The organism is Pontitalea aquivivens (assembly GCF_046507575.1).
In the GTDB taxonomy this organism is placed as follows: domain Bacteria; phylum Pseudomonadota; class Alphaproteobacteria; order Rhodobacterales; family Rhodobacteraceae; genus Pontitalea; species Pontitalea aquivivens.
Genome location: NZ_JBKFEY010000002.1, coordinates 112,032 through 167,747 on the forward strand (window position 1 = coordinate 112,032; position 55,716 = coordinate 167,747).

General features: G+C 65.0%; 52 protein-coding genes (2 of these 52 running past the window's edge). 22 read left to right on the plus strand and 30 right to left on the minus strand.

Translation table 11 applies throughout. From position 1 onward, the window contains the following. Nucleotides 1-527, plus strand: the 3' end of a protein-coding gene (gene hemH / locus ACK8OU_RS04110) for a ferrochelatase (protein ID WP_410302118.1). Its footprint begins 541 nt before the window's first position; 527 of the gene's 1,068 nt are visible here — the last part of the coding sequence; its start codon lies off the left edge, out of view; it ends in the stop codon at nucleotides 525-527. 57 nt (nucleotides 528-584) lie between these two features. Here hemH and ACK8OU_RS04115 read toward each other — a convergent pair whose 3' ends face one another. After that, nucleotides 585-1,190, minus strand: coding sequence for a L,D-transpeptidase (locus tag ACK8OU_RS04115; protein WP_410302119.1), 606 nt, complete (start codon nucleotides 1,188-1,190; stop codon nucleotides 585-587). 173 nt (nucleotides 1,191-1,363) lie between these two features. Between ACK8OU_RS04115 and dalA the strand changes: the two genes are divergently transcribed. Beyond that, on the plus strand, nucleotides 1,364-1,873 hold the full coding sequence (gene dalA, locus ACK8OU_RS04120; protein WP_410302120.1) for a divisome-associated lipoprotein DalA: 510 nt from the start codon (nucleotides 1,364-1,366) through the stop codon (nucleotides 1,871-1,873). 58 nt (nucleotides 1,874-1,931) lie between these two features. Here the strand turns inward: dalA and ACK8OU_RS04125 are convergent, their stop codons facing one another. The 6 genes from ACK8OU_RS04125 to hslO form a co-directional block, all read right to left on the minus strand. After that, the gene (locus ACK8OU_RS04125; protein ID WP_410302121.1) at nucleotides 1,932-2,468 is read right to left on the minus strand and encodes a L,D-transpeptidase family protein; all 537 of its coding nucleotides are present in this window, start codon (nucleotides 2,466-2,468) and stop codon (nucleotides 1,932-1,934) included. A gap of 102 nt (nucleotides 2,469-2,570) precedes the next feature. Next, entirely contained in the window at nucleotides 2,571-3,797 is a 1,227-nt protein-coding gene (locus ACK8OU_RS04130; RefSeq protein ID WP_410302122.1) for a class I SAM-dependent RNA methyltransferase, read from the minus strand. A gap of 56 nt (nucleotides 3,798-3,853) precedes the next feature. Beyond that, a complete protein-coding gene (locus ACK8OU_RS04135) occupies nucleotides 3,854-5,683 on the minus strand; it encodes an ABC transporter ATP-binding protein (protein WP_410302123.1) in 1,830 nt (609 codons plus the stop codon). 54 nt (nucleotides 5,684-5,737) lie between these two features. Then, on the minus strand, nucleotides 5,738-6,880 hold the full coding sequence (locus tag ACK8OU_RS04140; RefSeq protein ID WP_410302124.1) for a CCA tRNA nucleotidyltransferase: 1,143 nt from the start codon (nucleotides 6,878-6,880) through the stop codon (nucleotides 5,738-5,740). Continuing rightward, complete coding sequence (locus ACK8OU_RS04145; RefSeq protein ID WP_410302125.1) at nucleotides 6,877-7,473, minus strand: NUDIX hydrolase; 597 nt, start codon at nucleotides 7,471-7,473, stop codon at nucleotides 6,877-6,879. Before ACK8OU_RS04145 ends, ACK8OU_RS04140 begins: the two co-directional genes overlap by 4 nt. Continuing rightward, nucleotides 7,466-8,485: an Hsp33 family molecular chaperone HslO gene (hslO, locus tag ACK8OU_RS04150; protein WP_410302126.1), complete on the minus strand. Its 1,020-nt coding sequence runs from the start codon at nucleotides 8,483-8,485 to the stop codon at nucleotides 7,466-7,468. The genes ACK8OU_RS04145 and hslO overlap by 8 nt, the downstream gene beginning before the upstream one ends. A gap of 88 nt (nucleotides 8,486-8,573) precedes the next feature. On the opposite strand from hslO, the gene ACK8OU_RS04155 reads away from it, so the two are divergent. Further along, nucleotides 8,574-9,023, plus strand: a complete 450-nt coding sequence (locus tag ACK8OU_RS04155) for an NUDIX hydrolase (protein WP_410302127.1) — start codon at nucleotides 8,574-8,576, stop codon at nucleotides 9,021-9,023. Between the two features lie 12 nt (nucleotides 9,024-9,035). Here ACK8OU_RS04155 and ACK8OU_RS04160 read toward each other — a convergent pair whose 3' ends face one another. After that, a complete protein-coding gene (locus tag ACK8OU_RS04160; RefSeq protein ID WP_410302128.1) occupies nucleotides 9,036-10,271 on the minus strand; it encodes a PP2C family protein-serine/threonine phosphatase in 1,236 nt (411 codons plus the stop codon). A gap of 175 nt (nucleotides 10,272-10,446) precedes the next feature. Between ACK8OU_RS04160 and ACK8OU_RS04165 the strand changes: the two genes are divergently transcribed. After that, nucleotides 10,447-10,776, plus strand: coding sequence for an Hpt domain-containing protein (locus tag ACK8OU_RS04165; RefSeq protein WP_410302129.1), 330 nt, complete (start codon nucleotides 10,447-10,449; stop codon nucleotides 10,774-10,776). An 18-nt stretch (nucleotides 10,777-10,794) separates the two neighbouring features. Here ACK8OU_RS04165 and ilvA read toward each other — a convergent pair whose 3' ends face one another. After that, nucleotides 10,795-12,042, minus strand: coding sequence for a threonine ammonia-lyase IlvA (gene ilvA / locus ACK8OU_RS04170; protein WP_410302130.1), 1,248 nt, complete (start codon nucleotides 12,040-12,042; stop codon nucleotides 10,795-10,797). 174 nt (nucleotides 12,043-12,216) lie between these two features. Between ilvA and ACK8OU_RS04175 the strand changes: the two genes are divergently transcribed. After that, nucleotides 12,217-13,446: an argininosuccinate synthase gene (locus tag ACK8OU_RS04175; protein ID WP_410302131.1), complete on the plus strand. Its 1,230-nt coding sequence runs from the start codon at nucleotides 12,217-12,219 to the stop codon at nucleotides 13,444-13,446. Next, a complete protein-coding gene (gene mog, locus ACK8OU_RS04180) occupies nucleotides 13,443-13,979 on the plus strand; it encodes a molybdopterin adenylyltransferase (protein WP_410302132.1) in 537 nt (178 codons plus the stop codon). Before ACK8OU_RS04175 ends, mog begins: the two co-directional genes overlap by 4 nt. Nucleotides 13,980-14,000: 21 nt before the next feature. Here the strand turns inward: mog and ACK8OU_RS04185 are convergent, their stop codons facing one another. Further along, on the minus strand, nucleotides 14,001-15,143 hold the full coding sequence (locus ACK8OU_RS04185; RefSeq protein WP_410302133.1) for an alkane 1-monooxygenase: 1,143 nt from the start codon (nucleotides 15,141-15,143) through the stop codon (nucleotides 14,001-14,003). Nucleotides 15,144-15,217: 74 nt separating this feature from the next. Next, nucleotides 15,218-16,276 carry an A/G-specific adenine glycosylase gene (gene mutY / locus ACK8OU_RS04190; protein ID WP_410302134.1) on the minus strand — a complete coding sequence of 353 codons (1,059 nt, stop codon included), beginning with the start codon at nucleotides 16,274-16,276 and terminating at the stop codon, nucleotides 15,218-15,220. Nucleotides 16,277-16,363: 87 nt separating this feature from the next. Here mutY and ACK8OU_RS04195 point away from each other — a divergent pair, with 87 nt between their 5' ends. The 3 genes from ACK8OU_RS04195 to ACK8OU_RS04205 are packed head-to-tail and all read left to right on the plus strand — an operon-like array spanning nucleotide 16,364 to nucleotide 18,744. Then, a complete protein-coding gene (locus tag ACK8OU_RS04195; protein WP_410302135.1) occupies nucleotides 16,364-16,924 on the plus strand; it encodes a DUF721 domain-containing protein in 561 nt (186 codons plus the stop codon). Between the two features lie 3 nt (nucleotides 16,925-16,927). Then, nucleotides 16,928-17,599 carry a DsbA family protein gene (locus ACK8OU_RS04200; protein ID WP_410302136.1) on the plus strand — a complete coding sequence of 224 codons (672 nt, stop codon included), beginning with the start codon at nucleotides 16,928-16,930 and terminating at the stop codon, nucleotides 17,597-17,599. Next, on the plus strand, nucleotides 17,599-18,744 hold the full coding sequence (locus ACK8OU_RS04205) for a CaiB/BaiF CoA transferase family protein (protein WP_410302463.1): 1,146 nt from the start codon (nucleotides 17,599-17,601) through the stop codon (nucleotides 18,742-18,744). The genes ACK8OU_RS04200 and ACK8OU_RS04205 overlap by 1 nt, the downstream gene beginning before the upstream one ends. Before the next feature lie 47 nt (nucleotides 18,745-18,791). Here the strand turns inward: ACK8OU_RS04205 and lpxK are convergent, their stop codons facing one another. The 3 genes from lpxK to ACK8OU_RS04220 are packed head-to-tail and all read right to left on the minus strand — an operon-like array spanning nucleotide 18,792 to nucleotide 21,242. After that, entirely contained in the window at nucleotides 18,792-19,784 is a 993-nt protein-coding gene (gene lpxK / locus ACK8OU_RS04210; RefSeq protein ID WP_410302137.1) for a tetraacyldisaccharide 4'-kinase, read from the minus strand. Then, on the minus strand, nucleotides 19,784-21,025 hold the full coding sequence (locus ACK8OU_RS04215) for a 3-deoxy-D-manno-octulosonic acid transferase (RefSeq protein ID WP_410302138.1): 1,242 nt from the start codon (nucleotides 21,023-21,025) through the stop codon (nucleotides 19,784-19,786). Before ACK8OU_RS04215 ends, lpxK begins: the two co-directional genes overlap by 1 nt. A gap of 13 nt (nucleotides 21,026-21,038) precedes the next feature. Beyond that, a complete protein-coding gene (locus ACK8OU_RS04220) occupies nucleotides 21,039-21,242 on the minus strand; it encodes a DUF4170 domain-containing protein (RefSeq protein ID WP_410302139.1) in 204 nt (67 codons plus the stop codon). A 131-nt stretch (nucleotides 21,243-21,373) separates the two neighbouring features. On the opposite strand from ACK8OU_RS04220, the gene zapE reads away from it, so the two are divergent. Continuing rightward, nucleotides 21,374-22,453, plus strand: coding sequence for a cell division protein ZapE (zapE, locus tag ACK8OU_RS04225; protein WP_410302140.1), 1,080 nt, complete (start codon nucleotides 21,374-21,376; stop codon nucleotides 22,451-22,453). Here zapE and ACK8OU_RS04230 read toward each other — a convergent pair. The 5 genes from ACK8OU_RS04230 to ACK8OU_RS04250 all read right to left on the minus strand — a co-directional run bounded on the left by ACK8OU_RS04230 (nucleotide 22,450) and on the right by ACK8OU_RS04250 (nucleotide 28,226). Next, nucleotides 22,450-23,472, minus strand: coding sequence for an LLM class flavin-dependent oxidoreductase (locus tag ACK8OU_RS04230; protein ID WP_410302141.1), 1,023 nt, complete (start codon nucleotides 23,470-23,472; stop codon nucleotides 22,450-22,452). The genes zapE and ACK8OU_RS04230 overlap by 4 nt on opposite strands. An 80-nt stretch (nucleotides 23,473-23,552) precedes the next feature. Continuing rightward, nucleotides 23,553-24,827, minus strand: coding sequence for a bifunctional folylpolyglutamate synthase/dihydrofolate synthase (locus tag ACK8OU_RS04235; protein ID WP_410302142.1), 1,275 nt, complete (start codon nucleotides 24,825-24,827; stop codon nucleotides 23,553-23,555). Nucleotides 24,828-24,903: 76 nt separating this feature from the next. Further along, nucleotides 24,904-25,824, minus strand: coding sequence for an acetyl-CoA carboxylase, carboxyltransferase subunit beta (gene accD / locus ACK8OU_RS04240; protein WP_410302143.1), 921 nt, complete (start codon nucleotides 25,822-25,824; stop codon nucleotides 24,904-24,906). Between the two features lie 60 nt (nucleotides 25,825-25,884). Then, nucleotides 25,885-26,781: a CPBP family intramembrane glutamic endopeptidase gene (locus ACK8OU_RS04245; protein ID WP_410302144.1), complete on the minus strand. Its 897-nt coding sequence runs from the start codon at nucleotides 26,779-26,781 to the stop codon at nucleotides 25,885-25,887. After that, a complete protein-coding gene (locus ACK8OU_RS04250) occupies nucleotides 26,781-28,226 on the minus strand; it encodes an amidase (protein ID WP_410302145.1) in 1,446 nt (481 codons plus the stop codon). The genes ACK8OU_RS04245 and ACK8OU_RS04250 overlap by 1 nt, the downstream gene beginning before the upstream one ends. A gap of 119 nt (nucleotides 28,227-28,345) precedes the next feature. On the opposite strand from ACK8OU_RS04250, the gene ACK8OU_RS04255 reads away from it, so the two are divergent. Beyond that, on the plus strand, nucleotides 28,346-29,104 hold the full coding sequence (locus tag ACK8OU_RS04255; protein ID WP_410302146.1) for a TSUP family transporter: 759 nt from the start codon (nucleotides 28,346-28,348) through the stop codon (nucleotides 29,102-29,104). 21 nt (nucleotides 29,105-29,125) lie between these two features. Here ACK8OU_RS04255 and ACK8OU_RS04260 read toward each other — a convergent pair whose 3' ends face one another. Continuing rightward, nucleotides 29,126-30,115 carry an asparaginase gene (locus ACK8OU_RS04260; RefSeq protein WP_410302147.1) on the minus strand — a complete coding sequence of 330 codons (990 nt, stop codon included), beginning with the start codon at nucleotides 30,113-30,115 and terminating at the stop codon, nucleotides 29,126-29,128. A 166-nt stretch (nucleotides 30,116-30,281) separates the two neighbouring features. Here ACK8OU_RS04260 and ACK8OU_RS04265 point away from each other — a divergent pair, with 166 nt between their 5' ends. After that, nucleotides 30,282-30,806, plus strand: coding sequence for an invasion associated locus B family protein (locus ACK8OU_RS04265; protein ID WP_410302148.1), 525 nt, complete (start codon nucleotides 30,282-30,284; stop codon nucleotides 30,804-30,806). Between the two features lie 111 nt (nucleotides 30,807-30,917). Next, nucleotides 30,918-32,099 carry a 23S rRNA (adenine(2503)-C(2))-methyltransferase RlmN gene (gene rlmN, locus ACK8OU_RS04270; protein ID WP_410302149.1) on the plus strand — a complete coding sequence of 394 codons (1,182 nt, stop codon included), beginning with the start codon at nucleotides 30,918-30,920 and terminating at the stop codon, nucleotides 32,097-32,099. A 73-nt stretch (nucleotides 32,100-32,172) separates the two neighbouring features. Here rlmN and ACK8OU_RS04275 read toward each other — a convergent pair whose 3' ends face one another. Then, nucleotides 32,173-32,982: an LOG family protein gene (locus ACK8OU_RS04275; protein WP_410302150.1), complete on the minus strand. Its 810-nt coding sequence runs from the start codon at nucleotides 32,980-32,982 to the stop codon at nucleotides 32,173-32,175. A gap of 111 nt (nucleotides 32,983-33,093) precedes the next feature. Here ACK8OU_RS04275 and dapD point away from each other — a divergent pair, with 111 nt between their 5' ends. The 3 genes from dapD (at nucleotide 33,094) to ACK8OU_RS04290 (ending at nucleotide 35,621) form a co-directional block, all read left to right on the plus strand. Further along, the gene (gene dapD, locus ACK8OU_RS04280) at nucleotides 33,094-33,921 is read left to right on the plus strand and encodes a 2,3,4,5-tetrahydropyridine-2,6-dicarboxylate N-succinyltransferase (RefSeq protein WP_410302151.1); all 828 of its coding nucleotides are present in this window, start codon (nucleotides 33,094-33,096) and stop codon (nucleotides 33,919-33,921) included. After that, a complete protein-coding gene (locus ACK8OU_RS04285; protein WP_410302152.1) occupies nucleotides 33,914-34,276 on the plus strand; it encodes a hypothetical protein in 363 nt (120 codons plus the stop codon). Before dapD ends, ACK8OU_RS04285 begins: the two co-directional genes overlap by 8 nt. A gap of 178 nt (nucleotides 34,277-34,454) precedes the next feature. After that, nucleotides 34,455-35,621, plus strand: a complete 1,167-nt coding sequence (locus tag ACK8OU_RS04290) for a lytic murein transglycosylase (protein WP_410302153.1) — start codon at nucleotides 34,455-34,457, stop codon at nucleotides 35,619-35,621. A gap of 9 nt (nucleotides 35,622-35,630) precedes the next feature. Here ACK8OU_RS04290 and ACK8OU_RS04295 read toward each other — a convergent pair whose 3' ends face one another. Next, nucleotides 35,631-38,573 (minus strand): FG-GAP-like repeat-containing protein, encoded by a 2,943-nt coding sequence (locus ACK8OU_RS04295; protein WP_410302154.1) that lies wholly within the window; start codon nucleotides 38,571-38,573, stop codon nucleotides 35,631-35,633. Nucleotides 38,574-38,703: 130 nt separating this feature from the next. Continuing rightward, the gene (locus ACK8OU_RS04300; RefSeq protein ID WP_410302155.1) at nucleotides 38,704-39,498 is read right to left on the minus strand and encodes an ABC transporter permease; all 795 of its coding nucleotides are present in this window, start codon (nucleotides 39,496-39,498) and stop codon (nucleotides 38,704-38,706) included. A 144-nt stretch (nucleotides 39,499-39,642) separates the two neighbouring features. On the opposite strand from ACK8OU_RS04300, the gene ACK8OU_RS04305 reads away from it, so the two are divergent. The 4 genes from ACK8OU_RS04305 (at nucleotide 39,643) to ACK8OU_RS04320 (ending at nucleotide 43,989) form a co-directional block, all read left to right on the plus strand. Further along, nucleotides 39,643-40,815 carry a sugar transporter gene (locus ACK8OU_RS04305; RefSeq protein ID WP_410302156.1) on the plus strand — a complete coding sequence of 391 codons (1,173 nt, stop codon included), beginning with the start codon at nucleotides 39,643-39,645 and terminating at the stop codon, nucleotides 40,813-40,815. Nucleotides 40,816-40,818: 3 nt separating this feature from the next. After that, complete coding sequence (locus ACK8OU_RS04310) at nucleotides 40,819-41,487, plus strand: ABC transporter ATP-binding protein (RefSeq protein WP_410302157.1); 669 nt, start codon at nucleotides 40,819-40,821, stop codon at nucleotides 41,485-41,487. A gap of 13 nt (nucleotides 41,488-41,500) precedes the next feature. Next, nucleotides 41,501-42,265: a glycosyltransferase family 2 protein gene (locus ACK8OU_RS04315; protein ID WP_410302158.1), complete on the plus strand. Its 765-nt coding sequence runs from the start codon at nucleotides 41,501-41,503 to the stop codon at nucleotides 42,263-42,265. Nucleotides 42,266-42,390: 125 nt separating this feature from the next. Next, complete coding sequence (locus ACK8OU_RS04320) at nucleotides 42,391-43,989, plus strand: stealth conserved region 3 domain-containing protein (RefSeq protein ID WP_410302159.1); 1,599 nt, start codon at nucleotides 42,391-42,393, stop codon at nucleotides 43,987-43,989. Here ACK8OU_RS04320 and ACK8OU_RS04325 read toward each other — a convergent pair. The 5 genes from ACK8OU_RS04325 to ACK8OU_RS04345 form a co-directional block, all read right to left on the minus strand. Next, a complete protein-coding gene (locus ACK8OU_RS04325; protein WP_410302160.1) occupies nucleotides 43,953-46,604 on the minus strand; it encodes a CDP-glycerol glycerophosphotransferase family protein in 2,652 nt (883 codons plus the stop codon). The two genes, ACK8OU_RS04320 and ACK8OU_RS04325, sit on opposite strands and share 37 nt — an antisense overlap. 540 nt (nucleotides 46,605-47,144) lie before the next feature. Further along, nucleotides 47,145-48,011: a DMT family transporter gene (locus ACK8OU_RS04330; RefSeq protein WP_410302161.1), complete on the minus strand. Its 867-nt coding sequence runs from the start codon at nucleotides 48,009-48,011 to the stop codon at nucleotides 47,145-47,147. 101 nt (nucleotides 48,012-48,112) lie between these two features. Further along, entirely contained in the window at nucleotides 48,113-48,400 is a 288-nt protein-coding gene (locus ACK8OU_RS04335) for an HU family DNA-binding protein (RefSeq protein ID WP_250041156.1), read from the minus strand. A gap of 135 nt (nucleotides 48,401-48,535) precedes the next feature. Then, complete coding sequence (locus ACK8OU_RS04340; protein ID WP_410302162.1) at nucleotides 48,536-50,017, minus strand: AMP nucleosidase; 1,482 nt, start codon at nucleotides 50,015-50,017, stop codon at nucleotides 48,536-48,538. Then, on the minus strand, nucleotides 50,014-51,816 hold the full coding sequence (locus ACK8OU_RS04345; protein WP_410302464.1) for an adenine deaminase: 1,803 nt from the start codon (nucleotides 51,814-51,816) through the stop codon (nucleotides 50,014-50,016). The genes ACK8OU_RS04340 and ACK8OU_RS04345 overlap by 4 nt, the downstream gene beginning before the upstream one ends. Before the next feature lie 91 nt (nucleotides 51,817-51,907). Here ACK8OU_RS04345 and ACK8OU_RS04350 point away from each other — a divergent pair, with 91 nt between their 5' ends. After that, on the plus strand, nucleotides 51,908-52,762 hold the full coding sequence (locus tag ACK8OU_RS04350; RefSeq protein ID WP_410302163.1) for an SDR family oxidoreductase: 855 nt from the start codon (nucleotides 51,908-51,910) through the stop codon (nucleotides 52,760-52,762). Here the strand turns inward: ACK8OU_RS04350 and ACK8OU_RS04355 are convergent. Further along, nucleotides 52,753-53,988 (minus strand): MFS transporter, encoded by a 1,236-nt coding sequence (locus tag ACK8OU_RS04355; RefSeq protein WP_410302164.1) that lies wholly within the window; start codon nucleotides 53,986-53,988, stop codon nucleotides 52,753-52,755. The genes ACK8OU_RS04350 and ACK8OU_RS04355 overlap by 10 nt on opposite strands. A 132-nt stretch (nucleotides 53,989-54,120) precedes the next feature. Between ACK8OU_RS04355 and ACK8OU_RS04360 the strand changes: the two genes are divergently transcribed. After that, the gene (locus ACK8OU_RS04360) at nucleotides 54,121-54,711 is read left to right on the plus strand and encodes a glutathione S-transferase family protein (RefSeq protein WP_410302165.1); all 591 of its coding nucleotides are present in this window, start codon (nucleotides 54,121-54,123) and stop codon (nucleotides 54,709-54,711) included. A 50-nt stretch (nucleotides 54,712-54,761) separates the two neighbouring features. Here the strand turns inward: ACK8OU_RS04360 and ACK8OU_RS04365 are convergent, their stop codons facing one another. Continuing rightward, nucleotides 54,762-55,716, minus strand: the 3' portion of a protein-coding gene (locus tag ACK8OU_RS04365; RefSeq protein ID WP_410302465.1) for a TIGR03862 family flavoprotein. 221 nt of this gene lie beyond the right edge of the window; only the last 955 of its 1,176 coding nucleotides appear in the window; the start codon falls outside the window, past its right edge — the gene reads right to left on this strand; the stop codon is at nucleotides 54,762-54,764.

Sequence of the window (55,716 nt, forward strand, 5' to 3'; positions counted from 1 at the left end):
GTCAGCCCGCCGTGCGGGTCGCGCCGGAATATGTCGACCGGCCCAGCTATATCGAGGCGCTGGCGCAATCGGTGGAACGTTTCTATCCCACGCCGGACAAGAAGCCCGATGTGCTGGTGGCGTCCTATCACGGCATGCCCAGGCGCTATCTGATGGAAGGCGACCCCTACCATTGCCAATGCGCCAAGACGACACGATTGCTGCGTGAACGGCTGGGCTGGGGCAAGGAGGATATCCACACCACCTTCCAGTCGGTCTTTGGCAGCGAGGAGTGGCTGCGCCCCTACACCGTCGAACATGTGGCCGAGCTGGCCAGACAGGGCAAGAAAAACATCGCCGTGATCTCGCCGGCCTTCTCGGCCGACTGCATTGAGACGCTGGAAGAGATCAACGGCGAAATCCGCGAGGCCTTCGAACATGCCGGGGGCGAAAGCTTTACCTACATCCCCTGCCTGAACGATGATGACGCCCATATCACCGCCCTGATGGAGGTGATCGCTGAAAACCTGATGGGCTGGATCAAGTAAGCCGGGACCCGGCTTTTGCCCCGCAGTATACTGGCTGCGGGGCTTTCATGTACCAGGTCAGATAATCAGAACCTGCGTGCCGACCTTGGACAGGTTGAACAGTTCGGCGATGTGTTCGTTGTAAAGGCCGATGCATCCGTTCGACGACTTGCGCCCGATCTTGCGCGTGTCATGCGTGCCGTGGATGCGATAATATTGCCACGACAGATGCAGCGCATGGGTACCCAGCGGGTTGTCGGGCCCGGGCGGCACATAATCGGGCCATTCAGGATTGCGCTGCTTCATCGCCGGGGTCGGCGCCCAGCTGGGCCCTTCGACCTTGCGGATCACCTCGGTCCGGCCGCGGCGCGTAAGGTCGTCGGATACCGGGATCGAACTGGGGTAAAGCTTGTAGACCATCTGATCCTCGGACCAGAAATGCAGCGCCCGCGAGGTGATATCGACCAGAATCGCGCCATTGCGGGTGTCGTTGAAATAAGGCCGCCAATCTATCGCGCGGAAGCTGGAAATGTTGCGCCGCATGTTGGTGTTCGCGGATTCCTCGAACGTCTGCGCACCGGCATCCAGGGTCTGCGCGGCGCCCGGCATCGCCAGACCGGCACCGAACAGCGCGGCGCTGCCAAGAAAGGCCCTGCGGTTGAGCGTCTTGCGCACGTCAGTCATCTTGTCCACTCCATCGACACCGGACTTTTGCCGGATTTTGCGTTTTAGATATGGCCTGCGTGCCGCAGGTGCAAATCAAACGGATGTCATCACGCATGTTCACGCAACTGTGGGTTTGCGGCGCTTGGACCAAAGATGTAAGGCTCTGCGCTATTCAGCAGAGGGTGGGCCCGATGAATATCGTCAAAGGTTTGATAATGCTTGGCGTTCTTGCGCTTGCCGCGTGTGAGCCGGCGGGCCCGCCGCTTGGACCGGATGGCAAGCCGCTGCCGCAGATGTACCGAATCCGCCCCGGTGACGAGGCCGAAATCACCGCCCGCGTGCTTGATTCGGTCAATACGCTGCGGGCCGCACGCAGCACCGCACCCGTGGTGATGAACCCGCAACTGACGGCATCCGCAGCGGCCCATTCGCGCGACATGGCCGCACAGAACCGGCCCTGGCACTTTGGTTCGGACGGGTCGTCCCCGCTGGATCGCGCCCGCCGGGCGGGCTATATGGCGCAGGTCCTGGGGGAAAACATCTCGGAAACCTTCGAAACCGAGATCGAGACGCTGTCCGCCTGGATGGCGCTGGCCGATACGCGGGACGTGATCCTGAACCCTGCCGCGCGCGAAATGGGTTTCGCCTGGTTCCAGGAACCGTCGGGCAAGATCTGGTGGACGATGGTCACGGGTGGCTGACGCCCGCGGAGACCGGCAGCAAAAGGGCCCCGCAGGGCCCTTTTTCATGGGGTGATCTTCAGGGAAAAATGAAGATCGGCGTGTGGTCGCGCACCATCGAATAGATTTCCTCGATCTCGGCATCGGTCACTGCGATGCAGCCTGCCGTCCAGTCCCTGCTGCGGCCATTGTTCTTGCCCGCCTCGCCATGGATGAAAATATCGCCCCCCGGCTTTTTGCCCCGGGATTCGGCATGGGCGCGGTCGCGGTCGTTCGGATAGGAAATCCCCAGCGACAGGTGATAGGCGCTGTTGCCGTTGCGCCGATCGATCCAATAGGCGCCTTCCGGCGTCTTGCCATCGCCTTCGAACTGCTTGTGCCCGATCGGGTTGCCGCCCAGCTTGATGTCGTATTTCTTCAGTACATGGGTGCCGGAAACAAGATACATCTTCCGTTTTTCCTTGAAGACCTGCACCTGCGTGACCGGGGGGCCGTCATAGTGGCGGAACTTTGGGCCGCCACCGCTGAAACCGCTGCTGTCGCCGCCACAACCGCCAAGCAGGCTTAGCCCGCCCAGGGCTGCGCTGCCGAATAGGATTGATCTTCGTGTCTGCATGCCACTGCCCGTATGCCTGCCAATCGGCTTTTCTTGTTTGACGGGAAACTAACGCGGATTCGTGTTTCTCGCCAGTGTTCGCACGGGCCGATCACGATTGTGTCAGCGCGGCAGGCTGAAGCGCGCTGCCAGTTCGACATGGGCCGACCAGCGGAACTGATCGATCACGCGGACCCAGTCGATCCGATAGCCCGCGCCGACCAACGTTCTGGCATCGCGGGCAAAAGTGACCGGGTTGCAGGACACATGCGCCAGTACCGGTACCTGCGCGGCGGCGATCTGGGCCACTTGCGCCTCGGCCCCGGCGCGGGGCGGGTCGATCACGACCGCGTCGAACCGGGCCAGTTCGTCGGGCAGCAACGGGCGGCGGAACAGATCGCGCGTCTCGGTCGTGACACGTTTCAGGCCCTGCGCCGCGCGCCAGCCCCGGTCCAGCGCAGCGATCATCGCGGTCTCGCCCTCAACGGCGTGCACCTCGGCCTGTTCGGCCAGCGGCAGGGCAAAGGTGCCCGACCCGGCAAACAGATCGGCGATCCGCCCGGCCTTGCCTACGGCAGCGCGGACGGCCGCCAGCAAGGCGGCCTCGCCCTCGGCGGTGGCTTGCAGAAAGGCCCCGGCGGGCGGGGTGACGCGCGCCTTGCCGAAATGCTGGATCGGGGGGCGGCGTGCGGCCACAGTATCGCGGTTCCAGTCCAGGCGCGCCAGATCGTGACGGCGGGCCAGATCGGCCAGTGCCTCGAACAGGGGCGGATCGATTTCTTTGCCGCCTTGGGCAGCGATCTCGCCCCCGGCATCGGACAGGGTCAGGGTAAAGGCCACCTCGGCCTTGCGGCTGGCGCCAAGGGCGGTCGCCTCATGCAGGGCGGGCAGCATGGCCATCAGTTCCGGCCGCAGGATCAGGCAGTCGCGCAGATCGACCAGCGTATCCGAACCGCGGGCGTGAAAGCCCACCAGCGTGCCCGTCTTGGTGCGCCGCCCCGCCAGCGTCGCGCGCCGCCGTGACCGGGGCGGCGAGGTGTCGACCCCGGTAACCGGCGCCTCCAGCCCCTGACCGGCAAGCGCCACGCGCACCACCTCGGCCTTCCAGGCTTCGACGAAACGATCCGAGGCGTGTTGCAAAACACATCCGCCGCAGGCGCGGTAATGCGGGCAGGGCGGGCGCACCCGGTCGGCGCTGGGTGTCAGGATGCGGGGGGTGGCGATGCGACCGGCGGTCATCGCGCCTTCCACGACCTCGCCGGGCAGGGCCATGGCGACATGGACGGTGCCCTCCGGGCCACGGGCCACGCCATCGGCATGCAGGGACAGGCGGTCAATTGTCAGGGGCATGGGCATCCTTTCCTTCGCAAGCCGGATAGCAGGCCTGCGTGCGCGGTGCAAAGGCCCTATTCCGCCGCCTCGGCCCCGTCCTCCTTCAGGCCCAGGAAGCCGCCTGACTGCCGGTCCCAGTAGCGCGCATAAAGGCCGCCCAGCGCCAACAACCCGGCATGGCTGCCCTGTTCCACGATCCGGCCCCGATCCAGCACGACAATCCGGTCCATTTCCGCGATGGTCGACAGCCGGTGCGCGATGGCCAGGACGGTCTTATCCGCCATCACCCGGTGCAGCGCCGCCTGGATCGAGGCTTCGACCTCACTGTCCAGCGCACTTGTCGCCTCGTCCAGCACAAGGATCGGTGCATCCTTCAGGAAGGCACGCGCAAGGGCGATGCGCTGGCGCTGGCCGCCCGACAGCTTGACCCCCCGTTCGCCCAGTGTGGCGTCATAGCCGCGGTTGCCCTTGTGGTCCTGCAGGCCAAGGATGAAGTCATGCGCCTCGGCGGCCCGTGCCGCGGCGATCATCTGATCCTCGGTCGCGTCGGGGCGGCCATACAGGATGTTTTCGCGCGCGGAACGGTTGAACATCGCGGTTTCCTGGGTGACCATCCCGATCTGGCGGCGCAGGCTTTCCTGCGTCACCTTGCGGACGTCCTGTCCGTCAATCAGCACGCGGCCCGACTCGGCATCGTAAAGCCGCAGCAAAAGCGCCACGAGCGTGGATTTTCCCGCGCCCGAGGCCCCGACGATCCCCAGCCGTTCGCCCGGGCGGATGACAAGGTCGATGCCCTCTACCCCGCCGGCGCGTCGGCCATAGGCGAAAGAGACGCCTTCAAACCGGATCTCACCCCGGGCCTTGGTCAGTTCGGCGGCGCCCGGCGCATCGGTCAGCGCATGTGGCGCGGCCAGCGTGCGCATGCCATCCTCGACCTCGCCCACGGACCCCCAGATCCCCATCAGCGCGGTGGATACCCAGCCCGACATCTGCGCGATGCGCATCGCAATCGCGCCCGAGGCCGCGATATCGCCCGCGCTGGCCGCGCCCTGCTGCCACATCAGGATTGCCGCACCGACCAGGATCACCGGCAATATTCCCGACAGCGCCATCTGTGACATCCGGTAGGTGGTGGACACAACGCCGAAATCACGGGCGCGGGTGCGGAAGGTGGCCATTGCCCCCAGCGCGGCGCGGTCCTCATGTGCGGCATGGGCGAACAGCTTGACTGTCTTGATGTTGGTCACCGTATCGACGACCTGCCCCGTCACCATCGCCCGGGCCGAGGCGCGCGCGGCCGATTTCCCCCGAACCCGGGGAAGAAACCAGCGGATCAGCGACAGATACAGGATCAGCCAGATCGTCATCCCCATCGCGCCCCAGATATCGACACCCAGAAGGAACGCGATCGAGCCGACAATCGAGGCCAGCGCGAAGGCGCCGGTATTGATGATCTCGGTCGCCACATCGGTGACGGCACGGGCGGTCTGCATCTGCTTTTGTGCGATGCGGCCCGCGAAATCATTGTCAAAGAAGGTGACGGACTGACCCATCGTCCAGCGATGCAGCCGCGACAGTACCAAAGGCATTACATTGGGGTTGATCAGCAGGTTCGATGCTGCCGAAGACATGCCAAAGGCCATCGGGCGCAGCAGCAGATAGAACCCGGCAAAAGCCGTCATCAGCGGCCAGTTGTCGGCAAGGACCCGGCCTGGTTCCGCCGCCAGCGCGGCATCGATCACCCATCCCAGCAGGAAGGCGGAAACCACCTCCATCGTGCCGGACAGGGCCGACAGCGCGCCGGCAAGCCACAGGGCGGGCCATGACCCCTTCAGGCACCAGCGGAAAAACGCACCAAGTCGCTGTGGCGGGGGCCCTTCGGCGGGGCGGAAGGGGTCAATCATCGGATCACTCGCTTTCATCGCCAACATATAGGGCGGTGCGGCTGTATCCAAGGGTCAGGTCAGAAGCTCATGCCGCGACAGGGTAAATCCCGATGCGATCCACCGCGCCTCAAGTTCCTGCAGGCGTGCGCCAAGCGCGGGTCCGGACAGCGCCGGCATCAGATCGGCTGCGACGACAGGAAACCGCGCCGCCGCCCCTTGCGCCACCGCCGCCTGCCAGCCTTGGGGCGGGGCCTCGCCCAACAGTGCGGCACGGACCAGAACCGCATTCGCCCCATCCGTCGCGCCCAGACGATAGCCCAGGGTGCCGGGGGATGCCTCGTGCCGCGCAAGGACAAGGTTTGCAAGCCGCTTTGCCTCGGCCCTGGACAGGCGCAGGCGTTCGGCCACGCCTTCGCCCCCCAGAACCGTCAGCCGCCGGATCGGGTCGGGCGGGGCACCGGCTTCCAGATGCAGCAGAACCGCAAGCGCGCGCGCATCTGCCCCGGGCAGGACATGGGCCAGAACCCCCGCCGCCTGCATCGCGGCCAGCGCCGGGGCCGGGTCTGGCGCGGCGAGAGTCTTTTTCAATTCGGCCCCAAGACGTTCGCGCGACAGCCCCTCAAGCCCGCGCGCATGGCGGGCGCAGGCCGCCAGCCCATCAGGTTCTGGTCCCTGATCGGGGTCGCCATACCAGGCGGTGAAGCGGAAAAACCGCAGGATCCGCAGGTAATCTTCGCGGATACGGTCGCCGGGGTGGCCCACGAACCGCACCCGCCGCGCCGCCAGATCCGCCAGCCCCGTCCCCAACGGGTCCAGAACCTGTCCATCGGCGCGGGCATAAAGCGCGTTTATGGTGAAATCGCGCCGCGCGGCATCGTCCTCGATCCGGTCGGAAAAGGCCACTACCGCATGGCGGCCAAAGGTTTCCACATCACGCCGAAAGGTGGTGATTTCATGGGGAAGATGATCCGCGACCACGGTGATGGTGCCATGTTCGATCCCGGTGGGCACGGCTTTCAGCCCCGCGGCGGCCGCCAGTTCCAGCACCCGTTCGGGCCGCGCATCGGTGGATATGTCGATATCCGATACCGCCTGCCCCAGCAGCGCGTTGCGCACGCAGCCCCCGACCAGCAGCCCCTGATGGCCACCCCGATCCAGCATCGCCAGAACCTGCTGGACATGATCGGCCTCGATCCACGCACCCGACAGCTTCATGGCGCCATCCTGTCCGCCAGCGCCCGCAGGATACGCGCGGTCGCGCCCCAGATGTAATAGGGGCCATAGGGCACAACATAATAATGCCGCCTTGTGCCCAGCCAGCGCCGGCCCTCGATGCTAAAGTTCGCCAGGCCGGCGACATGCGCCAGCGGCACGGTGAAGGCCTCGGCGACCTCGCCCGCTTCGGGGGTGGGAACAAAGGGCGCGCGAACCCGGGCCAGCACCGGGGTCACCAGGAAGCCGGTCACCGTCTCATGCGCTGCCATCGTGCCCAACACCTCGACATTGCCGGGCGACAGGCCGATTTCTTCGTGCGATTCGCGCAGCGCCGCGCCGACCGGGCCAGAATCGCCCGGATCGACCTTGCCGCCGGGAAAGGCGATCTGGCCGGGGTGGTTGCGCAGATGCGAAGATCGTTTCGTCAGGTGCAGCACCACGCCATCGGCCCTGTCCTCGAACGCCAGCAAAACCCCGGCGGGGCGAAGCCTGCGTCCCTCGGGAAGGGGGGGGCCGGGGTTCAGATCGTAATCCGACGACGGCCGCCCCGGTCGCGCCAGAGCGGCAAGAACCGGGGCAAGCGGATCAGCCATCCGAAGGCTCCCTGGGGGTGCCATCGGGGTTCTTTTGCGCCTCAAAGCCAAGGCTTTGCGGATCGAATATGTAATGCGCACCGCAGAACTGGCAATCGGCGGTGACCGTGCCCTGATCGGTAGTCATATGCGCGATGTCCTTGGCCGAATAGATCGAAAGCGATTCCCGCACCCGGTCCGCGGAACAGGTGCAGCCGAATTCCATACGCTGGGGATCGAAGACGCGCGGCGCTTCCTCATGGAACAGGCGCACAAGCAGGTCGGTGGGCTGCACCGTGGGGCCGATCAGTTCCATCTCCTCAACCGTATCCAGCAGCATGTTCACACGGCGCCAGTTCTCACCCTCATCACCTTCGACCAGATCGTGGTGGTGCAGCAACCCACCCTCGCCCGAGCCTTCACCCGATGCGGCGAACGGCGAGGCCTTGGGCATGTGCTGGATCATCACCCCCCCCGCGCGCCAACGTTCGCCCTGACCGGGCAGGGTCGAACGGCCATAGGACAGCGAAAACCGCGTGGGCAGCTGTTCGGACTGGGCAAAATAGGTCTCGGCGCAGGCGGCAAGCGACCCGCCCGCGATCGGGGTAATGCCCTGATACGGCACCATTCCCTGGCCCTGATCGATCAGGATCGCGAAATACCCCGCGCCGATCTGGGCGAAGGGATTGGCGGCAGGGTCCAGCGCCTCGGCGTCAAAGCTGGCCCAGCCACGGATACGCGCCGGCGCGCCATCATCCGACGGGCCATAGTAATCGGTCGCGATGATCCGCACCGGACCATTGCCGCGGATCTGCAGCGACAGTTTCCAGCGCAGCTTGATCGTCTGGCCGATCAGCGCGGTCAGCAAGGCAGCCTCGGCCACCAGCCCCTCAATCGCGGGGGGGTAATCGTGTTGCGCCAGAATCCGTTCCAGAACACCGTCCAGCCGGGCGACCCTGCCGCGGATATCGGACAGGTCCAGCTGAAACGGCAGGACGGTATCGTCCCAGGCGATTTGCGAAAGCGTGGTCATCAGGGTTCCTTGGGGGTTTTCGAACAGCCCGGGGGCTGGCATACCCCGGCAATATAGGCACGGCAACCGATCACCCAAGGGGCAAGCCATGATCCGACGTTTTGGTGAGACGGTGAAACGCGGTCAGCGCTATGCCCTGCGCCCCGGTGCCTATGCCGTCCTGCGGCAGGGACACCGGGTGCTGGTGACCCATCAATCCTGGCCGCAGCCGGAATTTCAGCTGCCTGGCGGCGGCATTGACCCCGGTGAAAGCGCGATCCGTGCCCTGCACCGCGAGGTGCGGGAAGAAACCGGCTGGATCATCGCGCGACCCGTGCGCCTGGGGGCGTTCCGGCGGTTCACCTTCATGCCGGAATACGATCGCTGGGCGGAAAAGCTGTGCACCATCTATGCCGCGCGTCCGGTGCGGCCGGTCGGACCGCCAACCGAACCGGGGCATCGCGCGGTATGGCTGCCCCTGGATGAGGCGCTGGATGCGCTGGGCAATGAAGGTGACCGCCATTTTCTGGCGGTGGCGCTTGCGGCGCTGCGCGGCTGAACCGGGCGGCGGTCAATCCGCATTCGCCTTCGCGCCGAAGAAATCGAATACCACCGCCGAGACATCATCGGTCAGGTTGTCATCAGCATAGGCCGCAAGATCCCACATCAGCGATTTCAGAAATGCGGGCCCCGGCAGATCGGCATGGCGCAGCATCAGATCGCGCAGCCCGTCTTCGCCCAGAAGGGTGCCCTGCGGGTCCGTAGCCTCGGTCATGCCGTCGGACATCAGCAACAGCCGGTCCCCCGGCTTCAGCACGGTTTCGCTTGTTTCATAGGCCGCCCCCTCGATCAGGCCGACGGGCAGGCCGCCGACCCCGATATATTCCACATCCCCGCCCGCCCGGCGTACCGCCGGATGCGGATGCCCGGCCTGCACCAGCAAGACGCGGCCTGACACCAGGTCGACATCTGCATAGACCAGCGTGAAATAGCTTTCGGTTTCCATTTCCTCCAGAACGAGGGCGTTCAGGTGTGCCGCCAGTTCGGCCGGGGGGCGGGCGTCATAGATGCCATATTCGGTCTGGATCAGGGCGATGTTCTGTTCGGGCGATGCGCCTGACAGATAGCCCGCCAGCCGCGCCGTCATCAGCGCCGATGTGATCCCGTGGCCCGAAACGTCAATGCCGAACAGCGCCACGCGCCGCGCATTGATCGGGAAAAAACCGACCAGATCGCCCCCGACATGGCCCGAAGGCCGCAGCAGCAGCGACACCTCGGCGCTGCCAAAGCTGCGGTGGCGTTCCCTGATAAGGCTTTGCTGCAGCTTTTGCGCCTCGATCAGGTCGCGGTTGATCGCTTCTTGCTGGGCGCGCAGCAGGCGGTTCTTTTCCTTCAGTTCACGTTCCATCCGCAGGATGCGTTCGCCTGCGGCCAGGCGCGCGCGCAGTTCATCGCCGCTGACGGGTTTGGACATGAAATCATCCGCCCCGCTTTCCAGCCCCTGGGCGACCTCATTCTTTTCGGTCTTTGAGGTGAGCAGGATGAAGTAGCCATATCCCGACCGATCCATCCCGCGGAACCAGCGGCAGAAATCAACCCCGCTCATCCCCGGCATCATCCAGTCTGAAATTACCAGGTCTGGTTCGGATTTCCCACAGATTTCAATGGCTTCTTCCGCAGTCGCGGCCTCGACCACCTCATACCCCGAACGTGACAGCTGCGCCGACAGAATCCGGCGCTGCATCCGGCTGTCATCCACGACAAGCACCCGGCGCGCCCCGTCAGGGGCGGGGGTAGCCCACGTCATTTCACGATCGGCTGCCATCTGCTGCAAATCAAGACCCCGGAAACAATCACCTGGTGATCCTAGCCACGCCCCCTTAACGGCAGGTGAACCGAAATCGGGCATGCGGATTAAAGCTTCGGAAATCTTTGCGCCCTAAGCTTATCTGTGGTGAAGGATTCCTGTGGTGGAGGGTATGATGATTGACTGGAGCCGGGTCGCGGAACTGCGATCCGAAATCGGTGCGGACGGGTTTGCCGAGGTGTTGGACCTGTTCCTGGATGAGGTTGAGGGCGTGGTAATGCGCCTGGGCCAGCGCCCCGAAAAGCTGGGGGAGGAATTGCATTTCCTGAAAGGTTCGGCCTGGAACCTGGGCTTTGCGGCCTTTGGTGCGATCTGTCAGGACGGTGAACGCAAATGTGCGGCCGGTCAGCAGGACCAGGTCGATGTTGGCGCTGTAATCGATTGCTATGGCCGGTCCAAGGTGCAGTTCATGGCCCGCGTTGCAGAATTCTGTGACGCGGCATGATCGCGGCGGGCGGGGTCGTCAGATCAGGAAATCCGCAAGCGCCTCATCCTCGGTGATGTCACGATAACTGAAGCCGGCGGCGTCAAGTTTGCCGGTCAGGTCCTGAAAGGCCCCGGCCTGCTTCGTCTCGATCCCGATCAGGACCGAGCCGAAGTTGCGGGCTGATTTCTTCAGGTATTCAAAGCGCGCGATATCGTCATCGGGGCCCAGCATGTGCAGGAATTCACGCAGGGCGCCGGGGCGCTGCGGCATGCGCAGGATGAAATATTTCTTCAGCCCCGAATATCGTTGCGCGCGTTCCTTGACTTCGGGCAGCCGCTCGAAATCGAAATTCCCGCCCGAGGTGACGCAGACCACGGTCTTGCCGCGAATGTCCTCGGCCAGTTCGGGCAGGACATCGACCGACAGCGCCCCGGCGGGTTCCAGGACGATGCCCTCGACGTTCAGCATTTCCAGCATGGTGATGCAAATCCGGTCCTCGGGGGCAAGCAGCACCTGGTCCGGGCGGACCCAGTCCAGCCGTTCGAAGGTCAATGTGCCAAGCCGTGCAACCGCCGCGCCATCGACAAAGGAATTCACCTGCTTCAGCGTGACCGGGTGACCGGCCGCCACGGCCGCGGTCAGGCTGGCGCCGCCAAGCGGTTCGACAAAGCGGAAATCGACCGCAGGCGCCACCTCGCGCAGGTAGCCGGTGACACCGGCCGCAAGCCCGCCACCGCCTGTGGGCAGGATCACCATGTCAGGCGCGCCGCCCAGCTGCGCAAAGATTTCCACCCCCACGCTGGCCTGCCCCTCGATCACGTCGGCATCATCGAAGGGGGACAGGAAATGTGCGCCAAGCCGGGCGCAGTAATCCTGGCTGGCGGCCAGCGTCTGGTCGAAATAGTCGCCGGTCAGCACGATTTCCACCGCCGCCCCGCCGAAGGTTCTGGTCTTGTCGATCTTTTGCTGCGGCGTTGTTACTGGCATGAAGATGGTGCCGCGCACCCCGAAATGGCGGCAGGCATAGGCAACGCCCTGGGCGTGGTTGCCGGCGCTGGCACAGACAAAGTGGTCTTGCGCGGGGTCGGTGGCGCGCACCTTGCGCATCGCGGTGAAGGCGCCGCGCAGCTTGTAGCTGCGCACGGGGGTCAGATCCTCGCGTTTCAGCCAGATGTCCGCGCCGTAGCGGTTCGACAGGTGGTCGTTGCGTTGCAGCGGCGTCGGGTCGAACAACTCGCGCAGCGCCTTGGTTGCCTGCCGCGCTGTCTCTGAAAAGCCGCCCATGATCCAACCCTCGCCTGACCGTTCGCCCCGTTCGGCCACGAAGCACCGCCTGTGTCAAGCCGCGCCGACCGACAGGACCGTGCCACCCGGCCTTTCACATGGCACACCCTTGCCCGAAGGGGAAAAACCCAATAGACCCCGTTGCGATATTCCTTGCGCTAAAGAGGCTGCCCCATGTCCGCGCCCAAGAAAGTTGTCCTGGCCTATTCCGGTGGTCTTGATACCTCGATCATCCTGAAATGGCTGCAAACCGAATATGGCTGCGAGGTGATCACATTCACCGCAGACCTGGGCCAGGGCGAGGAACTGGAACCCGCGCGTGCCAAGGCGGAACTGCTGGGCATCAGGCCGGAAAACATTCATATTGAGGATGTGCGCGAGGAATTCGTGCGTGATTTCGTCTTCCCGATGTTCCGGGCCAATGCGCTGTATGAAGGGCTGTACCTGCTGGGAACCTCGATCGCGCGGCCGCTGATCTCGAAGCGGCTGGTGGAACTGGCGCATGAACATGGCGCCGATGCGGTGGCCCATGGCGCGACCGGCAAGGGCAACGATCAGGTGCGCTTTGAACTGTCGGCCTATGCGCTGGACCCCGCGATCAAGGTGATCGCCCCCTGGCGCGAATGGGATCTGACCAGCCGCACCAAGCTGCTGGAATTTGCTGAACAGAACCAGATTCCGATCGCCAAGGACAAGCGCGGCGAAGCGCCGTTCTCGGTCGATGCGAATCTGCTGCACACCTCGTCCGAGGGCAAGGTGCTGGAAAATCCCGCGGATGAGGCGCCCGACTACGTCTATCAGCGCACCGTCCACCCCGAGGATGCCCCCGATGAGCCCGAGATGGTGGAAATCGAGTTTGAGCGTGGCGATGCGGTCGGCATCAACGGCCAGCGTATGAGCCCCGCCACGATCCTGACCCGTCTGAACGAACTGGGCGGCACGCATGGCGTGGGCCGGCTTGACCTGGTAGAAAACCGTTTCGTGGGCATGAAGTCGCGCGGCGTTTATGAAACCCCCGGCGGCACCATCCTGCTGGAGGCGCACCGCGGCATTGAACAGATCACGCTGGATGCGGGCGCGGGCCATCTGAAGGATTCGATCATGCCGCGCTATGCAGAGCTGATCTACAATGGCTTCTGGTTCAGCCCCGAACGCGAAATGCTGCAAGCCCTGATCGACAAAAGCCAGGAACACGTCACCGGCACGGTGCGCGTGAAACTTTACAAGGGGTCGGCCCGGACGGTGGCGCGCTGGTCGGATCATTCGCTTTATTCCGAAAAGCATGTGACGTTTGAGGAAGACGCCGGCGCCTATGATCAGAAGGATGCGGCGGGCTTCATCCGGCTGAATGCGTTGCGGCTGAAACTGATCGCAACGCGCAACGCACGGGTTGCGAAGAAATGACCGCCGCCCAGCCCCGCGCCGCCATTGTCACCGTGTCCGACCGCGCATCCAGCGGCGAATATGAGGATAAGGGCGGCCCCGGCTGCGAAGACTGGCTGCGCGGCGTGGTGACCTCGCCGCTCAGCATCACACGCCACATCATCCCCGACGGGCGCGCCAGTGTGGCCGAAACCCTGCGCAAGCTGGTGGATGAAGGCGCCGACCTGATCCTGGTGACGGGCGGCACCGGCCCGGCCCCGCGCGATGAGACGCCCGAAGGCGTCGCGGTGGTGGTTGAAAAGGAACTGGCCGGCTTTGGCGAGGAAATGCGTCGCGCCTCGTTGCGCGAAGTGCCCACCGCGATCCTGTCGCGCCAAAGCGCGGGCATTGCGGGCAAGTCGCTGATCATCACCCTGCCTGGCAAGCCTTCGGCGATTGCCACCTGCCTTGACGCGGTCTTCGCTGCCGTGCCCTATTGCCTTGATCTGATCGGCGCGGCACGGATCGAAACCGATCCGGCCAGGATCGCGGCTTTCCGCCCCAGGCAGGGCTGAACCGGCCCGCGCGGCTGCGCGTCACGCCGATCCGCGCGGCAGCGGCGTCCTGCCCTTGTTGTAATCGCCCCAGTCGGTGATGTGCGGATAGTGCTGCCGCCGCCAGGCGCGAACGCGCGGGTTCATCCGCCGCCGCCACAGGGGCGGGATCATCGCCAGCGCGGCCATCGCGGGGTAACCCAGGGGCAGCTGTGGCGCTTCTTGCGGGGGGTAGGTCTGTAGCAGGGGAAAGCGGCGTTCAGGTTTGAAATGGTGGTCGGAATGGCGCTGCAGATTGATCAGCAGCCAGTTCGACGCCGTTTGCGGCGCGTTCCAGCTGTGCCGCGGCAGGACATGTTCATAGCGCCCCTCGCCCCGGTATTCCCGCGTCAGGCCGTAATGTTCGATGTAATTGGTCAGTTCCAGCTGCCAGATGGCGACGAAGGCCTGAAAGGCGAACAGGCCCAGCCCCGCCCAGCCGCCCACGGCAAAGGCAAGCACCAGTGCCGCCGCCTGCAAACCTGCGTAGCGCCAGAACGGGTTGCTGCGGTGCCAGACGGGACGGCCCGCCCGGGCCAGCATCATCGCTTCGGCCCGCCAGGCCGAGGCCGGGCAGTCATGCAGCACGCGCCAGAAAAAGCGGTGGAAGCCTTCGTTGTAGCGCGCCGTCACCGCATCGCGGGGGGTGCCGACATAGCGGTGGTGAACCAGCAGATGTTCGGTGCGGAAATGGGAATACAGAACCATGGCCAGCAGCAGATCGCCCAGCCAGCGTTCGGCTGGGCTTTTCTGGTGCAGCAGTTCATGCGCGTAGACGATCCCGATCGATCCCGAAATCACGCCCGCGCCGAAAAACAGTCCCAGCGTTTCGGCAAGGCCCAGATGATTGGTGTGGGTGGCCCACCAGATCAGGCCGAAAATCGTCAGGAACTGGACCGGAAACCAGATCAGCGTGATCAGCCGGTACCAGAACAGGTCCGCGTCGGGGGTTGTGACGTCGGGGTTGTCCTCATTCAGGCCCAGAAGCGCGTCCAGCAGGCTGACCATCACCCAGCCGTAAATGGGCAGCAGCAGCACCGTCCAGCCGCCTGCCACCGCCCCCAGGGCGGCCAGTGGTACCATCCCCAGCGACAGCCAGAAGGGCAGGGCGCGTCCGGGGCGGCGGATGTCGGTGGCGGTGGACATGGGTTCCTCGGCAAGGTCACGGTGGTAAGGTCGCTGTGCGGCGGATGATAGCGGCGCGTTCGGGGTGCGCGCAATCACCCCCGCTGCGGCCAATCGGCGCCCTCGGCCAGCGCCCAGACCTTGCGCATCAGGGTGGGCAAGGCGGCGGGGCGGAAATCGGCGCGCGGGGTAAAGCCGTCTGTCCCCGGGGTCACCGTGACAAAGACCCGCAGGGTCAGGTGGAAATGGGTGAAGGTGTGGCGCACGACGCCCGGCGCCGCGCGCCAGTCGGCGGGAAAGGGCGGGGCAGGGCTGGGCGTTTCGGACCAATCCGATCCGGGAAAGCCCAGGGTGCCGCCCAGCAGGCCCCGGTCCGGGCGGCGTTCCAGCAGCACCCCGCCCGCCGGGTCGCGCGCAACATAGGCAAAGCCCATCCGTTCCGGCTTGGCGGCCTTGGGCGCCTTGCGCGGCAGATCGGCGGCGATGCCCGCCTGTTGTGCCTGGCACCGACCCCGCAGCGGGCAGATCCCGCAGGCGGGGCTGCGCGGGGTGCAGATCGTGGCGCCCAGATCCATCATCGCCTGGGCATGATCGCCGGGGCGCGCCTGCGGCGTGATCCGGCCGGCCAGCGCGACCAGTTCCGGCTTGGCCCCGGGCAGCGGCGTTTGCACCGCGAACAGGCGGCTGACCACGCGTTCGACATTGCCATCGACGACCACCGCCGGTTCGTCAAAGGCGATCGCGGCGATCGCGGCGGCGGTATAGGGGCCGATGCCGGGCAACGCGCGCAGGGCCTGGGCATCGCCGGGAAACTGACCGCCGTGATCCTGCACCACCGCGCGCGCGCATTTCAAAAGGTTGCGCGCACGGGCGTAATAGCCAAGTCCGGCCCAGGCCGCCATCACGGCGCCGTCCCCGGCGGCGGCCAGATCGTGGACCGTGGGCCAGGTCTCGGTGAACCGGCGGAAATAGGCGCGCACCGCGGCAACGGTGGTCTGCTGCAGCATCACCTCGGACAGCCAGACGCGATAGGGGTCCGGGCGCTGCCCGGCGGTACGCTCGGCCGGGCCGACGCGCCAGGGCATCACGCGCGCTTCGCGGTCATACCAGTCCAGCAGCGCAGCGCCGATCAGGCTGTCGGTGTCGTCACGCAATCTTTATGCCCCCCTTCGGTGCTATCCGCTGGCAATGCCTCGCTACCTGCCTAGAATAGGACGGGGCAAAGGGAAAGACGGGCGGGCATGGTCAAGGGCGCGGTCAAGGGCATGGGCGGTGGCGGGGCCAGCCGCAGGATGCGCGGCTTTGAACCCGCGGCCGGCCTGGTCAAGGACCGTATCCGCAACGCCGGCGAGGCGCGCGGATTTGCCGTTTCGCGTCTTCTGACACACTGGTCCGAAGTCGTGGGCGAGGACATCGCCGCCCAGACCCGGCCGGTCAAGATCGGCTATGCCAAGGGCGGCTTTGGCGCCACGCTGACGTTGCTGACGATCGGCGCGGCGGCACCGATGTTGCAGATGCAGCTGCCCCGCATCCGCGAACGGGTCAACGCCTGCTATGGCTATAACGCGATTTCGCGCGTGATCCTGACGCAGACCGCCCCGATCGGCTTTGCCGAAGGGCAGGCCCAGTTCGCCCCCGCGCCCAAACCCCCGCCCCCTGCCGCGCCGGACCCCCAGATCCGCGCCCGCGCCAGCGAAACCGCGCAGGGATTTTCAGACCCCGGCCTGCGGGCCGCTCTTGAAACCCTTGCCGCCAATGTCTTATCCCGGGCCGCGAACCGGGCCCCGTCGAAGAAAGGCTGACCGATGACGACGACTTCTTCCAAGCTTCTGGCCGGTGCGCTGGCTGCCGTGGTTCTGGCCGGTGGCGGCTGGTGGTTGACGCGTGGCGCGGCCCCTGCCGATGGCGCGCTTAGCCTGGCCGCCGTGGCGCAGGAAACCGGCGATGCGCAGATCCTGCCCGACATGGTTATGGGCCAGCAGGATGCGCCGGTTACGCTGATCGAATATGCGTCCTTCACCTGCCCGCATTGCGCCAGCTTCCACGAAAACGTCGTGGACCGGCTGAAGGCCGATTATGTCGATACCGGCAAGGTCCGCTTTATCCACCGCGAGGTGTATTTCGACAAGTTCGGCCTTTGGGCCGGGCTGGTCGCCAGCTGCGGCGGCGCGCCCAAGTATTTCGCTATCGCCGACATGATCTATGACACCCAGCGCGACTGGATCGGCAATGGCCAGGATGCGACCGTCGCTGCCAATCTGCGCAAGATCGGGCTGAAGGCCGGGCTGAGCGGGGATCAGCTGGAGGCCTGCCTGAACGATCAGGCGCGGGCCCAGCAGATGGTGGCAACCTATCAGAAGAACGCAACCGCCGATGACATTTCGGCCACGCCCACGCTGGTCATCAACGGCACGAAACATTCCAACATGAGCTATGAGGATCTGAAGGCGATCCTTGACAAGGAACTGGCGAAGTAATCATGACACCGCTGAACGGGCTGAAAGTCGTCGAACTGGCGCGGATTCTGGCTGGCCCCTGGGCGGGCCAGATCCTGGCCGATCTGGGCGCCGAGGTGATCAAGGTCGAGGCGCCCGAAGGCGACGACACCCGCCGCTGGGGCCCCCCTTTCATCACCCGCGACGGCGAGGAAACGGCGGCCTATTTCCACGCCACCAATCGCGGCAAGCAATCGGTGATCTGTGATTTCCGCACCCCCGAAGGCCAGGCCTTCGTGCGCGAACTGGTGGCCGGTGCCGACATCCTGATCGAGAATTTCAAGGTCGGCGGTCTGGCGAAATACGGGCTGGATTACGCCTCGCTGCGCGCGGTCAACCCGCGGCTGATCTATTGTTCGGTCACCGGCTTTGGCCAGACCGGCCCCTATGCGCACCGGGCGGGCTATGACTATATCATCCAGGGCATGTCGGGCCTGATGAGCGTGACCGGCGAACCCGATGGCCAGCCGCAGAAGGTGGGCGTGGCGGTGACGGATGTGTTCACCGGCATCTATGCCTCAACCGCGATTCTGGCGGCGCTGCACCAGCGCAATGCCACCGGCGAAGGGCAGCATGTGGACATGGCCCTGTTCGACGTGGCCACCGCGATCATGGCCAATCAGGCGATGAACTATCTGGCCACGGGCGTATCGCCGCAGCGGATGGGCAATGCACATCCCAACCTTGTGCCCTACGCGGTCTTTCCCTGTTCGGATGGCTTCGTGATTCTGGCGACGGGCAATGACAGCCAGTATCGCAAGCTGTGCGCCATTCTGGGCCTGGACGATCTGGCCGAAGATCCGCGCTATCTGACCAATGCCGACCGTATCGCCAACCGCGATGAACTTGGCGCGCTGATCGCCGGCAAAAGCCGGGCCTTCACCCGCGCCGATCTGCTGGCCGCCTGTGAGACCCGCGGTGTGCCCGCCGGCCCGATCAATGAAATGGCCGATGTCTTTGCCGATCCGCAGATCGTCGCGCGCGGGATGCAGATCGCGCCGGATGGTGTGCCGGGGGTGCGGCTGCCGGTGACCTTCTCGGGGGCGGATCTGGCGCTGGACCGGCCCTCGCCGAAGTTGGGCGAACATGACGCCCGGGTTCGCGCGACGCTGAAGGCGAAGGCCTGACCGGGGGGGGCTATGGCCCCCGGAACCACACCGATCCGCTGGGCCAGTCAAAGCCCGATCCGGGCCAGTGCGGCATCCAGGGGCGCGGTGTCGTCGATCTGCAGGCGCACCGGCAGCGCCAGCACCTTGGGCCGGAAACTGGCGGGCAGGCGGGCGGCGTCCTTTTCGGTGGTGACCATTTGCGCGCTCAGCAGGCGGGATTCGCTTTCCAGCCGGGTCAGAAGCGCGGGGGTGAAGGGCTGGTGATCTTCCAGCGCCTCGCCGCGGACCAGATCGGCGCCAAGCCCGCGCAGCGTGGCAAAGAATTTCTCGGGATGGCCAATCCCGGCAAAGGCCAGAACACGCAGGCCTTGCCAATCCATTCCCGTCTGCAGCGGGCACAGCGCGCCGGTCAGATGCGGGATGTTGATCGCTGCGCCCCAGCTTTGGGCAAAGGCCGCCTGCGCGCCGGTGGCGCCGATGGACAGCAGCAAATCCGCACGCCGAAGCCCAACCGCCACGGGTTCGCGCAGCGGCCCCGCAGGCAGGCAACGGCCATTACCAAAGCCCCTGGCGGCATCGACCACGACGATCGACAGATCCCTGGCCAACGATGCGTTCTGGTGCCCGTCATCCAGAATGATCGCCTGCGCGCCCGCCGCCACCGCCGCGCGCGCGCCCGCCGCCCTGTCCTTGGCGACCCAGGTGGGGGTGAAGGCTGATATCAGCAGCGGTTCATCGCCGGTTTCGGCGGCGCTGTGGTGGCGTTCATTTACCTGAACGGGGCCGTCAAGGTTACCGCCGTGGCCGCGGCTGACGACATGGGCGGCAACCCGGCGCGCGGCAAGGTGCTGTGCCAGCGCGATCACGGTGGGGGTCTTGCCGGTGCCGCCGGCATTGATGTTGCCCACGCAGATGACCGGCACATCCACCCGTTCACGCGCGCCCCGGGCCAGCCGTCGTGCCGTGCCGGCGGCATAAAGCGCCCCCAGCGGTGCAAGCAGGCGCGCCTGCCAGGCCGGGCGGTTCTGCGGGGTGTACCAGAATATCGGTGCGCGCATCATCCTGCCCCTTGTTTCGCGGTCTTGGCGCCATCAAGCACGGCCAGGATGGTCCGGGTCACGCGTTCGGCAACACCCGCCCCGCCCGAGGTAACCGCCCAGGCATTATGCGCCAGGATCGCCGCCTTGTCCGGCGCGATAAGATCGGCCACCGCCTCGCCCAGACTGGCGCCATCGGTCACGGCACGGGCGGCGCGCGCCTCGGTCAGGCGGGCGTATTGCGCGGCATAGGGCGCGACCTGCGGTCCATGCAGGATGGCCGCACCAAGGGCCGCCGCCTCTTCAGGCGGGCGCGGCGCAAACCCGGTGCCGCTGATCGTGCCGCCCATATAGGCCACGGGCGCCAGCCGATACCACAGCCCGTATTCCCCCGGATCGTCGGTCAGGAAGATCTGGGTATCCTCATCGGGTTCGCCTTCGCGCATGCGGCAGGCGATGTCCCAGCCCTCGGCCTCCAGGCGCTGGGCCAGGTCGATGGCGGTACCGCCGTCTTCGGGGGCCAGGATCAGAAGCATCCGATGGGCATGGCGCAGCGCATGGGCATGGGCGGTAACTACCGCGTCAAGTTCGGCCGGCGGCACGGCGGTGGCAAGCCAGACCGGGCGCGCCCGCATCTGCGCCGCGATCGAGGTGCGTTCGGCCTCGGAACAGCGCAGGGGTACGGGTGGCTCGGTCAACTGGCCGGCAACCTCCAGCCGGTCGCGCGGCGCGCCAAGACGGGCCAGCGTGGCGGCGCTTGGCTGATCTTCGGCCATGATCCGCACAAACCGCGACAGAAGCGCGCGTGCCATGCCGTGGCGAAACCGCCAGCGCGCGGCCTCGGCCGGGCCAAGCCTGGCATTGGCCAGAAACAGGGGCACACCGGCCCCGGCCATCCCTGCGATCAGCGCGGGCGCGGCCCCGGCCCCCAGGATGACGCCCAGATCCGGCTGCCAGTGATCGCGGAACGCGTTGATGTCGCCCAGCGTTTCGGGCGCGGGCTGCATCTGGGTGATGCCGGGCAGGCCGTTGCCGTCCAGCGCGCCTTCGGCGGTGGTTACCAGGACCTGCAAGGCCGGTCGCGCCGCGATCAGATGACGCGCGATCAGCGCCGCTGCCGTGTTCGCGGCACCGCGGGGCACATGCAGCCAGACCAGGGTCCCCGCCGGGCGTGCCACGCCCGCCAGCGTCCCGCCGTAGGACGGCCGCTGGGCGCGCGGCTGCCGCAGCAGATGCAGCCAAAGCAGAAGGGACCGGCGCATCGGTGCAATCCTGTCAGGTGCCAAGATCCCCCGTGGCCGATCTGGCGGCCTCCTCGTGACGCAGCCGGGCATCATCCGCGCTGCGCCGGGACGCGGCGGAATTGGGGACGATCCCGGCGGCATGCCGCTTGTCCATATCCGTGGGCCGGGGAAGGGACAGATCGACCAGCGCGCCGCCAAACGCAAGGTGAAGGCGCTGGGGGATCGCTTTGGTCATCGCAGGCTCCTGTCGCAAGATACGGTGCGGCGAGCCTATGCCAAGCGCAACGCGGGCTCAAGCCAGGGGCGGAAGCGGGAGCGCGGCAGAGCCGCTTTTCAATCGCGCATGCGCGCGCTATGCGAAGCGTCATGAAACAGACCCTGACCCAGATCTATGACGCCCGTGTCAGCGCGGGGACCCTGCGGGCCGATGCCGCGCAACGATCGGTTCTGCCGATGCTGGAAACGGTGCGCGCCGCGCTGGAGACACCGCGCAAGGGCGGGTTGCTGGGCCGGTTCGCCAAGGCCCCGCCGGCGCCACGCGGGCTTTATCTGTGGGGCGGTGTCGGGCGCGGCAAGTCTATGCTGATGGATCTGTTCTGCGAGGCGGTGGCCGTGCCAAAGCGGCGCGTGCATTTCCACGCCTTCATGCAGGAAATTCAAGCAAGGCTGCACGAGGTGCGCAAGACCCATGTACAGGATGCCATCCGCCCGGTGGCGCAGGCGGTGGCCGATGACGTGCGGCTGTTGTGCTTTGACGAAATGCAGATCACCGATATCGCCGATGCGATGATCGTGGGGCGGCTGTTCGAATATCTGTTCGACATGGGGGTTACGGTCGTGACCACCTCGAACCGGGTACCAGAGGATCTGTACAAGAACGGGCTGAACCGGCAGTTGTTCTTGCCGTTCATCGCCCTGATCCGGGGGCAGATGGATGTGCACGAACTGGAAAGCGAAACCGATTACCGCCAGCACCGGCTGGCCGGGGCGCAGGTCTATTTCACGCCGGCGGGTGTGCCTGCGCGTGCGGCAATGGACGGGCTTTGGGATGAGCTGACCGGCCATGATGCGGCCAGCCGTCTGGTCCTGACCGTCAAGGGCCGCGAACTGGTGCTGCCGCATTACCATAACGGGGTGGGGCGTGCGTCCTTCTGGGATCTGTGCGCCGCGATGCTGGGCCCGGGCGATTATCTGGCCATCGCTGCGACGGTGCGGGTGCTGTTCGTCGATGACATCCCCCTGCTGTCGGCCGCGAACTTCAATGAGGCCAAGCGATTCGTCACGCTGATCGACGCGCTTTATGAGGCGAAGGTACGCCTGATCTGTTCAGCCGCGGATGAACCCGAGCGGCTGTATATCGAGGGCGAGGGCACCTTTGAATTTGAACGCACGGCATCGCGCCTGCGTGAAATGCAGGGCGCCGAATGGGGCCAGATGCCGGGCTAGGCCAGCATCTCGCGCACAAGGGGGGCAACGCGGGTGCCATAAAGCTCGATGCAGCGCATCAGGCTGTCGTGGCTGACGGGACCGGCGCTGTATTTCAGCGTGAAGCGTTGCAGACCAAGGATTTTCACGGTGCGCGCGATCTTGGCGGCAACTGTTTCCGGGCCGCCGACGTAAAGCGAGCCGTGGGCGATTTCGCGTTCGAAATCCTCGCGCCGGAAGGGCGGCCAGCCGCGTGAGGCGCCGATCCGGTCGTGCATGGCCTTGTAGCCCGCGAAAAAGCTTTGGCGCGCGGTCTCATCTGTTTTGCCGATATGGCCCGGCGAATGCACCCCCAGCAGGCCCGGCGTGGTGCCCAGCTGCGCATGGACCCGGCGAAACAGATCGACATGGCCCGCGAAACGCGCCGGATCGCCGCCAATGATCGCCAGCATCATCGGCAAGCCGTGGCTGGCCGCCCGGATCACCGATTCCGGGCTGCCGCCCACGCCCAGCCAGGTGCGGATCGGGGTTTCGGCGCGCGGATAGATGGTGACGCCTTTCAAGGGCGCGCGATGCTTGCCCGTGAAGCTGATCCGGTCGTCGCGCAGCAGGCGGGTGAACAGCTCGAATTTTTCTTCGAACAGGGTTTCGTAATCGTTCAGCGCAAAGCCAAACAGCGGGAAGCTTTCGGTGAACGAACCGCGGCCCAGCGTAACCTCGGCCCGGCCCGGCGCCAGCGCGTCGATCGTGGCAAAACGCTGATAGAGCCGGATCGGGTCGTCCGAGGACAGGACCGTGACCGAACTGCCCGCATGGATGCGCGCGGTTTTCTGCAGGATCGCGGTGATCACCGGCTCGGTCGCCGAAATCGCGAAATCGCTGCGGTGATGTTCGCCGATGCCGATGTAGTCAAGGCCAACCTGGTCGGCCAGAACCCCCTCGGCCACGACGTTGCGGATGACCTGCGCGCCGGAAAGGGCACGGCCCTGCGCGTCCTGGGTGATGTCGCCAAAAGTGTCGAGGCCGAATTCAAGTGTCATGGGCTGCTCCGATGTTCCTGCCTGCGCAAGATAGGCGGGAACGCGGCGGTACCAAAGTGGCATCGGCGCACAGAGGGTGTTCAGCCGTTTTCGCGCAGCACCTGCCCCGCCAGATAAAGCGAGCCGCAGATCAGGATGCGCGCGTGCGGGTCGCGGGCGGCAATGGCCTGAACCCCATCCAGCACCGAGACGGCGACCGCGGTATTGGCAAAGCCTGCGGCCCTGGCGGCGGCTTCGGTCGCCTCGGCGGGCAGGGTCGCGGCTTCGCCGGGGATGGGAACGGCCGTCAGGCTGGCGGCGCGCGCGGCCAGCGGGCGCAGGTAGCCACCGATGTCCTTGGTGTTCAGCATGCCGCAAACCAGATGCGTGGGGCGGGTGGGCAGGCGCGCCAGCGTGGCGGCCACGGCCTCGCCCCCGGCGGGGTTGTGGCCACCGTCCAGCCAGAGTTCGGCCTGCGGCGCGGCGGCAACCAGCGGCCCGCAGCGCAGGCGCTGCATCCGGGCGGGCCATTCGGCGCGGGTGACGGCGGCTTCGCAGGTGGTCTCATCGGCACCCAGATGGCGCAGTGCGGCCAGTGCCGCCCCGGCGTTCTGGATCTGATGGGGCCCGGGCAGATTGGGCAGGGGCAGGTCCAGCAGCCCGGTTTCATCCTGATAGATCAGCCTGCCACGGTCTTCGCCCACATGCCAGTGCTGGCCATGCGCCAGAACCGGCGCACCAAGGCGCGCGGCGCGGGATTCGATCACCGCCAGCCCCTCGGGCGTTTGGGGGCCGACGATCACCGGCACGCCGCGCTTGATGATCCCGGCCTTTTCGCCCGCGATTTCGGGCAGGGTTTCGCCCAGATATTGCTGATGGTCGATCGAGACGGGGGTGATGATCGTCAGCCGCGGCGTGTCGATGACATTGGTTGCATCCAGCCTGCCGCCAAGGCCGACCTCAAGCAGGGTCGTGTCGCCGGGGGTGCGCGAGAAAGCCAGAAAGGCGGCGCAGGTGGTGATTTCGAAGAAGGTGATGGGCTGGCCCGCATTCGCAGCTTCGCATTCATCCAGCAGGGCCGCCAGCGCGGGTTCCGAGATCAGGTCGCCCGCCAGACGGATGCGTTCGTGAAACCGTGCCAGATGCGGCGAGGTGTAGGCGTGGACGCGCTGGCCCATCGATTCCAGCCCCGCGCGGATCATCGCCTGTGTCGATCCCTTGCCATTGGTGCCGGCGATGTGAATCACCGGGGGCAAGGCCCTTTCGGGATGGCCAAGCGCGGCCAGAAGCCGGTGGACGCGATCGAGGGTGAGATCGATCACCTTGGGATGCAGCGCCATCAGGCGGGCAAGGATGTCATCGGAGGATTGCGCCATGATAACCCCTGGAACGGCGGGCAGGCCGGGGGCTCTGCCCCCGGACCCCCGGGATATTTGGACAAAGCCGAAGGTGTCAGGCGGTCTTTGTTGCGTCTTCGGCTGCGGGTTCGGCCTTGGGGGCGGGCAGGTCGCCCGCAACCGCGGGGGGCTTGCGCATCAGCATGCGCAGGATGGTGATGAGTTCGTCGCGCAGTTTCGTCCGGTGGGTGACGCGGTCAAGCATGCCGTGGTCAAGCAGATATTCCGCGCGCTGGAAACCTTCGGGCAGTTTTTCACGGATCGTCTGTTCGATCACGCGCGGCCCGGCAAAGCAGATCAGGGCGTTGGGTTCGGCGATCTGGACATCGCCCAGCATCGCATAGCTGGCGGTGACACCGCCCGTGGTGGGATGTGTCAGCACGACGACATAGGGCAGGTTTGCCTCGCGCAGCAGTTCGACCGCGACGGTGGTGCGCGGCATCTGCATCAGCGACAGGATGCCTTCCTGCATGCGCGCGCCGCCCGCGGCGGAAAACAGCACCAGCGGGCGTTTCAGTTTCACCGCGCGTTCGGCCGCCGCGATGATGGCATTGCCGACATACATGCCCATCGACCCGCCCATGAACGAGAAATCCTGGGCGGCGGCGACGATCGGGGTGCGGCCAATTTCACCCTCGGCGACCAGCATCGCCTCTTTCTCGCCGGTGGATTTCTGCGCGGCCTTCAGGCGGTCCGGGTATTTCTTCTGGTCGCGGAACTGCAGCGGATCGGTGATCGGTTCGGGAACCCTGACCTCGGTGAAGATGCCGCCGTCGAACAGCGCGGTGAAGCGTGCGCGCGGCGTGATCGCCATGTGGTGATCGCAGTTGGTACAGACGTTGAGGTTTTCCGACAGTTCCCGATGGAACAGCATCGTGCCGCATTCGGGGCATTTGGACCAAAGGTTCTCGGGCACCTCGCGGCGCGAGAAGAGCGAGTTGATCTTCGGTCGGACGTAGTTCGAGATCCAGTTCATCGGGCAAGCCCCCCTTCCGTCGCGTGCGCCCCAGATAAGCCGGGCGGCGCGGAAATGCAATCAGACGCGCAGCACAAGCCGCGCAAGAAGCCATGAGATCAGCAGCGCCAGCGCATCCACCGCAAGCCAGGGCAGAAGTTGGCCGGCATCGCGCGGGTTGATCACGATGGTGTAAAGCGCCAGGCCATCCATGTGGCCGTAAAGCGCGACCAAGAATAGCGCGGATGCATTGGTCGCAAAATGCAGCCCGACCGCGGCGCCGATGGTGCCAGTCCGGGCGGTCAGGTCGGCGGCCAGGTAGCCGAAGGCCGCAGCCCAGAGCGCGGGCCAGATCGCATTCGCGCCGAAGGTTCCGGGGGCGTAATGCAGCGCGCCGAACAGGGCGGCGGGCGCGACCATCCAGACCAGCCGCGCCGTGCTTCGGGCGGCCAGTTGCTGCAGCAGATAGCCGCGGAACAAAAGCTCCTCGGTCGCGACCTGGACCAACAGCAACGGCAGCGCGACGGGGGCCCAGGTCAGCAGGGATGCGAGGGGTGTGCTTTTACCGATTTCGGGGGACAGGGCGGTCAGTGGCAGCAGCGCAACCCAAAGCGCCGTCAGCGGCAGCGCGGTGCGCGTGAAGTCGGCGATGGCGCGGGGCAGGGGGCCGATGAGCGTGCCCGGATTGCGCCGGTGGATCAGCCATGTCGCCACCAGCATCGCGGCGCAAAGCGGCAGGAAGGTCGCAAACAGCACGATCACCCCGCGTGGCGTGTCCGCCGTGCTTAGTTCCAGCAGAATCTGCGCGGCGCGCCAGGTGCCCAGCAGGTTGGCCAGCGCCGCGATCAGCGCCTGGATCGCCGCGAAATATAGCGCGCCGATCAGCGCCAGGGCGACCAGCAGCCGCCACCATTGCGCCCTTGGCCGGGCCGGTGCGACGAAAGCCGCAAGCGCGGCGTATCGTGGGGCCGGTGTCATTACGGGCCCGCCGTCGCTGCAAGGGGCGGGCGGCGGTGGAACCAGGGGCGGGCGGCTTCCAGTTCGGCGCAGAGCGCGATCAGGGTTTCGTCGGCGCCAAAGGGCGCTGCCAGATGGATGCCGATCGGCAGGCCTCCGGTCGACCAGGCCAGTGGCAGCGATGCTGCGGGCTGGCCCGAGGCGTTGAAGGCCGCGCAGAAGGGCGAATAGTCAAAGACCATGCCGGGGCCGGTGCGGAAATGCACGAAATCCTCGGTCTCATGGGAAAAGCGGCCGATCCGGGCGGGCAGTTCGGCCAGGGTCGCGGTCAGAAGGATGTCAAAGCGGGCGAAAAAGTCGGCCATCTGTCGGCCATAGGCGTGGATCTGGCCCAGCGCCTGCAGGTAATCCGCGCCCGAGAGCGTTTCGGCATAGGCGCAGGCGCCGCGGCTGACGCCTTCGACCAGATCGGGGGAGAGCGGGCGCCCGCCCAGATCGGTGCGGACCGAAAGCGCGGTGCCGCAGGCGACGATCCGGGTCCAGGCATGCATCATCGCCTCGGTATCGGCGGTGGGGCGGGCAGGCTCGACCACGTGCCCAAGGCATTCCAGCAGCCGGCCTGCATCGCGCACGGCCTCGGCCACCTCGGGGTCGATCGGGGTGCCGGTCAAGGTGGTGTCGCAGATCGCTACGCGCAGGCGCGGTGGCGGGCGGGTGATCGCATCGCCATAGCCGCGCGCAAGCGGCGGCGGCCAGTAGGGCGCGCCCGGATCGGGGCCGGCGCAGGCATCCAGCAGCACCGCGGTGTCGCGCACAGATCGGCTAAGGAAGCCGTCGATCGCCATTCCGCCCCAGCCCTCGCCGGAAAACGGGCCATCGGGCAGGCGTGCCCGTGTGGCCTTGAAGCCGAACAGCCCGCAGCAGGCGGCCGGTATGCGGATCGACCCGCCCCCGTCCGATCCATGCGCCACCGGCACGATCCCGGCCGCCACCGCCGCCCCGGCCCCGCCCGACGATCCGCCCGGCGTGCGCGACAGATCCCAAGGGTTGCGGGTGGGCCCGCCATAGACCGCCGCCTCGGTCGTGACACCGATCCCGTTTTCGGGCGCGGTGGTGCGGCCAAAGGTGACAACGCCGGTGGCCCGGATACGGTCCCAGATCGCGCTGTCGGCGCTTTCCGTCGCAGGCGGCAGGATGCGTGAGCCCGAGGCGCAGGGGAATTCGGCCGATTCCGCGCCCAGATCCTTGAGCAGGAACGGCACCCCCCGCAGCGGGCCGGCCGGCAGCCCCCGCGCGATATGCCGCCGCGCCAGATCGGGCTGTTGCCAGACCACCGCATTCAGCGCAGGGTTCAGCGCGCGGGTCCGGGCCAAAGCGGTATCCAACAGGTCTGCCGCCGTCACATCGCCGCGCGCCACAAGCGCGGCCATGGCAACAGCATCCAGCGCATCATATTCTGCGATCATCCTGGTCCCCCGCTCATGCATGCAAACTAGCCCCGGCCGGGGCCAAGCGGTAGCCCCGCGATTGCACTTTACTTTGCCCCACGGGCGGCGGATGAATGACCGCCTGCCCGGAGCCGCCCATGTTTGAAGTCTCATTCGAGATTGCGTTGTTGCTGATCGCCGCCGCCTTCGCTGCGGGGTTTGTCGACAGTATCGCAGGCGGGGGCGGGCTGATCACGCTGCCGGTACTGTTGCTGGCGGGGGCAAGCCCGCTGCAGGCGCTGTCCACCAACAAGGTGCAGGGCGTCTTTGGCGCGGCCACGGCGGCGCTAAGCTATGCGGCTTCGGGGCATGTCAGGCTGCGCAGCCAGATCGGGGCGGCGGCGCTGGCCTTTGTCGCGGGTCTGGTGGGCGCGCTTCTGGTCAGCGTGCTGCCGACCGAGGGGCTGCGGCTGGGCCTGCCGGTCGTGCTGATCGGTATCGCGGCCTTCTTCGCCTTCAAGAAAGGACTGGACGATACCGACCGTCATCAACGCATCACACCGGCAGCCTTCACCGCCTTTGTCGTGCCGCTGATCGGCTTTTATGACGGGCTGATCGGGCCGGGCGCGGGGGCGTTCTACATGATCGGCTTTGTCACGCTGGCCGGCTATGGCGTGCTGAAGGCCACGGCGCATACCAAGCTGTTGAATTTTTCTTCGAATCTGGGCGGGTTGATCGCCTTTGCCGCGATCGGGGCGCCCTGGTGGGTGACAGGGCTGGCAATGGGGCTGGCACAGGTCGCGGGTGCGCGCATCGGATCGCGGCTGGCGATGCGGGTGGGCGCGCGGGTGATCAAGCCGCTGCTGGTCATCACCTCGACGGCGCTGGCGCTGCGGCTGATCTGGCAGATGATCTGATCGCAGGACCCGGGCGGACCATCAGCCAAACCCATGCGCCAGGCGCAGTTCGCCGGTTTCGATCCCGCGCCAGTTCTTTTGTTTGCCGCTTAGCAACCTTGTGACCACCGGGTGGGTCGGCGCCAGCGCGCCCAGCCTGATCAGAAGCGCCGTGATAGCCGCTTCTGATGCCCGGGTGCCGCCGTCCAGGATCTTCAGCGCAATTCCGCGCCTTTGATCGGGCAATATGGCGACAAAGACCGCCTCGGCCCCGGTCTTGACCGCGACACGGCCCCCCATGGCGCGCATCAGCCCGGTGCAGGCACGACCCTCGCCCGCGACCATTTCGGGGAAGGCGGCCATGGCGCGCGCCAGCCGCGCGGCGGCGGCCTCACGCACGGGGCCATCGGGGTTTGCGGCCGCGAAGAACTGCATCGCGCGGGCAAGGCCCGACAGGGTGCAGGCGAAATTCGGGGCCGAACAGCCGTCAATGCCATACCCGGCCGAGCTTTCGCCGGTAACCTCTTCAAAGGCGGCCTTCACCGCGCGCTGGACGGGATGGTCCAGCTCGACATATTCGGGGCCCGCGCGCAGATGCCGGCCCAGCGTCAGAAAGCCCGCGTGTTTGCCCGAACAGTTGTTGTGCAACTGGCAAGGCGCGGTGTCCGAACAGGTCAGCGCCTTGTTGGCGGCCTTGTCCTGCGGCATGTGCGCACCACAGCGCAGGTCGGCCTCGCCCATGCCAAGCGCGCCCAGCCAGTCCGCCACCGCATCGGTATGGATCGCCGCGCCATTGTGGCTTGCGCAGGCCAGTGCCAGTTGCCGGTCAGACAGCCCCGCCGCCGCCGCGGCCCCGCTTTCCAGCAGCGGCAGCGCCTGCACCATCTTGCACGACGACCGCGGAAAGATCACCGCCGCCGGATCGCCCCAGGCGGCCTCGATCCCGGCGGGACCCCAGATCACGGCATGGCCCCGATGGACGCTTTCCAGCATCCCGCCCCGCCACAGCTCGATCATGTCCACCGCTGCCATTGTCTGCCCTCCATGCGCGAAATCCTGCCCGGGGGGTTTCCCCTTGCGGCACATTTGCGTTATCACTTGGATATCGAGTTGAAATGTGCCGCGCCATTCTAAAAAAGGAAACCGTGAAGGTTCCGCAAGGCGGGCAGAGGCAATTGGCAGCTGGAGGCTGTGAACCATGAAAGACTTCGTGCAGCGCGCCCTGGGCGCCGCGCTTTTCGCCGGATCGCTGGCCATCGGGCCGGTCGCGTCGGCACAGGATGCAGCCCGCGTCGCCGCGAATACCGACTGGAGCGTTTTTGTCGGCGACAGCCCCAAGGAATGCTGGGGCGTCTCGGCCCCGAAGGAAACGGTGAACACCCGTGACGGGCAGCCCGTCGCGGTGCGGCGCGGGGATATCCTGTTGTTCGTGACCTATCGCCCCGGCGCCGGCGGCGAGGTGTCGTTCATCGGCGGTTATCCCTTCGCGGAAGGATCGACCGTGGAACTGGATGTCGGCGGCAGCAAGTTCACCCTGTTCACGCAAGGCGAAGGCGCCTGGGCCGGATCGCCAGAAGACGACACCAGGATCATCGCCGCGATGAAGGCGGGGTCAGAGGCCGTGGTCACCGGCCGTTCGGGCCGGGGTACGCAGACCAAGGACCTTTTTTCCCTGCTGGGTTTTACCGCGGCCACCCAGGATGCCGAAACCCGCTGCAAATAATCTGCGCCCGTGCGCAAGGGGGCCCCGGGTTTCCGGGGCCTTTTTCATTGCCTCTAGGTTTTGGCGCGCGAATCCCCTATATGCACGGCTTGCCCCATCCCCGAGAGACCGATGACCGACGCCACCGCCCCGATCACGCAAGACCTGCTGACCATCCCGCGCAAACTGCCCGAGGGGGATCGGCGCAACATCGTGGGCCTGACCCGCGACCAGCTGCGCCTGGCGTTGATTGAGGCGGGGACGCCCGAAAAACAGGCCAGGATGCGCGTGGGGCAGATCTGGCAATGGGTCTATCACTGGGGCGTGCGCGACTTTGCCCGGATGACCAACCTTGCCAAGGATTACCGCGCGCTGCTGGCGGATAAATTCGTGATCCAGGTGCCGGAACTGGTGTCCAAACAGGTCTCGATGGATGGCACGCGGAAATATCTGGTGCGGATCGCCGGCGGGCATGAGGTCGAGGTGGTCTACATCCCCGAGGAAAGCCGCGGCACGCTGTGCATCAGCTCGCAGGTGGGCTGCACGCTGACCTGTTCCTTCTGCCACACGGGCACGCAGAAACTTGTCCGCAACCTGACGGCGGGGGAAATCGTGGGCCAGGTGATGCTGGCGCGCGACGATCTGGGGGAATGGCCCAAGCCGGGCGAGCCCAAGGATGAAACGCGCCTTGTGTCCAATGTCGTGCTGATGGGCATGGGCGAGCCGCTGTATAACTTTGAAAACGTCCGCGACGCGATGCAGGTGGTGATGGACGGCGAGGGCATCAGCCTGTCGCGCCGCCGGATCACGCTGTCCACCTCGGGCATCGTGCCGGAAATTGCGCGCACGGCGCAGGAAATCGGCTGTCTGCTGGCGGTCAGCTTCCACGCCACGACGGATGAGGTCCGCGACCGTCTGGTGCCGGTCAACAAGAAATGGAACATCGAAACCCTGCTGGCCGCGCTGCGCGACTATCCGCGCCTGTCCAACAGCGAACGGATCACCTTCGAATATGTCATGCTCAAGGGCGTGAATGACAGTGATGAGGATGCGAAACGTCTGGTCAGGCTGATCCGCGGCATCCCCGCCAAGATCAACCTGATCCCGTTCAACGAATGGCCCGGCGCCCCCTATCAGCGCAGCGACTGGGACCGGATCGAGGCCTTCGCCGACATCATCTACAAGGCCGGTTACGCCAGTCCGATCCGCACCCCGCGCGGCGAGGATATCATGGCCGCCTGCGGCCAGCTGAAATCCGCCACTGAACGTGCCCGCAAGTCGCGCGCCGAAATTGCGGCCGAAGCCGGGCTGTGATCGTCACGCGCCCTGCTTCTTCTTGGCAAAAATACTCACATAAATCCCCCGGCCACCCGCGCGCGGGCCGGGGTCAGTCGCAGCCGTAATCCCAGCCGTCGATGATCGCCACCGCCTCTTCTGCGGTTTCGACAAAACTCAGCAGGTCCAGATCCTCGGCCGAGATCGTTCCGGCCTCAACCAGCGCCTGCCAGTTCACGACTTTTTCCCAGAACGCGCGCCCGAACAGGATGAAGGGCACCCGCTTCATCCGGCGGGTCTGGATCAGGGTCAGGCTTTCAAACATTTCGTCCAGCGTGCCGAACCCGCCCGGGAAGATGCAGATGGCCTTGGCCCGCATCAGGAAATGCATCTTGCGGATCGCGAAATAGTGAAAGTTGAAACACAGGTCCGGCGTCACATAGCCGTTGGGCGCCTGTTCATGCGGCAGCACGATGTTCAGCCCGATGGAATGGCCGCCCGCCTCATGCGCGCCGCGGTTGCCGGCCTCCATGATGCCGGGGCCGCCGCCGGTGACCACGACATCCTCGCGCCCATAGGTTTTCAGGCTGCGTTCGGTCACAAGCCGCGCCAGCTTGCGGGCCTCGTCATACCATTGTGCCAGACCCTCGGCCTTGCCTGTCTGCCCGGGTTCGGGAATGCGGGCAGACCCCATCAGCACGACGGTCGTTTTCACCCCGCGTTCGTCCAGCACCATCTGCGGTTTCAGAAGTTCCAGCTGCAGCCGCACCGGGCGCAGTTCCTCGCGCATCAGGAAATCGGTGTCCAGGAACGAAAGCCGGTAGGCCGGTGCGCGCGTCTGTGGCGTATCTGGCACGGCCTCGGCGGCGCGGGCATCCTGATGGCTGTCGCGGAACGGATGGCTGCGGGTGTCGTCTTTCATCGTCGTCCTTTCGGTCCGGGCGCCCGCGCCGGATTGCGCGATGGCCTTCTTCCAACTATAGGCTGATCCCCGACAAAACCACATGAAACGCGCCAGAGCAAAGGGGACACCATGTCGAACGCCGCCCTTGAAACCGCCATCGAAGCCGCCTGGGAGGCGCGCGATACGATCACCCCCGCCACCAAGGGCGAGGTCCGCGATGCGATCGAATCCACCCTGCACGCGCTGGACCAAGGCGTCCTGCGGGTGGCCGAACGTCAGGCCGACGGCAAATGGCATGTGAACCAATGGGCGAAAAAGGCGGTGCTGCTGGGGTTCCGCCTGAAGGACATGGAGGTCCAGACCGGCGGGCCGCAGGGCGGCAGCTGGTGGGACAAGGTTGACAGCAAGTTCGCCCATTGGGGCGAGGCGCAGTGGAAGGCCGCGGGTTTCCGCGCGGTGCCCAATTGCGTCGTGCGCCGATCCGCCTTCATCGGCAAGGGCGTGGTGCTGATGCCGTCCTTCGTGAACCTTGGCGCCTATGTCGACGAAGGTACGATGGTCGATACCTGGGCCACCGTCGGGTCCTGCGCGCAGATCGGCAAGAACGTGCACCTGTCGGGCGGCGTTGGCATCGGCGGTGTGCTGGAACCGATGCAGGCCGGCCCCACGATCATCGAGGACAACTGCTTCATCGGCGCCCGGTCAGAGGTGGTCGAGGGCGTGATCGTCCGCGAAGGCTCGGTCCTGGGGATGGGCGTTTATATCGGCCAGTCCACCAAGATCGTCGATCGTGAATCCGGCGAGGTCATGTATGGCGAGGTTCCGGCCGGTTCGGTCGTGGTGTCGGGCACGATGCCGTCGAAGAACGGCGTGAATCTTTACTGCGCGGTGATCGTGAAGCGGGTGGATGCCAAGACCCGGTCCAAGACCTCGATCAACGAGCTGCTTCGTGACTGATACGCCCGAAAAACCCAGGGAAAAGCGCCCCCAGCAGGTTTACACCCTGCTGGTCGAGGTGGGCCGGTCCAAGGATGACGGTCTGCCCAGGGGCGCCACCGGGGCGGGTCTTTTGTGCTATGCCAGCGGCGTCGACGAGGCCGAGGCGGTGCGCGAAACCGTGGCGATCCTGAAGCAGGCCGATCTGGCGCCACTGGATGTGACCGGCTATGGCACGATCGCGGAACGCGAAAAGCAGGGTCACGAAATCGACGTCGAAGAACGCGTCCTGATGCAGCGCGCGCTGGATGAAAATTCGGTGATCGTGGCCCAGCTGACGCCGTTTTTCGGCAAGGATCATCCGAAGGTGCAATGATGGGCCAATGGTGATTTGCCTTCCCCGGATCGCTTGCTACACTTGTGCAAAAAGCAAAGGCAGGCAGATCGTGAAACAGGCAGTCAAGGCAGCATCCATCACCATTCTTGCGCTTTCGGGGCTGACCGCCTGTGCGGCGCCCACGGAATCGCCCCGTCCCCTTGCCAAAGGTGCCGTCATGCAGTCCGCCGTTGACCCGATCCCCGCTGCATCGGCCGAGGCGCAGCGCGGGCTTGAAGCATGGGCGGCGGCGTTCAGGCCACAGGCCCTGTCGGCCGGGATTTCCGAAGCGACCTGGAACCGCGCGATGCGTGACCTGCGCTATAATCCCCGCGTCATTGAACGCGACCGCAGCCAGGCGGAATTCACCAAGGCGATCTGGGAATATCTGGATAGCGCCGTTTCCGACACGCGGATCGAAAACGGTCGGGCGATGATGACGCAATACGGGCCGACCCTGCGCGCGATCGAGGCGCGCTATGGCGTCGAGGCCGAGGTGGTCGCCGCCGTCTGGGGCATGGAAAGCAACTATGGCAAGAACCGCGGCACCATGCAGATCATTCCGGCGCTGGCCACGCTGGCCTATGATGGGCGGCGTGGCGCGTTCTTTTCCGAACAGCTGATCGCGGCGCTGAAGATCATTCAGGCGGGGGATGTGGACCCGGCGCATATGACCGGAAGCTGGGCCGGCGCGATGGGGCATACGCAGTTCATCCCGACGTCTTACCTGTCTTTCGCGGTGGATTTCACTGGCGACGGGCGGCGCGACATCTGGTCGGATGATCCGACCGATGCGCTGGCCTCGACCGCGGCCTATCTGGCGCGTTCGGGTTGGGTCAAGGGGCAGCCCTGGGGGATCGAGGTGCAGTTGCCGCCCGGTTTCAACTATGCGCTGGCGGGCAAGAACGTGAAGAAATCCCCCGCCGAATGGGCGGCGCTGGGTGTGCGCGGTGCTGACGGCGCCGCGGTGCCGGATCGGTTTGGCGCGGCCTCGATCCTGCTGCCGGCGGGCGCGCGGGGGCCAGCCTTGATGATCTTTTCCAACTTTACCGCAATTTCACGCTATAACGCGGCCGATTCCTATGTGATTGGCGTGGGCCACCTGTCGGATCGCGTCCGCGGCAAGGGTGCGTTCCGCGCCCCCTGGCCGCGCAGTGACCGCGCGCTGAGCGTGGCTGAACGCAAGGAATTGCAGGAACGGCTGAGCGCGCGGGGCTTTGACACGCAAGGTACGGATGGCAAGATCGGGCCCAACACCATTGCGGCGATCGAGTCCTTTCAGCGCGCGAACGGCATGACACCGGATGGCTATCCCTCGGTTGAGCTGCTGAACCGGCTGCGTTGAGCGACCGGTTCAGAACAGGAAATCATCGGCGTCAAGCGTTGTCAGCAGAACGTTCTGCAGGATCAACTGGTCGGCACTGGCGCTGATCACCACATCTTCGCCCACCTGCTGCATCGCTGCGGCAACATCGGCAAAGCTGGAAAAGGCGGAATGGCCCGAAAAATCGATTCGTTCCCGCGCGGAAAGCGAGTCGAAATCGGTGATCACATCCTGGCCAAAGCCATCGTGAAAGATGAACGTGTCCTGATCGGGCAGGCCAAACGACAGGGTGATGCCCTGTGATGTGAAGGTGACCACATCCATGATGTCGTCGCCATCGATGTCACGAAACAGCCGCGGTTCAAGGTTCTGCCCCAGCCAGTCGCCGTGCAACGGTGCGCTGAACTCGCGGACCTTGTCGAAGGTGCCATTCCCCAGCGACAGGGCGATCCGCATCGTGTCGCCCGTGATTCCCAGGATATCGGCAAACCCGTCGCCATTGAAATCGGCCACGATGCGCTGCTGCTTGTCGAAATCGGTCCAGCTTTGCTGGACGGAAAAGTCCTGCAGCACCATGCGCGCGGGGCCAAAACTGCCCGGTTCGGCCAGCGCGACAAAGACGCCGCGTGCGCCAAAGCCGATGATGTCATCCATCCCGTCGCCGTTCACATCGGCCAGAATACGGGGGAAACGGTTGTTGTCTATCCAGCCCTGCACCGCGCCGAAATTGTTCAGATAAAAGGCGGTTTTGGTGAACCCGCCCTCGGCCATGCCCAGGGCAACAAAGGTTCCACGGGTGCCAAACCCGACAAGATCGTCAATGCCGTCCCCGTTCACATCACCAACCGCGCGGGTCTGGACGGCCAAACTTTTCCAGCCCTGGTTCACCCCCAGATTGGCCTCGGCAAAGCGGGCGGGTTCAAAGCTGCCCGAGACGGTGCCGTAGGAAACGTACACACCCCTGACGCCAAAGCCCACGACATCGTCGATGCCGTCACCGTTGAAATCCCCGACCATGCGCGGAAACTGGTCAAAGCTGGTCCAGCCCTGGTTGCGACCGAAATTCGCGATCATCAGGCTGGCCGCAGCGGTGCCGTTGTCGGGGTCAAGCGTGCTGACATAGGCGCCCCGTATCCCGAAGCCGATCGCGATGTCGCCCTGTGCGGACTGGGCCAGCAGGCGGGGGTAGACCTCTTGCGAGACCCATCCCCCGGCAAGGCGGCCGAAATTCGCCAGCAACAGACCTGGCGCGGTCAGGGTCAGCGTGCCCCCGGTCAGCACGTCATTGCCGGGGCCGCCGTCCAGCGTATCGTTCCCTGCGCCGCCCAGAAGCGTGTCATTGCCGTGGCCGCCTGTCAGAATGTCGTCCCCGGTTGCGCCAGGCAGGTTCTGGTCGACGATGTCCTCGGGCATCGGGGCAACGGGTGGCTCGTCTGGCGGGGGGGTGAACAGGCTTGCCCAATCCAGGCCCGGGGTATAGCGCGCGATGGGAAACTGGATCGCGGCGGCAACGGCGGTCTCGGACAGGGGGGTGCCCTGCATCGTTTCGATCCGCACCTCGGTGCCCAGAAAACGCAGCGTGGCACCAGAGGCCGTCGGGACAATCTCAAGCTGTGCCGCCGACCGCAGCAACGGCATCCGGGTCAGGTCGATGATATCCGTGCCGGGTTCAAAATCCATGATCCGGTTGCTGCGACCGTTCAGCGACAGATCAAACCGATCGGCGCCCGCACCGCCCCAAAGCGTTGCCGTGCCGCCCCCGGATGCAAGGATGTCGTCGCCCGCGCCGCCTGCGATCTCGACCGCCGCGGCACCGCCCATCAGAATATCATTGCCGGTGCCGCCCGTGATGCGGGTCTGGCCGGGTGCGGCGACCTGTGTCACGCCGCCCGGGCCGGGGTCCAGCATCAGCTGGGTGATCCCGGCCTCGCTTTCGCTGCCGGCAAGGATCTGGACGATGCCTTCGGGTCCGACCCAGACCGCCAGCGCGGACAGATCGGCCAGGGTCATCTGGGCCGTGTCGCTGACCGTCGTGCGATAGTGAAGCTGCCCGCCGGGCAGCAGCGTGAACAGCGACAACCCGCCATCGCCGCCGCCTGCCAGGACATGCATCTGTTCGCCCACGGCAAAGCTGCGCAGGACGCTGACCTGTGCAAACCGGCTGGTCAGGCTGTCCACGATGTGATCGACCGGCACCAGTTCCCCGCTTGGCCGCACCTCAAACACGGTCAGGGACGAACTGACGCTGGCGCCCATGATCGCGTAGGTCTTGCCGTTCAGCTCAGCCGTGACCAGCGCGCTGGGTGCGTTGAAGCCGATACCGGATTCCATCGCAACCTCATGCGCGTCGCCAAGCGTTCCATCGGGCCGGATCGGCAGGCTGCGCAGGACATTGCCCCCGGTCGATGCGGCAAGCAGGATCGGCTGGCCATCGCTGAACACCGTTTCCAGCAGGTTGAACCCATGCGCCGCGTTCCCGCCGGCCTCGGCCACGGGGGCAGGCGCGCCCGTGCCCGTCAGACGCAGTACCTCGGGCGTCAGGGTGTTGGTGCGGGCGGCATAGATGTAGGTGGTCGGGCCAACGCTGATCTGTGCCGTCGCAAGCAGACCGTCGAAGGAAAGCCCGGACAGATCGGCGTTGGCCTGTCCCCCCAGCGTGCCATCGCTGCCCAGATGCCAGGCATTCGGCACGGCGGTATTCAGCCCCGTTGCGATCACCAGCGCCCCCGGGCCGGTCGTCAGCAGTTCGACCTGTGGCGGGGTCAGATGCGACAGACCCGACAGCATCTGCCCGCCCAGAAAGACGGGCGCCGCCCCCACATCCAGACGAAAGCTTGATACCCCGCCACCAAGGCCGGTCGTGCCCAGCAGATAGACCCCGTCACCCGGCAAGACGACCTCAAGATCCGTCAGTGCGGAAACATACCATTCCACGCCCGCAAGCAGCGTGGCGCCATGCCAGAACCTTGGCATCCCCAATCCCCATTCCCATGCACCCCCGTGCAGGGCTGAGGCTAGGCCGCGAGTCTTACCCATTTCTCAACACGGGCGGCCCGGGCGATACAGACTTCTTACAATTTGTCCGACATGCCGTGCGTTGCGGTCATTCCAGAAAGTCCCGGTATTTCAGGCGCACCAGCAACATTCCGATCAGCCCGAAGATGGCGGCGAACAGCATGATATAGAGAACGCTGATATAATTGCCATTGTAGGTGATGTAGAACCCGTCGCGCACCAGCCCGACGGTGTGCAGCAAGGGGTTATACCAAAGGATGTCCTGCCCCACCGGGGGCAGGTTGTCATAGGTGAAGAAAATCCCCGAAATGATGAACAACGGCCGCGTCAGAACCCACCAGGCGCGTTCCCAGACCGGGAAATCGGTCATCAGGTAGCAGTTGAACACCCCGACCCCAAAGCCCAGCAGTCCCGCGGACACAAAGCCCAGGATCGTGCGCGGGATATCGGGGTGAAGGTTCGGTTCGAACAGCAGCCCGATCCCGCCCAGCAGCAGCGTGGCGACCACGAAATGCGTCAGCAGTGTCAGGAAGAACCGTGCCAGAAGCGCATCGACATAGGTCACCGCAGGATAGTTCAGCAGCGGGCGCGAGAATTTGATCGCCGAAGACACCTTTCGTGACATGTCGTTGAACAGCATGAAGGGCAGATAGCCGGTGGCGTAGAACAGCCCAAAGCTCTTGCCCATGGGTGGTGCGGGAAAGGCCAGCGAAAACAGCAGGGTCAGGATCGCCACCGCGCCGATCGGTTCGACCAGCGCCCAGACATAGCCGCCTGGCGACCGGCCATAGGTCGTCGCCATTTCGCGCATCATCAGGGCTGCGATGGTCCTGAAGGTGCGGAACTGCCGGTTCGGTCTGTCCTTTTGGGTGGCGGCGGTCATCGGGCGATCATGGGGTGGGGCAGTTGTTACTGGCGTTGCAGGCTGTCGTTATGTAATCAACGGCCAAGTCGCACAAGCCATAGCCGATGCGAGGGACCATTGACAGACCAACAAAAGACGGCGGATGCGGATCGCGGGGGGCGCATGACGCAGGCGGTGGGCAATGGGCAGGAAACGGCCCTGGCACGGCTTTCCGGCCCGCTTCGGCGCGCCTTGGGCCGGTCGCGCAATGTGGTGCGCAGCACCTTTGTGATGTTTGTGGCGCTGCCGCTTGTGCTGTCGGCGGGGTATCTGTGGTTCTGGGCGTCGGACCAATATGCATCAACGGTGGCGTTTTCGGTCCGCAAGGAGGAATACAAATCCTCGCTTGATGTGCTGGGCGGAATTCCGCTGCTGTCGGGTTCGATGATTTCGGACAGTGACATTCTGGATGATTTCCTGCGCAGCCAGGAACTGGTCGAGAAACTGGATGCCAGGCTTGACCTGCGCCGGATCTATTCGGGGAACTGGCCGCGCGATCCGGTGTTCGCCTTGGACCCCGACGGAACGATCGAGGATCTGCACGACCACATGCGCCGCAACATCCGCGTGGCCTATGACAAGGCGACGGGGCTGATTGCGCTGCGGGTTCTGGCCTTCGATCCGCAGGATGCAAGGCTGGTGGCGCAGACGGTGTTCGACGAAAGCTCGGAGATGATCAATGAGCTGTCGGCGGTGGCGCGCAATGATGCGACGCGTTTCGCGAAAGAGGAACTGGACAAGGCGTTTGCCCGTCTGCGTGCCGTGCGCCAGGAACTGACCCGTTTCCGCACCGAAAACCAGATTGTTGACCCCACCGTCGATCTGCAGGGGCAGATGGGGGTTCTGGCTTCGCTTCAGGGCCAGCTGGCTGCCGCGATGATTGAACTGGACATGCTGCCGTCGGGGCTGCGACCGGATGACACGCGCATCGTTCAGGCGCAGCGCAAGATCGACGTGATCCAGACCCGGATCGAGGAAGAGCGCGCCAAGTTCGGCGAAGGCGGCGCAGGTCCCGGCGGCGCGCTTTACGGCGAGATGATCGCGCGCTTCGAAGGGCTGAGCGCGGATCTGCTGTTCGCGGAACAAACCTATCGCGCGGCACTGGCCGGGTATGACATGGCCCAGGCCGAAGCGCGCCGGCAATCGCGTTATCTGGCCGCCCATGTGCGCCCGACGCTGGCCGAATCGGCGCAGTTTCCGCAACGCTGGACCTTGCTGGGGATCATCGGGTTTTTCCTGACGATGATCTGGGCCACCGGCATTCTCATCTATTTCAGCATCCGGGACCGACACTAGGCGATGATCCGGCTTGAGAACCTGTCCAAGATCTATCACGTCAAGGGGCAGCGCAAATGCGTGGCCGACAGGGTGAACGCGGTCTTCCCGTCGGGTGTTTCGGTCGGGCTTCTGGGGCGCAACGGGGCGGGTAAATCGACGCTGCTGCGCATGATTGCCGGAACCAGCAAACCGACCGATGGCAGGATCGTCTCGGACGGGTCGATTTCCTGGCCGGTGGGGTTTTCGGGCAGCTTTCACGGCGATCTGACCGGCGCGCAGAACACCCGGTTCGTCGCGCGGGTCTATGGCGTGGATGCCGACTATCTGGTGGATTATGTGCGCGATTTTGCCGAGCTGGGAATGCATTTCCAGCTGCCGGTGCGCACCTATTCGTCCGGTATGCGATCGCGTCTGGCCTTTGGCGTGTCGATGGGCGTGCGCTTTGACACCTATCTGGTGGATGAGGTGACCAGCGTGGGCGATGCGAATTTCAAAAAGAAAAGCGAGGCCGTGTTTCTGGAACGGATGCGCATGGCCGGGGCGATCGTGGTGACGCATTCCATGCCGATGATCCGGCGGATGTGCACCATGGGCGCGGTTCTGGAGGGCGGCAAGCTGACCCTGTTTGACGATATCGATGCCGCCATCGCGCAGCATGAGGCGAACCTGGCCGCGGCCTCGGCGGGTTAGGGTGGGGGCGGCGATGGACTTGATCGAAGCGCCCGTTCTGACCATTGCCTATTCGACGCTGTATCATCGCGCCGTCAACATCCGCCTGCCCGCGCCCCGGCCGGGCATCGAGATTCTGGTTCTGGTGCAGGGCGCGCCAGCCGATGCGCCGCCCTTGCATCAGCGCCTGGACCTGAAAGAGTTGCACCTTGACGGCACCGGCGTGGCACGTTCGCGGAATGCGGCGATTGATCATGCACACGGGCGCTATCTGCTTTTTGCGGATGATGACATCGACGTCCTGCCCGAAGGCGCTGCCGCATTGCGCGCGGCGCTGGATGCCGACCCGGACCTGACGCTTGTTGCCGGGCAGACCTGCGGGCCCGATGGTGCGCTGCGAAAGCGATTTTCCCTGCGCGCGCAGGCACTGGGCCGGCTGAACAGCGCCAAGACAGCAACCTATGAAATGATGTTGCGCCTGGCCCCTGTGCGCGCATCTGGCCTGCGCTTTGACGAGGCGTTTGGCGCCGGAATGCCGAATTTCATCGGCGATGAATACATTTTCGTGACCGATCTGCTGGATCGCGGCCTGAAGGCCCGGTTCGTGCCGGTTACGGTTGCCATCCACCCAACCGCAAGCTCGGGTCTGCGCTGGTCCGGCCCCGCGCCTATGCGGGCGCGCAAGGCGCTGTTCCGGCGGGTTTTTGGCCGGATCTGGCCGATCCCGGCGACGCTTTTCGTGTTGCGCAACTGGCGGCGTGTTGAACGGGTGACGGACCTGCGCCATCTGTTCCTGTAAACGCCTTTGCCCGGGGGCGGCGTGCTTGCTTTTCCTTGTATTGGGGGTGCTGTATCGTCCCTCTCGTCCGGGTCCGCGCCCCTTTCGTGGACCCGGGCATTGTTTATGATGCGCCGGAGGCTGGATTGAGCCGTTTCAGATCGACCTTGGGGTTCGCACGAACCGGGCGGCTGGCCCGGCTTTGGTCCTATCTGCGGGTTTCGGTCGAACAGCCCCAGCTTCTGCAAGAGGCAGCAGCGCGCGTTCTGCAAAGCCGCCGATCGCAGCGCGCAAGCCTGCGGGCTGCGGCACAGCGGCCAGAGGTGGGACCCATGCCGCTGGTCGAGGCCGCACGCGCCGATGTCGTCCTGTCACGGCTTGCCAGCGGTTTTCCCGTTCTCGTTCTGGAAATGGGGGAAGATGGGCAAAGCTGCGGGCTGGCTGAAAAGGATTTTGCCCTGGCGCTTGGGGCGTTGCACCAGCTTGTCCCTGGCCTGCAGATCACCGCGCAAGGCCGCATCCTGCATCCGCGCGCGCCACGAAAGGCACTGCAGATCGGGCGGGTGCTGGCGACCTTGCCCCCGGCACCCGGTGCCCGGGCGCGTGAACGGCTGTGGATCGAAAGCTATGAACGGCGCGGCCCAGGTGACTGGCTGTCGCGTAACGGCGAAAATCGACAGGCACGCGCGCTGTTCACCGACATCCTGGAAACGCCCGGTCTGCACCGGATCGACGACATTCTGGGCGCGCCAACCCTTGCCGCGCAGGCCCGGCATGACCCGGTCGATGTGGTCTTTACCTGGGTGAACCACGATGACCCGGACTGGCAGAAACAGTATCGCGCGCACCGGCCCGACGCGGAACTGTCCGGGCCGGGCAGTGCTGACAGCGCCGCCCTGTCGCGCTTTCACAGCAATGACGAATTGCGGTTTTCGCTGCGCTCTGTCGCGCGGAACATGGATTGGGCGAACCGGATCTTTGTCTTCACCAATTGCGCCCCGCCCGATTGGTTCGACCCGGCGCAGCAACGGCTGGTCTGGGTGCCCCACGACGCCGTGATCCCCGCGCCCTTCCTGCCCACATTCAATTCCCATGTCATCGAATCCTTCCTGCACCGCATCCCGGGGCTGGCAGAGCGGTTCGTGTATCTGAACGATGATGTTTTCATCGGCAGCCGGTTGCCAAAGGCGACGTTCTTTGCCGAAAACGGGATCAGCCACGCCTTTCTGGAAAGCTATGGCATGGTCAGCGGGCCTGCCGTTCCCGGCGACCCGGATTACCGCAATGCCGCCCGCACCTCTGCCGCGCTGATCCGCGAGACGCTGGGCTTTGCGCCAACCCGGCTGCACCTGCATGTGCCCTTTGCACTTCGCCGCGACGTGCTGGCCGAAATCGAACAGCGATTTGCAGGCCCGATCGCGGCGATGCGGCAAAACCGGTTCCGCGCGATGGGTGATCTGAACATCCCCAGCTTTCTTTATCACCATTATGCCATCGGAACCGGTCGTGCGCTGCCCGCAGCGATCAAGACCCTGCTGGTGAAAAACCATGACATCCGCTGGCGCGCGCGGTTGGCCGCGATCGCGCACGATCCGCCGCAGACCTTTTGCCTGAACGAAGGCGGGGCCGCCCCCCCCACCCACGCCTGGCACCGCAAAGTGCGGCATGTGCTGGGACAGGTCTATCCCGAGCCCGCCCCGTGGGAACGTCAGTCCGGGCGGTCCAGGGACAGGATCGCATCATAGATGCGCTGGCAGCATTTGCCATCGTGATGGGGGAAGGTGGCGGTGCGCCGGGCGGCATATTCCGGGGCTTCGCGCCCGGACACAGCATCCCCGATGGCGCTGACCGCCGCATCGACCGTTGTCAGAACGGGGCCAAAGCCATCACGGCGATAGTCGAAATAGCCACGCTTATAAATATGCGCGCCGTCAAAGACCGAATCTTCGTCGAACTGGAAATAGATCACCGGGCGGTTCAGATAGGCGGCATCGAAGGCCACCGATGAATAATCGGTCACAAGGGCGCAACTGTTCGCGAACAAATACTGGTAAGAACCGTCCTTTTGCGGGTCAAACAGGCGAATGTGGTCTGCCAGGGGGAAATCCTGCAGATACATCGCCATTGCCGGATGCGGGCAAAAGACGATTTCCAGATCATTCGCTTGCACAATCTGGTGCAGGCGGTCTGATCGCAGGACTGCGCCCCACGCCTGCGCATAAGCGGTATCGGTGAAATCATCAATCTTGCTGCGGTTTTTTGCGCTTCCCGCGGTTTCCACCGTCAACGACCGTCGCCATGTCGGCATTATGGCGATGAACCGTCTGGCCCCGGGATGGCGCAAAAGCCCATCGTGCCGGGCCATTCCTGTCAGCGCCACTTCTTTTTTTGAAACCAGATAAGGTCCTTTCGGATCGGTGATCGCCGCATATTCCCGGTCTGACGATGTAACAAGTAGCGAAATCGGTTTCGTATTCAGCCAATCCGACAGGTCATTGTGAATGACCCCGTGCTGCAGGAAAACGAACCGATAGTTTACTATATCCTGCACTTTTGATTTCTCGACCGGCCAAAGCAGGTGGTGGTCTGCATGGGATGACACGAAAAACTTTGCATTCAGCAGCGCCGTGACATGTTCATCGGAATCCAGCGCCAGAAGCTTGAATCCATCGCGCGCCAGCCTGTCCCAATCGGTGGAATTGCGTGCCAGCGCAAACCAGGCGTTCTGCACGGCGCCGATTTCCATCATGTAACGATAAAGGTGTTCGGCATTGTCATCTGCCCGGTCGGCGCGGTCCATCAAGATCCATGCATCACGAAATCGGGCCTGAACCTCGGGTGAAAGCGCCGCGTTCCGAATACGGCGCAGATCCGCTGACAATCCGCGGCGAACCGGGGCCGGTCGACTGACGGATTGAAGGGTTCCGTAGGACGCGGTGTCGCCGATGGGCCCACCGTGCGGGCGGATGATTGCAATATCGGCCCCCTCGGCGCTGAAGGTCACTGCGGTATCGGGCGTCATGCGCAGCCAGAAACGGTGTTCGCGGAAAAAGACTTCGCCCAGAAAATCGGCCGCGCGCTGCGAGGGATAAAGCTTTTCGACAGGTTCGCCATCAATCAGCGGGATGATGTCGCGTGCGACTCCGGGTGCGTCGAGATAAGCGAACTGCACCATTGATTTCGCCGGATCAACCTGCCGCAGGTAAATCCGTTGCACAGGCCGCGCCTTACCCTTGTACATTGCATAAAGCCCGACGCGGTGTTCCTCGGTGCAGCCAGCAAGCTCGAACGTATCAATTGTATCGCAGGAAATATGGTCGAGGATCTGACGCAAAAGAGCTTTGAATTCGGAGACCTCTGTGGGGGACAGGAAATCGGCCCTGCTGGCGTTGTTCAAAAGGTGGCGAAATCGCCACATTACTTCATAAAGACATATCCGTTGGATGAAGTTTGGGATACTTCCGCGCACTTCAACTGAAGTCTTGATCAGCTCCATGTACCCATGTCGAAGCTGATCGAGATACCAGCGCCGATCATTCCGCGATTGATCCAGAAGCGAGGATTGGTTGCGCCGTTTCCTGTAATAATAGATTGCACTTGGTAAGAAGACAATGCGAGCATCGGTCTCCCTAACAAACAAGCTATTCGTAAAATAGGCATCTTCAAAGGTAGGTGCAACCTTGGAAGGGAATTGAATGCCATGCTTGCGAATTGTATTGTGGCGAAACCAAGTGCTGTTGGTGTGAAGAATGAAATGGTCGTCACACTCTGTTGTTGATCTCCAAGTTATTCCTTTGGAAAACCGTTTGCGAAGCGGATGACTGTTTCTGTATTTTTCTTCGGCTTCGTAATAAAAAACGATACTCGCGGCCACGGCAATGAGATTTTCCCTTCGGAGTCCGTCGATTGTGGCCCGGATTGTGCGAATATAATCGTCTTTTAAGAAATCATCCGGATCGGGGAAACTGATCCAGTCGCCGGTTGCCAGCTTCATGCCGGCATTGCGTGCTGCGGCGACGCCCTGATTTTCCTGTTCGATATAACGGAACAGATCTGGCCGGCGCGCGACCCATTGCTGGATGATCGCGCCTGATCGGTCGGGGGATCCGTCATTGACGAAGATCACCTCCAGGTTTTTCAGCCCGCCCCGCTGGGCCAGGATGCTTTGGATGAAGTCATCCAGATAGGGTTCGACCTTGTAGACAGCGACGACCATTGAAAATCGCTGTGGGCGGGCGAAGCGCACCGCGATCTCGTCCGGGATGTCGCGGTTTTTTGTAAACCGCCACAGCGCCATCAGCGCGGGTGAGGACTGGACAATCCGGCGGAGCAGGGGGATGCGTTTCAAACGGTCAATCATCAATGCAACTTTCATCAAACGGTACACGGCGCGCAGGATCCGTGCCCGCGCGCGGCGACAAGGTCAAGCGCCCGGTGCAGGATAGCCGCCCGGGATTGGCTGTGGACAGGCCCCGCGTTTGGCCGGCAACCGCCTTTGGCTGAATTTCGCCGTTTCACCCGGCGCCGGGTGATTCCGGTCGTGCCGTCGGTGAACCCGTCATTGACAAGGATCACCCAAAGGTCCGCCGGACTTCGTTTCAGGGACAGGACGTTTTGGATGAAGTCGGGCAGATAATCCCCAACGTTGCAGCAAGCGACGCGCATCGGGAACCGCTGCCGCCGCGCAGATCGCTGGGCGATTCCAAGGCGCGGCCCGCCGTTCTTGGACCGCCGTCACAACGACAACGGCATTGGCAAAGACCGGACAATGCGCCGTGCATTTTCAGAAAGTTCATGGTCTTTCCGACGGCGCCATCTTTGGTTTCACGATGCGAATGCGTCTGGCGTTCTGTCAATGTGTTGGTTTGGGTCGATGCTTGCCCGGTCACCGCCGCAGGGGTTAGCGCGCGGCCTTTGACAATTGCACCGCCAGGATACCACCCGTGATTACGACCACGCCCGCCAGGTCAGGCCAGCCCAGCCGTTCGCCCAGAACGATGGCGGCGATGGCGACGCCCAGAAACGGGTTCAGAAAGTGGAAGGTTGCCGCCCGGACCGCGCCGATCCGGCCGACAAGCTGAAACCAGACCCAGGTCGCCAACACCCCCGGCACCAGCGTGGTATAGGCAAAGGCGCCGATCAGGCGCGGGGTCCAGGTGACGGTGATGTCTTCCAGCGCCGCCGAGGCCAGTGCCAGAACCGCCGCGCCGACAAACATCTGCAGGCCGACGATCATCATCACATTGCCGCCTGATGCCGCCCCGCGTACCGACAGCGTGGCGACCGTCAGCGCCAGCGCCGCGACAAGGCACAGTGCCAGCCCCAGCGGATCAACCCCGCCCGACAGCCGCGCGCCCATGATCAGCGCCACCCCAATGGCACCCGCCAGCAGCCCCGCCAGCCCCAGTGGCCGCACCCTTTCGCCAAAGACGATCCAGCCGAAGAATGCCACCATCAACGGCATCGACGAGGCGATGATCGACGCGACAGACGCCTCGACCCATTGCATCGCCACGAAGTTCAGGCCCAGATACAACGCGTTCTGGCACAGGCCAAAGATCAGCGTGGCATGCCATTGCGCCCGGTTCAGCCGCCAGCTTTGCCCCAGCGCCAGCGCGATGCCCACCCCGATCACGCCTGATATCAGAAACCGCGCCGACAGGGCCGCCAGCGGCGGCGCATCGGCCACGATCATCCGCGCCGAGGTGAAGGCCGAGGACCACATCAGCGCAAAGGCCAACCCCATGCCGATGGCGCGAATGTCCATGTTTCCCCCCGCCTGACAGGCGGCATGGAAAAGGGCCGCCCCGATTGCCCGGTGGCGACCCTAACCGATCAGCGCGCGCCCGCAAGGGGCGCGGCCAGAAATCAGCCGTTCACGCTGTCCTTCAGGACCTTGGCGATCGTGACCTTGACCTGCTTGTCCGCCGGCTTCGTCATCGTTTCGCCGGTCGCGGGGTTGCGGACCTGACGTTCGGGGCGTGCCTTGCAGGACACCTTGCCGATGCCCGGAAGGGTCACCGCGCCGCCAGCGGCGACTTCGCGTGCGACCACCGCGGCCACGGCGTCCAGCGCCGCGGTTGCGGTTTTCTTGTCCGAACCCATTTCCTCGGCGAGGGCCGCGACGAGCTGGGTTTTGGTCATCGGTTTCGACATGTCTCACATTCCTCTCGTTCGCCCCGTTTCGCAGGGGGTCGTTTGTGCCGCCTGAAAAGGCCTGATGCGCCTGTAACACACGCTTTTGCTGGGCAAGGCAAGCCTTTTTAGCCAAGCCCCCCGGATTTCCCGGCGTCACAGGAAGGCTGTTTCCTCAAAGCTGCGCAGCTTGCGGCTGTGGATGCGTTCAATCGGCATGTCACGCAGTTTTTCCATTGCCCGGATGCCGATCAGCAGATGGTTGGCCACCTGGGTGCGATAGAATTCGGACGCCATCCCGGGCAGCTTCAGTTCGCCGTGCAGTGGCTTGTCGGAAACGCACAGAAGCGTGCCATAGGGCACCCGGAACCGGAAACCGTTTGCGGCGATGGTGGCGCTTTCCATGTCCAGGGCGATGGCGCGCGACTGGCTGAGCCGCTTGACCGGGCCGGACTGGTCGCGCAGTTCCCAGTTGCGGTTGTCGATCGTGGCGACGGTGCCGGTGCGCATGATGCGCTTCAGCTCATACCCTTCCAGCCGTGTGACTTCGGCCACGGCTTCCTGCAGGGCGATCTGGATTTCCGCCAGCGCCGGGATCGGCACCCAGATGGGCAGGTCGTCATCCAGAACATGATCTTCGCGCAGATAGGCATGTGCCAGCACGAAATCGCCCAGCTGCTGGGTGTTGCGCAGGCCCGCGCAGTGCCCCACCATCAGCCAGGCATGCGGGCGCAGCACCGCGATATGGTCGGTGGCGGTCTTGGCGTTTGATGGACCCACCCCGATATTGACCAGCGTGATCCCCTGCCCGTCGGGGCGTTTCAGGTGATAGCTGGGCATCTGCGGCATCTTGGCCAGATGTGGCAGTGGCTGATCGGGGGCGGTGATGACCGCATTTCCCGGACCCACGAATTCGGTATAGCCCAGCGCCGGATCGGCCAGCATCCGCCGCGCCACCGTCTCGAATTCATCGACATAGAACTGATAGTTGGTGAACAGCACATGGTTCTGGAAATGATCCGCCGCAGTGGCCGTGTAATGCGCCAGACGGGCCAGCGAATAATCCACCCGTTGCGCGGTGAAGGGGGCCAGATGACCCGAACCGTCCGGGTTGGGCATTGCCTCGCCGTTCACGATATCGTCGTTCATCGTGTTCAGATCGGGCACGTCAAAGACATCGCGCAGCGAAAAATCCAGCACACCTTCCTGCGGCACGCTGACCTCGGGGCGGGTGGCCACCGCGAAATGCACCGGGATCGGTGTGTCGGAAATGCCCACCTGTACCGGCACACCGTGGTTGCGGATCAGGTGGCCCAGTTGCTGGGTCAGGTAATTGCGGAACAGATCGGGCCGGGTGATCGTGGCCGTATAGGTGCCGGGCAGCGGCACATGGCCAAAGGCCAGCCGGCTGTCGGCCTTGCGGTGCGAGGTGACGGTCATCCGTACCTCGGGGTAAAAGGCCCGAAACCGCGCGGCGGCGCGGCCTTCGGCCAGCGCCGTGTTGAACCGTTGCACCAGAAAATCCGTCGCCTCGGCATAAAGCATTTCCAGCCGTGCCACGGCTTTGGCCGCATCGGTGAACAGTTCGGGGTCGTGATCATGCGGGGTCAGGGTCGTCAGCGTATCAAAGGCGTTCATTGGAAAAGATCCGTCAGTTCAAAGCGTGTCACATCGACCAGCCCCAGATCCGAAATCCGGATTTCGGGGATGACGACAAGGGCCAGAAGCGAATGCTGCATATAGGCGTTGTTCAGTGTGCAGCCACAATCCGCCATCGCCGCGACCATGCGGCTGGCGGCCTCGGCCACCTGCACGGCCGGCGCGTCCGACATCAGCCCCGCGATCGGCAGCGGCACGGCGGCGATTTCGGCCCCGTCCTTCCAGACGCTGATGCCGCCGCCCATCTGCCCCAGCCGGTTGGCGCAGGCGGCCATCATCCCGGGGTCGGTGCCCACGACGATCATGTGGTGGCTGTCATGCGCGACGGTTGACCCTATCGCCATGCGCCCGCGATAGCCAAACCCCGAGACAAAGCCGTTCACCACCCCGCCGGTTCCCCGGTGCCGTTCGACCAGCGCGATCTGGGCGATGTCGCGGGTGGGGTCGGGGTCAACCCGGCCCTCGGTCACCGGCAGTTCGGCGGTCAGCGCCTTGGTCGGAGCCTGATTTTCCACCACGCCAATCACCCGGGCGGTGACGGTCTTGGCACCTTCGGGCGCGGCGATGCGGAAATCCGCGGCACTCAGCCGCTTGCCCAGATGCACCGTCTGGCGCGCGCTTTCGGGCCAAGGGTAGTGCGGGCAGTCGGCCAGCCGCCGCCCGCCTTCGGCCACAACCTTTCCTCGCGCGATCACCAGATCAACCGGCAGGGTCCGCAGGTCGGGGGTCAGGATCACATCGGCCCGCCGCCCCGGCGCGATGCTGCCCAGTTCGCGGTCCAGACCGAAATGGGTGGCGGTGTTGATCGTGCACATCTGCAAGGCCACCAGCGGATCGGCACCGCAGGCCACCGCGTGGCGATAGACGCGGTTCATGTGGCCGTCCCTTACCAGTGTGCCGGAATGGCAATCGTCGGTGCACAGGATAAATCCGCGCGGGTCCAGCCCCTTTTGCGTGACCGCCGTGATCTGGCTTTCCACGTCATACCAGGCGCTGCCCAGCCGCAGCATCGCCCGCATGCCCTGACGTACGCGCGCAACCGCATCGGCCTCGGTCGTGCCTTCGTGGTCATCCGCCGGGCCGCCCGCCGCATAGGCGCGGAACGGCGCGCCCAGATCGGGGCTGGCGTAATGGCCGCCGACCGTCTTGCCCGCTGCCTGCGTTGCCGCAATCTCGGCCAGCATCCTGGGGTCGGCATGGATCACGCCGGGGAAGTTCATCATCTCGCCCAGGCCGATGATCCCGGGCCAGGACATCGCCTGCGCCACATCCGAAGGCGTGATTTCATACCCTGTCGTCTCCAGCCCGGGGGCCGAGGGCGCGCAGGATGGCATCTGGGTGAAGATGTTGATGGGCTGCATCAACGCCTCATCATGCATCATCCGCACACCGGCAAGGCCCAGCACATTGGCAATTTCGTGCGGGTCGGTGAACATCGTCGTGGTGCCATGCGGGATCACGGCGGCGGCGAATTCGGCCGGGGTCAGCATGCCGGATTCGATGTGCATGTGTCCGTCGCACAGGCCCGGCAGCATGAAGCGGTCCTGCGCCTCGATCACCTGCGTGCCGGGGCCGATCGCGGCGGAAAGGTCAGGGGCGATGGCGGCAAAGCGGCCCTCGGCAATTGCGATGTCATGGTCGTCCAGCACCTCGCGCGTGTGGACATTGACCCATTTGCCGCCGCGGATCACCAGGTCCGCAGGCGCCCGGCCCGCGGCGACGGCGATCAGGCGCGGCGCGGCCTCGGGCCAGGATTTCACTATATTCTTCGGTTCCATGGCCAACCGTGCCACCGCGCCGATGGGCATGCAAGTGACGTTGTGATGAACCGCGCGGGCGGCTATCGTCGGGGCAACGAAAGGCGGTGCGATGAAAACCCTGCTGTCCCTTGGCCATGGCTATTCCGCCCGCGCGCTGGCGCGGATCCTGATCCCGCGGGGCTGGCGCGTGATCGGCACCACCCGCAGCGCGGCCAAGGCCGAGGCTCTGCGCGCCGAAGGGGTCACGCCGCTGGTCTGGCCGGGCCAGGCCCTGGCGCCTGCGCTGGCGCAGGCCACCCATCTGCTAAGTTCAATCGCGCCGGGCAACAGCGATCCGGTGCTGGCGACCGAGGCCGAGGCGATCACCGTCGCCGCCCCGCATCTGCAATGGGCGGGCTATCTGTCCACCGTGGGGGTCTATGGCGACCGTCAGGGCGGCTGGGTGGATGAAGACACACCCCTGGTCCCCAGCACCGCACGCGGCCAGGACCGGGTCCGGGCCGAGGCGGAATGGCAGGCGCTGGCCGCCCGCGCCGGTCTGCCGCTGCACATCTTCCGCATCGCCGGGATCTACGGTCCCGGCCGCGGCCCGTTTGAAAAGGTCCGCGACGGCACCGCCCGGCGGATCGTCAAACCCGGGCAGGTGTTTTCCCGCATCCATGTGGACGATATCGCGCAGGTGCTGGCCGCCTCGATCGCGCGGCCCAATCCGGGCGCGGTCTATAACCTGTGCGATGATGAACCCGCCCCGCCCGAGGATGTTCTAAGCCATGCGGCCCATCTGCTGGGCCTGCCTGAACCGCCCGCCGTGCCCTTTGATGCAGCCGCGATGACGCCGATGGCGCGCAGCTTCTATGCGGAATCCAAGCGCGTGCGGAACGACCGGATCAAGACCGAGCTGGGCGTTCGGCTGCGTTATCCCGACTATCGGGCGGGGCTGCGCGCGCTTCTGGATCAGGCCTGAGCCACCTGCATCGGCCGTTCCCGGATCGGCAGATGCACAATGGCCGAGAACGCGCCAACGCCCACGCCGACCCACCAGACGATCGTGTAGTCGCCGTAGATGTCATAAAGCTTGCCGCCCAGCCAGACGCCCAGAAAGGCCCCGATCTGGTGCGACAGGAAAACAAATCCGTAAAGCGTGCCCATGTAGCGCAGCCCGTAGATATGCGCGACCAGCCCCGAGGTCAGTGGAACGGTCGCCAGCCACAGTGCCCCCATCACCAGCGAAAAGATCAGCACGCTTGCCGGGGTCATCGGCAGCAGGATGAACACTGCCGCCGCGATGGTACGCCCGGTGTAGATGCCGGCCAGCAGGTATTTCTTGCTCCATTTCCGGCCTGCCCAGCCGGCGTAGATCGTGCCTGCGATATTGGCCAGGCCGATCAGCGAAATCGCCACCGCCCCCAGCGCCGAGGTGGTGGAAATGCCAAGCGCCGCCAGCATGCCCGTTGGGTCCACGGCGCCGCACATTTCGGTTACCATGGCGGGGAAATGCGCGGTAATGAAGGCTAGCTGATACCCGCACGAGAAAAAGCCCAGGAAGATCAGCGTGTAGGACGGATCGCGAAAGGCGCGGTTCAGAACCGTGCCCATGCTTTCCTCCAGTTCGGCCCTGCTGGCCACGGTGGGGGTGCGCATCATCGGCAGGGCAAACAGCGACAGCAGGATCACCGCGGCAAAAATCAGGAACACCGTCTGCCAGGGTATATAGGCCAGCATCATCTCGGCCACCGGCGCGCCAAAGACCTGCCCTGCCGACCCCGCCGCCGTGGCGATCCCCAGTGCCAGCGAGCGGTTGTGATCGCTGGTCGCGCGTCCCACCACCGCAAGGATCACGCCAAATCCGGTGCCCGCAATGCCAAAACCCACCAGAATTTCCAGCAGCTGATGATGCAGCGGCTGCGTGGCGAAAGCTGACAGCACCAGACCTGCGGCATACATCAGCGCCCCCACGATGATCGCCCGACGATCGCCAAACCGTTCGGCCAGCGCGCCAAAGATCGGCTGCCCGATGCCCCAGGCCAGGTTCTGGATCGCGATGGCCAATGAAAATTCCGCCCGCGGCCAGTTGAATTCCTCGGCGATGGGGATCTGAAACACCCCAAAGCTGGCGCGCACGGCAAAGCTGAGCATCAGGATGATGGCACCGCCGATCAGGACGGGTGTGAACAGGCGGTTCTGGGTCATTGCGGGCTCCGGCGTTGAGCGCGCAAGATTCCCGCAGGCACCCGGCGCGTCAATAGGCGCGATTGTGTCCGGCACAATGCCACTTGCGCGGATCGGGCCGACGTGGCCCTATGAGCGGAAAAGGGGATTGCCATGTATACGGTCATAGGAACGGTTCAGTCGCGCGCGCTGCGGGTGTTGTGGATGCTCGAAGAGTTGGGCCAGAGCTATGATTATGTCTCGGCGGCGCCGCGTTCCGAAGGCGTGGTGGCCTTCAACCCGGCGGGCAAGGTGCCGGTTTTGATCGCCGATGGAACGCCGATTACCGATTCCACCGCGATCATCCAGTTTCTGGCCGATCATCACGGGGCCTTCACCCATCCCGCAGGCACGCTGGAGCGTGCCCGGCAGGACAGCCTGACGCAATTCCTGCTGGATGAATTCGACGCTGCCCTTTGGATGGCGGCGCGCCATTCCTTCATTCTGCCCGAAGAGTTGCGGATGGCGGGGATCAAGAACACCTTGCGCTGGGAATTCGAGCGGTCGCAGCATACGCTGGTGCACCGGATGGGCGAGGGCGAATTCGTCATGGGCGATGTGATGACCGTGCCCGACATCATCCTGACCCATTGCCTGACCTGGGCGCTGAGCGCGAAATTCCCGATCGTCGAGCACAGGCTGAGCGCCTATCTTGACCGGATGCAGGCGCGCCCGGCATTGGCGCGCGCGATGGCGCGCCGGTAATTGCGCCCCGCCCCGGCAAGACATTCCTGTTTTGCGCAACCGAGGATATTTCAATATTTTTGCAACAAAGATTTGGCGGCCGCGCGGCCTGCGTGGCGCCCGGTGGCCAGGCAGGCGGTCAGCAGGTAGCCGCCGGTCGGGGCCTCCCAGTCCAGCATCTCGCCGCAGGCGAAGGTGCCGGGCAAGGCGGTCAGTTCCAGCGCCTTGGTCAGGCTGTCGCGCATGATCCCGCCGGCCGAGGATATCGCCTCGGTCAGAGGGCGCGGCCCGGCGTGGCGCACCGGCAGGGCCTTGATCAACCGCGCAAGGTGGTCGGGCCGGGCGGGCAGGGGGCGGCCCCATTCCTGCAGCAGGGCCTGTTTGACGGGATCGAGTTTCAGCGTCTTGCGCAGCCAGTTGCCAAGGCTGTCCTTGCCGCGCGGGCGTGACAGGCGCCCGATGATTTCCGTCACCCCGTGACCCGGCATCAGGTCCAGCGTCAGCGCCGCCCCATCGCGCACCGGGGCCGACAGGGCATAGACGCCGCCGCCTTCAATGCCGCGGGCAGACAGGATGAATTCCCCCCGGCTGATGCGGTCCGCCGCGGCAAGGGCGATGCCCTTGACCGGCTGCCCGAAGAAGGGCGCCATATGCGCCGACCAATCGACGGCAAAGCCCATGTTCGCAGGGCGGAACGGGGCAATGTGAACGCCCTTTGCGGCAAGCCAGGGCACCCAGGCCGCATCTGACCCCAGGCGCGGCCAGCTGGCCCCGCCCAGGGCCAGGACGGTTACCTGCGGACTTTCCCGCCTTGGTCCGCCGGGGGTGTCAAAGGCAAGCGCCGTGCCATCCCATCCGGTCCAGCGCCAGCGTGTCCGGATCTCGACCCCAAGATTCGTCAGCCGCGCGATCCAGGCGCGCAGCATTGGCGAGGCCTTCATCTCGACCGGAAACACCCGGCCGGTGCTGCCTGCAAACAGGCTGACACCAAGGCCGCGGGCGAAATCCTGCACCTGTTCGGGGCCA

Bases quoted from the DNA above. Each gene is read 5' to 3' on its own strand.
- ACK8OU_RS04175 (WP_410302131.1), top strand. From the start codon at position 12,217: ATGTCCGCGCCCAAGAAAGTTGTCCTGGCCTATTCCGGTGGTCTTGAT.
- zapE (WP_410302140.1), top strand. From the start codon at position 21,374: ATGAAACAGACCCTGACCCAGATCTATGACGCCCGTGTCAGCGCGGGG.
- dapD (WP_410302151.1), top strand. From the start codon at position 33,094: ATGTCGAACGCCGCCCTTGAAACCGCCATCGAAGCCGCCTGGGAGGCG.
- ACK8OU_RS04300 (WP_410302155.1), bottom strand. From the start codon at position 39,498: ATGACCGCCGCCACCCAAAAGGACAGACCGAACCGGCAGTTCCGCACC.
- ACK8OU_RS04305 (WP_410302156.1), top strand. From the start codon at position 39,643: ATGACGCAGGCGGTGGGCAATGGGCAGGAAACGGCCCTGGCACGGCTT.
- ACK8OU_RS04200 (WP_410302136.1), top strand. From the start codon at position 16,928: ATGACGACGACTTCTTCCAAGCTTCTGGCCGGTGCGCTGGCTGCCGTG.
- ACK8OU_RS04135 (WP_410302123.1), bottom strand. From the start codon at position 5,683: ATGATTGACCCCTTCCGCCCCGCCGAAGGGCCCCCGCCACAGCGACTT.
- ACK8OU_RS04335 (WP_250041156.1), bottom strand. From the start codon at position 48,400: ATGTCGAAACCGATGACCAAAACCCAGCTCGTCGCGGCCCTCGCCGAG.
- ACK8OU_RS04115 (WP_410302119.1), bottom strand. From the start codon at position 1,190: ATGACTGACGTGCGCAAGACGCTCAACCGCAGGGCCTTTCTTGGCAGC.
- ACK8OU_RS04155 (WP_410302127.1), top strand. From the start codon at position 8,574: ATGATCCGACGTTTTGGTGAGACGGTGAAACGCGGTCAGCGCTATGCC.
- ACK8OU_RS04235 (WP_410302142.1), bottom strand. From the start codon at position 24,827: ATGGCGCAATCCTCCGATGACATCCTTGCCCGCCTGATGGCGCTGCAT.
- ACK8OU_RS04295 (WP_410302154.1), bottom strand. From the start codon at position 38,573: ATGCCAAGGTTCTGGCATGGCGCCACGCTGCTTGCGGGCGTGGAATGG.
- mog (WP_410302132.1), top strand. From the start codon at position 13,443: ATGACCGCCGCCCAGCCCCGCGCCGCCATTGTCACCGTGTCCGACCGC.
- ACK8OU_RS04255 (WP_410302146.1), top strand. From the start codon at position 28,346: ATGTTTGAAGTCTCATTCGAGATTGCGTTGTTGCTGATCGCCGCCGCC.
- ACK8OU_RS04345 (WP_410302464.1), bottom strand. From the start codon at position 51,816: ATGGAACCGAAGAATATAGTGAAATCCTGGCCCGAGGCCGCGCCGCGC.
- ACK8OU_RS04165 (WP_410302129.1), top strand. From the start codon at position 10,447: ATGATTGACTGGAGCCGGGTCGCGGAACTGCGATCCGAAATCGGTGCG.
- ACK8OU_RS04360 (WP_410302165.1), top strand. From the start codon at position 54,121: ATGTATACGGTCATAGGAACGGTTCAGTCGCGCGCGCTGCGGGTGTTG.
- ACK8OU_RS04230 (WP_410302141.1), bottom strand. From the start codon at position 23,472: ATGACACTTGAATTCGGCCTCGACACTTTTGGCGACATCACCCAGGAC.
- ACK8OU_RS04260 (WP_410302147.1), bottom strand. From the start codon at position 30,115: ATGGCAGCGGTGGACATGATCGAGCTGTGGCGGGGCGGGATGCTGGAA.
- ACK8OU_RS04215 (WP_410302138.1), bottom strand. From the start codon at position 21,025: ATGCGCCGGTCCCTTCTGCTTTGGCTGCATCTGCTGCGGCAGCCGCGC.
- ACK8OU_RS04195 (WP_410302135.1), top strand. From the start codon at position 16,364: ATGGTCAAGGGCGCGGTCAAGGGCATGGGCGGTGGCGGGGCCAGCCGC.
- ACK8OU_RS04265 (WP_410302148.1), top strand. From the start codon at position 30,282: ATGAAAGACTTCGTGCAGCGCGCCCTGGGCGCCGCGCTTTTCGCCGGA.
- ACK8OU_RS04355 (WP_410302164.1), bottom strand. From the start codon at position 53,988: ATGACCCAGAACCGCCTGTTCACACCCGTCCTGATCGGCGGTGCCATC.
- ACK8OU_RS04340 (WP_410302162.1), bottom strand. From the start codon at position 50,017: ATGAACGCCTTTGATACGCTGACGACCCTGACCCCGCATGATCACGAC.
- ACK8OU_RS04245 (WP_410302144.1), bottom strand. From the start codon at position 26,781: ATGACACCGGCCCCACGATACGCCGCGCTTGCGGCTTTCGTCGCACCG.
- accD (WP_410302143.1), bottom strand. From the start codon at position 25,824: ATGAACTGGATCTCGAACTACGTCCGACCGAAGATCAACTCGCTCTTC.
- ACK8OU_RS04290 (WP_410302153.1), top strand. From the start codon at position 34,455: ATGCAGTCCGCCGTTGACCCGATCCCCGCTGCATCGGCCGAGGCGCAG.
- ACK8OU_RS04250 (WP_410302145.1), bottom strand. From the start codon at position 28,226: ATGATCGCAGAATATGATGCGCTGGATGCTGTTGCCATGGCCGCGCTT.
- ACK8OU_RS04310 (WP_410302157.1), top strand. From the start codon at position 40,819: ATGATCCGGCTTGAGAACCTGTCCAAGATCTATCACGTCAAGGGGCAG.
- ACK8OU_RS04330 (WP_410302161.1), bottom strand. From the start codon at position 48,011: ATGGACATTCGCGCCATCGGCATGGGGTTGGCCTTTGCGCTGATGTGG.
- ACK8OU_RS04350 (WP_410302163.1), top strand. From the start codon at position 51,908: ATGAAAACCCTGCTGTCCCTTGGCCATGGCTATTCCGCCCGCGCGCTG.
- dalA (WP_410302120.1), top strand. From the start codon at position 1,364: ATGAATATCGTCAAAGGTTTGATAATGCTTGGCGTTCTTGCGCTTGCC.
- ACK8OU_RS04130 (WP_410302122.1), bottom strand. From the start codon at position 3,797: ATGCCCCTGACAATTGACCGCCTGTCCCTGCATGCCGATGGCGTGGCC.
- ACK8OU_RS04220 (WP_410302139.1), bottom strand. From the start codon at position 21,242: ATGACCAAAGCGATCCCCCAGCGCCTTCACCTTGCGTTTGGCGGCGCG.
- ACK8OU_RS04325 (WP_410302160.1), bottom strand. From the start codon at position 46,604: ATGATTGACCGTTTGAAACGCATCCCCCTGCTCCGCCGGATTGTCCAG.
- ACK8OU_RS04145 (WP_410302125.1), bottom strand. From the start codon at position 7,473: ATGGCTGATCCGCTTGCCCCGGTTCTTGCCGCTCTGGCGCGACCGGGG.
- ilvA (WP_410302130.1), bottom strand. From the start codon at position 12,042: ATGGGCGGCTTTTCAGAGACAGCGCGGCAGGCAACCAAGGCGCTGCGC.
- ACK8OU_RS04185 (WP_410302133.1), bottom strand. From the start codon at position 15,143: ATGTCCACCGCCACCGACATCCGCCGCCCCGGACGCGCCCTGCCCTTC.
- ACK8OU_RS04275 (WP_410302150.1), bottom strand. From the start codon at position 32,982: ATGAAAGACGACACCCGCAGCCATCCGTTCCGCGACAGCCATCAGGAT.
- rlmN (WP_410302149.1), top strand. From the start codon at position 30,918: ATGACCGACGCCACCGCCCCGATCACGCAAGACCTGCTGACCATCCCG.
- ACK8OU_RS04160 (WP_410302128.1), bottom strand. From the start codon at position 10,271: ATGACGTGGGCTACCCCCGCCCCTGACGGGGCGCGCCGGGTGCTTGTC.
- lpxK (WP_410302137.1), bottom strand. From the start codon at position 19,784: ATGCGCGCACCGATATTCTGGTACACCCCGCAGAACCGCCCGGCCTGG.
- ACK8OU_RS04315 (WP_410302158.1), top strand. From the start codon at position 41,501: ATGGACTTGATCGAAGCGCCCGTTCTGACCATTGCCTATTCGACGCTG.
- ACK8OU_RS04125 (WP_410302121.1), bottom strand. From the start codon at position 2,468: ATGCAGACACGAAGATCAATCCTATTCGGCAGCGCAGCCCTGGGCGGG.
- ACK8OU_RS04140 (WP_410302124.1), bottom strand. From the start codon at position 6,880: ATGAAGCTGTCGGGTGCGTGGATCGAGGCCGATCATGTCCAGCAGGTT.
- hslO (WP_410302126.1), bottom strand. From the start codon at position 8,485: ATGACCACGCTTTCGCAAATCGCCTGGGACGATACCGTCCTGCCGTTT.